This is a genomic window from Deltaproteobacteria bacterium, from assembly GCA_026712905.1.
Taxonomy (GTDB): Bacteria; Desulfobacterota; Binatia; order UBA9968; family JAJDTQ01; genus JAJDTQ01.
This window is the reverse complement of sequence record JAPOPM010000142.1, coordinates 1-46,530: the sequence shown is the minus strand read 5'-3', so window position 1 is coordinate 46,530 and position 46,530 is coordinate 1. Positions and strand designations below refer to the sequence as shown.

At 66.8% G+C, this 46,530-nt stretch carries 40 protein-coding genes, 1 tRNA gene and 2 pseudogenes; 18 read left to right on the top strand and 25 right to left on the bottom strand.

The genetic code is table 11. The features are described 5' to 3' along the window. Positions 1-503, bottom strand: a 503-nt coding sequence (locus tag OXF11_10955; GenBank protein ID MCY4487615.1) for a response regulator, incomplete at its 3' end; no start/stop codon positions are given. Between the two features lie 238 nt (positions 504-741). On the opposite strand from OXF11_10955, the pseudogene OXF11_10950 reads away from it, so the two are divergent. The 10 genes and pseudogenes from OXF11_10950 to OXF11_10905 all read left to right on the top strand — a co-directional run bounded on the left by OXF11_10950 (position 742) and on the right by OXF11_10905 (position 12,704). Then, a pseudogene (locus OXF11_10950) lies at positions 742-855 on the top strand (ABC transporter permease). 1 nt (position 856) lies between these two features. Then, positions 857-1,135 (top strand): annotated as a pseudogene (locus OXF11_10945) (sugar ABC transporter ATP-binding protein). 13 nt (positions 1,136-1,148) lie between these two features. After that, positions 1,149-3,140 carry a 5-dehydro-2-deoxygluconokinase gene (iolC, locus tag OXF11_10940; GenBank protein ID MCY4487614.1) on the top strand — a complete coding sequence of 664 codons (1,992 nt, stop codon included), beginning with the start codon at positions 1,149-1,151 and terminating at the stop codon, positions 3,138-3,140. Between the two features lie 403 nt (positions 3,141-3,543). Continuing rightward, positions 3,544-5,445 carry a 3D-(3,5/4)-trihydroxycyclohexane-1,2-dione acylhydrolase (decyclizing) gene (locus tag OXF11_10935; protein MCY4487613.1) on the top strand — a complete coding sequence of 634 codons (1,902 nt, stop codon included), beginning with the start codon at positions 3,544-3,546 and terminating at the stop codon, positions 5,443-5,445. Positions 5,446-5,533: 88 nt separating this feature from the next. Continuing rightward, complete coding sequence (gene iolE, locus OXF11_10930; protein ID MCY4487612.1) at positions 5,534-6,427, top strand: myo-inosose-2 dehydratase; 894 nt, start codon at positions 5,534-5,536, stop codon at positions 6,425-6,427. A gap of 398 nt (positions 6,428-6,825) precedes the next feature. After that, complete coding sequence (gene iolB / locus OXF11_10925; protein MCY4487611.1) at positions 6,826-7,635, top strand: 5-deoxy-glucuronate isomerase; 810 nt, start codon at positions 6,826-6,828, stop codon at positions 7,633-7,635. Next, a complete protein-coding gene (gene iolG / locus OXF11_10920; protein MCY4487610.1) occupies positions 7,632-8,660 on the top strand; it encodes an inositol 2-dehydrogenase in 1,029 nt (342 codons plus the stop codon). Before iolB ends, iolG begins: the two co-directional genes overlap by 4 nt. A gap of 180 nt (positions 8,661-8,840) precedes the next feature. Continuing rightward, positions 8,841-9,608 (top strand): aspartate/glutamate racemase family protein, encoded by a 768-nt coding sequence (locus tag OXF11_10915; GenBank protein MCY4487609.1) that lies wholly within the window; start codon positions 8,841-8,843, stop codon positions 9,606-9,608. 53 nt (positions 9,609-9,661) lie between these two features. Beyond that, entirely contained in the window at positions 9,662-11,773 is a 2,112-nt protein-coding gene (locus OXF11_10910) for an AAA family ATPase (protein MCY4487608.1), read from the top strand. Next, a complete protein-coding gene (locus tag OXF11_10905) occupies positions 11,667-12,704 on the top strand; it encodes a hypothetical protein (protein MCY4487607.1) in 1,038 nt (345 codons plus the stop codon). Before OXF11_10910 ends, OXF11_10905 begins: the two co-directional genes overlap by 107 nt. A 243-nt stretch (positions 12,705-12,947) precedes the next feature. On the opposite strand, the gene OXF11_10900 is transcribed toward OXF11_10905, so the two are convergent. The 8 genes from OXF11_10900 to OXF11_10865 all read right to left on the bottom strand — a co-directional run bounded on the left by OXF11_10900 (position 12,948) and on the right by OXF11_10865 (position 18,952). Next, positions 12,948-14,120 carry a hypothetical protein gene (locus tag OXF11_10900; GenBank protein MCY4487606.1) on the bottom strand — a complete coding sequence of 391 codons (1,173 nt, stop codon included), beginning with the start codon at positions 14,118-14,120 and terminating at the stop codon, positions 12,948-12,950. 119 nt (positions 14,121-14,239) lie between these two features. After that, the gene (locus OXF11_10895; GenBank protein ID MCY4487605.1) at positions 14,240-14,692 is read right to left on the bottom strand and encodes an SRPBCC family protein; all 453 of its coding nucleotides are present in this window, start codon (positions 14,690-14,692) and stop codon (positions 14,240-14,242) included. Positions 14,693-14,708: 16 nt separating this feature from the next. Next, positions 14,709-15,575, bottom strand: a complete 867-nt coding sequence (locus OXF11_10890) for a xanthine dehydrogenase family protein subunit M (GenBank protein ID MCY4487604.1) — start codon at positions 15,573-15,575, stop codon at positions 14,709-14,711. Between the two features lie 11 nt (positions 15,576-15,586). Next, positions 15,587-16,054 (bottom strand): (2Fe-2S)-binding protein, encoded by a 468-nt coding sequence (locus OXF11_10885; GenBank protein ID MCY4487603.1) that lies wholly within the window; start codon positions 16,052-16,054, stop codon positions 15,587-15,589. A gap of 216 nt (positions 16,055-16,270) precedes the next feature. Then, the gene (locus OXF11_10880) at positions 16,271-16,918 is read right to left on the bottom strand and encodes a hypothetical protein (GenBank protein ID MCY4487602.1); all 648 of its coding nucleotides are present in this window, start codon (positions 16,916-16,918) and stop codon (positions 16,271-16,273) included. Between the two features lie 73 nt (positions 16,919-16,991). Further along, positions 16,992-17,498: a hypothetical protein gene (locus OXF11_10875; protein MCY4487601.1), complete on the bottom strand. Its 507-nt coding sequence runs from the start codon at positions 17,496-17,498 to the stop codon at positions 16,992-16,994. Positions 17,499-17,573: 75 nt separating this feature from the next. Continuing rightward, on the bottom strand, positions 17,574-18,701 hold the full coding sequence (gene holA / locus OXF11_10870) for a DNA polymerase III subunit delta (protein ID MCY4487600.1): 1,128 nt from the start codon (positions 18,699-18,701) through the stop codon (positions 17,574-17,576). Positions 18,702-18,724: 23 nt separating this feature from the next. Next, on the bottom strand, positions 18,725-18,952 hold the full coding sequence (locus OXF11_10865) for a hypothetical protein (GenBank protein ID MCY4487599.1): 228 nt from the start codon (positions 18,950-18,952) through the stop codon (positions 18,725-18,727). Between the two features lie 246 nt (positions 18,953-19,198). Here OXF11_10865 and OXF11_10860 point away from each other — a divergent pair, with 246 nt between their 5' ends. From OXF11_10860 to OXF11_10825, 8 genes are all read left to right on the top strand, one after another. Then, a complete protein-coding gene (locus tag OXF11_10860) occupies positions 19,199-20,146 on the top strand; it encodes a fumarylacetoacetate hydrolase family protein (protein MCY4487598.1) in 948 nt (315 codons plus the stop codon). Positions 20,147-20,233: 87 nt separating this feature from the next. Continuing rightward, positions 20,234-20,434: a sulfur carrier protein ThiS gene (gene thiS, locus OXF11_10855; protein ID MCY4487597.1), complete on the top strand. Its 201-nt coding sequence runs from the start codon at positions 20,234-20,236 to the stop codon at positions 20,432-20,434. Between the two features lie 4 nt (positions 20,435-20,438). Next, complete coding sequence (locus OXF11_10850; GenBank protein MCY4487596.1) at positions 20,439-21,245, top strand: thiazole synthase; 807 nt, start codon at positions 20,439-20,441, stop codon at positions 21,243-21,245. A gap of 97 nt (positions 21,246-21,342) precedes the next feature. Further along, a complete protein-coding gene (gene thiE, locus OXF11_10845; GenBank protein ID MCY4487595.1) occupies positions 21,343-21,969 on the top strand; it encodes a thiamine phosphate synthase in 627 nt (208 codons plus the stop codon). Between the two features lie 285 nt (positions 21,970-22,254). Then, complete coding sequence (locus OXF11_10840; GenBank protein ID MCY4487594.1) at positions 22,255-22,962, top strand: isochorismatase family protein; 708 nt, start codon at positions 22,255-22,257, stop codon at positions 22,960-22,962. A 66-nt stretch (positions 22,963-23,028) separates the two neighbouring features. Further along, positions 23,029-23,826, top strand: a complete 798-nt coding sequence (locus OXF11_10835; protein MCY4487593.1) for an SDR family NAD(P)-dependent oxidoreductase — start codon at positions 23,029-23,031, stop codon at positions 23,824-23,826. Positions 23,827-23,895: 69 nt separating this feature from the next. Continuing rightward, a tRNA-Thr gene (locus tag OXF11_10830) sits at positions 23,896-23,971 on the top strand. A gap of 52 nt (positions 23,972-24,023) precedes the next feature. Then, positions 24,024-24,758, top strand: a complete 735-nt coding sequence (locus OXF11_10825; protein MCY4487592.1) for a haloacid dehalogenase type II — start codon at positions 24,024-24,026, stop codon at positions 24,756-24,758. A 2-nt stretch (positions 24,759-24,760) separates the two neighbouring features. Here the strand turns inward: OXF11_10825 and OXF11_10820 are convergent, their stop codons facing one another. From OXF11_10820 to OXF11_10745, 16 genes are all read right to left on the bottom strand, one after another. Next, positions 24,761-25,810: an ABC transporter ATP-binding protein gene (locus tag OXF11_10820; protein ID MCY4487591.1), complete on the bottom strand. Its 1,050-nt coding sequence runs from the start codon at positions 25,808-25,810 to the stop codon at positions 24,761-24,763. A gap of 8 nt (positions 25,811-25,818) precedes the next feature. After that, positions 25,819-27,171, bottom strand: a complete 1,353-nt coding sequence (gene trmFO, locus OXF11_10815; GenBank protein ID MCY4487590.1) for a methylenetetrahydrofolate--tRNA-(uracil(54)-C(5))-methyltransferase (FADH(2)-oxidizing) TrmFO — start codon at positions 27,169-27,171, stop codon at positions 25,819-25,821. A 71-nt stretch (positions 27,172-27,242) separates the two neighbouring features. After that, entirely contained in the window at positions 27,243-27,458 is a 216-nt protein-coding gene (locus tag OXF11_10810; protein MCY4487589.1) for a hypothetical protein, read from the bottom strand. A gap of 70 nt (positions 27,459-27,528) precedes the next feature. Continuing rightward, positions 27,529-28,722 (bottom strand): DNA-processing protein DprA, encoded by a 1,194-nt coding sequence (gene dprA / locus OXF11_10805; protein MCY4487588.1) that lies wholly within the window; start codon positions 28,720-28,722, stop codon positions 27,529-27,531. Continuing rightward, positions 28,722-30,065, bottom strand: coding sequence for a ribosome biogenesis GTPase Der (der, locus tag OXF11_10800; GenBank protein ID MCY4487587.1), 1,344 nt, complete (start codon positions 30,063-30,065; stop codon positions 28,722-28,724). Before der ends, dprA begins: the two co-directional genes overlap by 1 nt. Positions 30,066-30,180: 115 nt before the next feature. Continuing rightward, positions 30,181-31,875: an AIPR family protein gene (locus tag OXF11_10795; GenBank protein ID MCY4487586.1), complete on the bottom strand. Its 1,695-nt coding sequence runs from the start codon at positions 31,873-31,875 to the stop codon at positions 30,181-30,183. Between the two features lie 15 nt (positions 31,876-31,890). Beyond that, positions 31,891-32,826 carry a GTPase Era gene (era, locus tag OXF11_10790; protein MCY4487585.1) on the bottom strand — a complete coding sequence of 312 codons (936 nt, stop codon included), beginning with the start codon at positions 32,824-32,826 and terminating at the stop codon, positions 31,891-31,893. A gap of 53 nt (positions 32,827-32,879) precedes the next feature. Beyond that, the gene (locus OXF11_10785; protein ID MCY4487584.1) at positions 32,880-37,274 is read right to left on the bottom strand and encodes a VWA domain-containing protein; all 4,395 of its coding nucleotides are present in this window, start codon (positions 37,272-37,274) and stop codon (positions 32,880-32,882) included. 4 nt (positions 37,275-37,278) lie between these two features. After that, positions 37,279-38,172, bottom strand: coding sequence for a DUF58 domain-containing protein (locus tag OXF11_10780; GenBank protein MCY4487583.1), 894 nt, complete (start codon positions 38,170-38,172; stop codon positions 37,279-37,281). Then, on the bottom strand, positions 38,172-39,143 hold the full coding sequence (locus OXF11_10775; protein ID MCY4487582.1) for a MoxR family ATPase: 972 nt from the start codon (positions 39,141-39,143) through the stop codon (positions 38,172-38,174). The genes OXF11_10780 and OXF11_10775 overlap by 1 nt, the downstream gene beginning before the upstream one ends. Positions 39,144-39,303: 160 nt before the next feature. Next, a complete protein-coding gene (locus OXF11_10770) occupies positions 39,304-40,704 on the bottom strand; it encodes a hypothetical protein (GenBank protein ID MCY4487581.1) in 1,401 nt (466 codons plus the stop codon). Continuing rightward, on the bottom strand, positions 40,701-41,471 hold the full coding sequence (locus OXF11_10765) for a hypothetical protein (protein MCY4487580.1): 771 nt from the start codon (positions 41,469-41,471) through the stop codon (positions 40,701-40,703). Before OXF11_10765 ends, OXF11_10770 begins: the two co-directional genes overlap by 4 nt. Next, a complete protein-coding gene (locus tag OXF11_10760) occupies positions 41,468-43,330 on the bottom strand; it encodes a hypothetical protein (GenBank protein ID MCY4487579.1) in 1,863 nt (620 codons plus the stop codon). Before OXF11_10760 ends, OXF11_10765 begins: the two co-directional genes overlap by 4 nt. A 40-nt stretch (positions 43,331-43,370) precedes the next feature. Beyond that, positions 43,371-43,859, bottom strand: coding sequence for a transcription elongation factor GreA (gene greA, locus OXF11_10755; protein ID MCY4487578.1), 489 nt, complete (start codon positions 43,857-43,859; stop codon positions 43,371-43,373). 111 nt (positions 43,860-43,970) lie between these two features. Continuing rightward, positions 43,971-44,972, bottom strand: coding sequence for a dipeptide ABC transporter ATP-binding protein (locus OXF11_10750; GenBank protein MCY4487577.1), 1,002 nt, complete (start codon positions 44,970-44,972; stop codon positions 43,971-43,973). A 43-nt stretch (positions 44,973-45,015) separates the two neighbouring features. Further along, a complete protein-coding gene (locus OXF11_10745) occupies positions 45,016-45,978 on the bottom strand; it encodes an ABC transporter ATP-binding protein (GenBank protein ID MCY4487576.1) in 963 nt (320 codons plus the stop codon). Between the last annotated feature and the right edge of the window lie 552 nt (positions 45,979-46,530).

The window sequence follows — 46,530 nt, the reverse complement described above, 5'->3', positions numbered from 1 at the left end:
TTCTGAAGCAGGGCGAAGGCGTCTGCCTCGGAAAGTCCCCGGCTCTTCATCAGGATTCCCTTGGCCCGTTCGATGTCCTTGCGCACCTCCATGGCGTGCTTCAGATCTTCGTTCTGCCGCTTCAGGGCACGGATCTCCCCGTGGCGCGACACCGCCAACTCGATGCACGGACGGAGTTCCTCCCGCCGCAAGGGTTTGATGAGATAAGCCGCTATCCCCGCCGCTATTGCCCGCTCAACGGTCTCGCGTTCGTAGTCGTTGGTGACCAGGACGATGGGGACGGGGCTCTGGTCCATGATTCTTCGAGCCGCACGGATACCGTCCATCTCGACGAGGCCCACGGCCAGGAAAACCACGTCGGGCTTCGTTCGCCGAACCAAGGACAGCGAGGACTCGCCACTCGACCCTTGGCCGACGATCGTGAACCCCTCTTCGTTCAGGACACGCGCCAGAAGGGTCCTCGAAGGTGAATGATCATCTATCAGCAGAACACGACTCGGCATCGGGTAGTTCCTCGAAAGGTGCTCGCGGGTCAAGCCCGTCGGATCGAGCCCACGGACGGCTCTACGAGAAAGCAATTTCGGTGCCGCGCGGTTGCGTGGTAACCGCTGTCGGAGGGGCCGGGGTCGATTTTTCTATTTTCAATGACGATGATTCCGTCTATATTCGGTGTCCGAAAAAGCAGGGCAAGAAGGCGGGCGTCAAGAAGTTTCTGTGCGTCAACCACTACATCACCAACCCCGCCTCGCCATCATCGCCGGGGGCGCGTGTCTGCTGATGATCTCCGGCGAGTTCGACCTGTCGGTAGGGTCGATGATCGGGTTCGCCGCCATCGCCATCGTCTCGGTGCAGTGGGCTGATCCTGGACGAGCCCACGTCGGCGCTGGGAGTGCTCCAGACCTCCAACGTGCCGGCCACCATCGACCGCGTGCGCAAGGCCGGCATCGGCGTGGTGTTCATCACCCACAACGTGCGTCACGCCATGGCGGTGGGCGACCGCTACACGGTGCTGAACCGGGGCACCACCGTGGGCACAGCCATGCGCGGGGAGATCCAGGCCGACGAGCCTCAGGACGTGATGGCTGGCGGTCAGGAACTGGCGCAACTCGAGGGCTGGCTGGGAGGCACCGTATGAAACGGACCAGCGCGTGAGCCGGACACTGGACGTCATCGCCATCGGGCGGTCGTCGGTGGACCTCTACGGCGCTCAGGTGGGCGGGCGCCTGGAGGACATGCGCTCGTTCCGCAAGTACATCGGCGGCTCGCCCACCAACACCGCCGCCGGCGCCGCGCGGCTGGGGTTGCGGTCCGCGGTCATCACCCGGGTGGGCGACGAGCACATGGGCCGGTTCATCCGCGAGCAGTTGCGCGCGGAGGGCGTGGACGTACGCGGGGTCATCACCGACCCGGAGCGCCTCACCGCCCTGGTGCTGCTGGGCATCCGCGACCAGGAACGCTTTCCGCTGATCTTCTACCGCGAGAACTGCGCCGACATGGCGCTGTCGCCCGACGACATCGACCCGGACTTCATCGCCGAGGCACGCTGCGTGCTCGCTTCCGGCACCCACCTGTCCCATCCCCGCACCGAGGCCGCCACCCTGCGGGCGCTGGACCTGGCGCGGGCGTCCGGGGCCAAGACCGTCCTCGACCTCGACTACCGGCCCAACCTGTGGGGCCTGTCCGGGCACGGCGACGGCGAGAACCGTTTCATCGAGTCGACCGCCGTCACCGCCAAGCTGCAGAGCACCCTGGGGCGGTTCGACGTCATCGTGGGCACCGAAGAGGAGTTCCACATCGCCGGCGGCGCGCCCGACACCGTGGCCGCGCTGGCCCGGGTGCGCGAGGTGTCGGAGGCGACGCTGGTATGCAAGCGCGGGGCCGGGGGCGCCACCGCCTTCGAGGGACCGATCCCCCCGAGCCTCGACGACGGGGTGAGCGGCGAAGCGTTCGCGGTGGAGGTGTTCAACGTGCTCGGCGCGGGCGACGGCTTCATGGCCGGGCTCCTCAAGGGCTGGCTCACCGGCGAGGACTGGGCCGGGACCCTGCGCATCGCCAACGCCTGCGGCGCGCTGGCGGTATCGCGCCACGGCTGCACCCCGGCGTATCCCAGCGAGGTGGAGCTGCGCGACTTCCTGGAGCACGGGCCGTCGACCCCGGCGGTGCGCCACGACGCACGCCTGGAACAGGTGCACTGGGCCACCAACCGCTCCAGGGTCTGGCCCGTCATGCACGTGTTCGCCTTCGATCACCGTTCGCAGTTTGAAGACATGGCGCGGGAATACAACGCCGGAGCGGAGCACGGTGACGCCGGGACCGAACACGGCGGTTCCACGCCGCACACCATCGGCGCCACGCCTGGGCAAGGCGGCGCCGGGACGGAGCGCATCGGCGCATTCAAGCGCCTGTGCCTGGAGGCGGCGCTCCGGGTCGCGGACGGGCGCGACGGCTACGGGATCCTGTGCGACGGCCGGTTGGGCCGCGACGCGCTATACGCGGCGGCGGGCACCGGGCTGTGGATCGGACGCCCGGTGGAACGGCCCGGGTCTCGTCCGCTCAGGCTGGAGATCGGCGACGACTTCGGCTCGGCGCTGGCGGAATGGCCCGCCGAGCACGTGGTGAAGGCGCTCTGCCTCTACCGCCCGGACGACCCGGAGGGACTGCGCGCCGACCAGGAGGCCACGGTCAAACGGTTGGCCGAGGCTGCCCGGACCAACGCCCTGGACTTCCTGATGGAGATCATCCCGTCGAAGTTCGGACCCGTGGACGAATCCACCACGGCCGCCGTCATCGAGCGGTTCTACACGATCGGGGTCTTCCCCGACTGGTGGAAGCTGGAGCCCATGGTGTCGGACACCGCCTGGCAACGGGCGTGCGCCGCCATCGAAGCCCACGACCCGCACTGCCGCGGCATCGTAGTGCTGGGACTGGACGCGCCGTTCGAGGAATTGCAGACAAGCTTCCGGGCGGCGGCCAGGCACGAAATGGTGAAAGGATTTGCCGTCGGGCGTACGATATTCGGAAAGGTAGCGCGCGCATGGCTGGCGGACCGTATGGATGATCAGGAAGCGGTGACACGCATGGCGGAGAACTTCGCACGCCTATGCCACGCCTGGGACCAAGCGCGGGCCGACGGACGGTAGCCCAATGGCTACGACAGAGTACATCCGTCATGCCCCCAAAAAGGGTGCGTCAGGGCTCTGCGTGGACACGGAATGGCACCGTTGCCCCATGCCGTCATTCCCGCTTCCCAGGCTGTGTCAAAACGTCGTCCGGGCAAGAATCGGTGCCAACCCCCCGATTCGTCATTCCCGCGGAAGCGGGAATCCAGGGGTGGTGGTGGGGCACTACGGGGCGTTTCCCCGCCTCGCCACCCCTGGATTCCCGCTTCCGCGGGAATGACGAATCGGGGTGGCGGTGCCGTCTCGTGGCCAAGCGGAGTTTTGACACACTCTGTTCCGCGGGAATGACGTTTGGATACGTCGTTGCGTTGGGAGTCATTACCAGGCCGAGCCGCGGGAATGACGGATAAAGGACAAACAACCCATGAGCACGATCCGAATGACGGCGGCGCAGGCGCTGGTGCGCTACCTGAGCGGCCAGACCAACGAGGAGGGCGAGCGCTTCGTGGCCGGGGTGTGGGCAATCTTCGGGCACGGCAACGTGGCCGGGCTGGGCGAGGCACTGTATCAGGCGGGCGACGCGCTGCCCACGTGGCGCGGCCACAACGAGCAGGGTATGGCGCACGCGGCCATCGCCTTCGCCAAGGCCAACAATCGGAAGCGCGCCATGGCGGTGACCTCCTCCATCGGCCCCGGCGCCACCAACATGGTGACGGCCGCGGCGGTGGCGCACGTGAACCGCCTGCCGGTGCTGTTCCTTCCCGGGGACGTGTTCGCCAACCGGCTCCCGGACCCCGTGCTGCAGCAGGTGGAAGACTTCGCGGACGGCACCGTCAGCGCCAATGACTGCTTCCGCCCGGTATGCCGTTACTTCGACCGCATCACCCGCCCGGAGCAACTGCTCACGGCCCTGCCGCGCGCCATGGCGACGCTCATCGACCCGGCCGGGTGCGGCCCGGTGACCCTCTCCCTGTGCCAGGACGTCCAGGCCGAAGCGTACGACTACCCCGAAACGTTCTTCGAGCCGCGGGCCTGGATCATGCGCCGGCAACGGCCGGACACCGGGGAACTGGCGCGCGCGGCGGAAGCCCTGCGGGCCGCCAAGGCGCCGCTCGTCATCGCCGGCGGCGGCGTGCACTACTCGGATGCGTGCGAGAAACTGGCCGCGTTCGCCGAGCGCCACGGCATCCCGGTGGCCGAGACCCAAGCGGGCAAGTCGGCGCTGCCGTGGACACACCCGTGCAGCGTGGGCGCCATCGGTGTCACCGGCGCCGAGAGCGCCAACGCGATCGCCCGGACCGCCGACCTGATCCTCGCGGTGGGAACCCGCCTGCAAGACTTCACCACCGGCTCCTGGAGCCTGTTCCAGAACCCGGACGTGAGGCTGCTCACCATCAACGCGGCGGCGTTCGACGCCACCAAGCATGACGCCGTGGCCGTGGTGGGCGACGCCAGGACGACCCTGGAGGAACTGGACGCCGTGCTGGAGGATCGGGTCGTTGCCACCCCGGGCGAGGAGTTCAAGCCACGCCGGATTACGCCTTCCGCCGCTCCCAACCGCGATCCAGACGATCGCCTTGTTACGCCGGCGCACGCGGCGCTCAAGGGCGATTGGGACCGCGCCGTCGACGCCGTCACCGCGGCAACCGGGGGTGACGCCCTGCCCACGGACGCCCAGGTCATCGGTGCCGTGCAGCGAAACATGCCCGACAACGGCATCGTCGTGTGCGCCGCCGGCGGCCTGCCCGGCGAGCTGCACAAGCTGTGGCGCTCGCCCCGCCGCGGCGACTACCACCTGGAATACGGGTACTCCTGCATGGGCTACGAGATCGCCGGCGGCCTGGGAGTCAAGATGGCGCGCCCGGACGCCGACGTGGTCGTGGTGGTGGGCGACGGGTCGTACATGATGATGAACTCGGAGCTGGCCACCAGCGTCATGCTGAGCCTCAAGCTCACCGTCGTGGTGCTGGACAACCGGGGGTTCGGCTGCATCAACCGGCTGCAACTGGCCACCGGGGGCGCCAGCTTCAACAACTTGCTGGACACCGCCCGGCACCAGACGCCGTCGGCCATCGATTTCGCCGCCCATGCCGCTTCCATGGGAGCCATCGCGACGCACGTGGACGGTATCGAGTCGCTTGAAGCCTCCCTGGTCGAGGCCCGCTCCGCCGAGCGGACCTCCGTGATCGTCATCGACACCGACCCACTGGCCGGCACTCAGGCCGGAGGCCACTGGTGGGACGTGGCCGTCCCCGAGGTGTCGGACCGGACCGAGGTGGCGGCGGCGCGCGAGTCTTATGTCGCGGCGCTGAGAAAGCGTCCGTGACCCCGATGGGACCAGCCAAGAGGCGGCCGTGACCCGGTTTCGACCCGCCGCCGGTCATCCCCGCCAGTGACCGGACGAGGACAACCGCGTGATCCGTTACGGCACCAACCCCATCGCCTGGTCCGACGACGACGATCGCAGCCTGGGCGGCGACATCCCGCTGGAGCAGTGCCTGAGCGACGCCGGCCGCATCGGCTTCGAGGGCATCGAGAAGGGCCACAAGTTCCCTTCCGACGCGGCGACCCTGAAGGCGACCCTCGACCGCTACGGCCTGGCGTACGTGTCCGGGTGGCACTCGCTGAAGCTGCTCGAACGCTCCGTGGAGGAAGAGAAAGCGGCCATCCAGCCGCACCTTGAAGTGCTGGCGGCCTTGGGGTGCACGGTGTGCATCGCGTGCGAAAGCACCGGTGCCGTGCACGGCGCGGCTGACACGCCGCTGGGCCATCGGCCGAAGCTCGCGGCGTCCGGCTGGAAAGGCTTCTGCGCCGACGTCGAGGCCGTGGCCAGCCACTGCCGCGGCCTGGGCATCGACCTGGCCTACCATCACCACATGGGCACGGTGGTGCAGACCCTGGACGAGGTCGAGGCCTTCATGGCGCACGCCGGACCGAACACCAAGCTGCTTCTGGACACCGGACACGCGACCTTCGCCGGCACCGATCCGGTGGCCCTCGCCGAAAGGTACATGGACCGCATCGTTCACATTCACGCCAAGAACGTTCGTGCCGCCATCCGCGACAAGGCGCTTGCGGAGGGGCTGTCATTCCTTCAAGCTGTCCGGCTCGGCGTGTTCACGGTACCGGGTGACGAAGAGGGCTGCGTGGACTTCCCCGCGGTGCTGCGCATCGCCGCGCGCCACCGCTACTCGGGCTGGCTCATCGCGGAGGCCGAGCAGGACCCGGCGCAACGCGATCCGGTATACTATCAGACGTTGGCACTGAAGACGCTTCGCGCCATGGCACGGGAAGCGGGGTTGGACTAATGCTACGAGTACGTCATCCCCGTGCAACAGGCTGTGTCAAGGCTGATGAGGCAGAGCCCCATCGAGTCGTCATTCCCGCGGAAGCGGCTGTGTCAAACTCGTGAGGCACGCACATAACGGAACGTCATTCCCGCGGAAGCGGGAATCCAGGGGTGGGGAGGCGGAGAAACGCCCCTGTCGTGCCCCACCACCGCCCCTGGATTCCCGCTTCCGCGGGAATGACTCTTCGGGGGACCGTAGGCTCACGAGTCTTGACACAGCCGCTTCCGCGGGAATGACGTTCCGTAGGGTCCCGCCTCACGGGTCTTGACACAGCCTGGCAAGCGGGAATGACCTATTCATAGTGTTCATGCCGCGCGGGTTTGACACGGCCTCGCGGCCCTCGGGAGGAAGAACCCATGAGCAGTTTACTGAGAAAACCGTCAGGGACGACGGGCAAGATCGTCGACATCACACCGGCGGACGCCGGCTGGCGCTACGTCGGCTTCGCGGTGTACGCGTTGAAGGCCGGGGACACGGCCGGCGAGGACACCGGGGATCGCGAGGCCATCCTTGTGATGGTCGACGGCAAGGCGCGCCTGTCCACGCCCGAGGTGGACTTCGGCGTCCAGGGCGAGCGCCTGAGCGTGTTCGAGCAGACCAAGCCGTACGCGGTCTATGTTCCCAACGGCACCTCCTGGTCGGCGCGCGCGGAAACGGACTGCACGATCGCCGTGTGCTCGGCTCCGGGCTTCGGCGGGCATCCGGCCGCGGCCATCGACCCGGCCGGCATCCCGGTGCTGGAGCGCGGCAAGGGCGCCAACACGCGCTACGTGCACCCCATCGCCATGGACGACGCCGACATCGCCGACAGCGTGCTGATCACGGAGGTGTTCACGCCACAGGGCAACTGGTCGAGCTCCCCGCCGCACCGACACGACAGCGACGAGGGCGCGGACATGACCTATCTCGAGGAGACCTACTATCACCGCATCGACCCGCCCCAGGGGTTCGGCTTCCAGCGGGTCTTCACCGAGGACGGGGAACTGGACGAGACCATGGCCGTGTCCGACGGCGACACCGTGCTGGTGCCCCGCGGGCACCATCCGTGCGGCGCTCCCTACGGGTACGACATGTACTACCTGAACGTCATGGCCGGCCCGAGACGGCAGTGGCGCTTCAGGAACCACCCCGACCACGACTGGATCTTCCAGCGGGACTCGAAGTGACGGACGCGACCGCGGACCCGGTCAGGCTGGGGCTCCTGGGAGCCGGCCGGATCGGTCAGACCCACGCCCGCTCCATCGCGGCCGCGGAGGGCGCCCGGCTGGTGGCGGTGGCCGATCCCGTCGAAGCGGCGGCGGCCGCGGTGGTCCGCATGACCGGCGCCCAAGCCGTGTCGGCCGAAGAACTGCTGCACGATCCCGCCGTCGAAGGCGTTCTCATCGCCACGCCCACCGACGTCCACGCCGATCTCATCAAGCGGGCGGCCGATGCGGGCAAGGCCATCTTCTGCGAGAAGCCTCTCGACCTCGACCTGTCCCGCGCCCAACAGGGCGTCACCGCCGCGGCCCGCCGCGGCGTGCCCCTCATGGTCGGGTTCAACCGCCGCTTCGATCCCTCGTTCCGGCGCCTGCGCGAAGAGATCGACGGCGGGCGCATCGGTGACGTGGAACTCGTGCAGATCACCTCGCGCGATCCCGCCCCGCCACCCCTCGCCTACATCCAACACTCCGGCGGCCTCTTCCGCGACATGATGATCCACGACCTGGACATGGCGCGGTTCCTGGTGGGAGAGCCCATCGTCGAGATCAGCGCCACCGGATCGGCTCTCGTGGACGAGACCATCGGCACCGCCGGCGACGTCGACACCGCGGTCGCGGTGCTGCGCTCGTCGGGCGGCCGCCTGTGCGTCATCTCCAACTCCCGCCGCGCCGTGTACGGCTACGACCAGCGCATCGAGATCCACGGCTCCGCCGGAATGCTCTCCGCGGGCAATCCCGTGGCCACCACGGTGACCCGCGCCGACGGCGCGGGCTTCGCCACCGACCCGCTGAACGACTTCTTCATGGACCGTTACGCGGATGCGTACCGGTTGGAGATGGCCGCCTTCTGCGCCGTCGTCCGGGGCGGCAACGTGCCCTATCCCGACGGCCGGGACGGCCTCGCCGCCCTCGCCATCGCCGACGCCGCGTCGGAGTCCCTGGCTACGGGCCGCACCGTTGCCGTCGAACCCGTGGACGGCACTCCGTAAGCGCCAACCTCGGCGCCGGTCCTCCGTCCGCCGCGTGTGTGATCTCATCCAGTGCCTTCGCGAAACGCCGGCCTGCTCGTAGCCACCCGCGCCAACGTGTATAAGGGAAGCCGATCACGGTCCAACCGGCAGCAGACTCGTGCATTAACCGGAACGTTGGCCCCTAAGGGAGGAACACCCATGCGCATCATGTTTCTCAACAAGGCGCCGAAGAACGCCGCGAAGTACGACGTGACCTCGGTGGAGAAGCTGCTTAACGGCTATGCATCGGAAGGGACACGGGTGGAAGTGCATTTCCCGGACAACTTCGCGGGCTCGGCCGTGGAGGACGTGACCGGGAACCAGAAGATGCTGAACGGGCTGGACCATATGATGGAGACGCCCTCCTTGATCCGGAAGATCTGCTGGGCCGCGGAGAACGGCTTTGACGCGGTGATCCAGTCGAACACTTTCGATCCGGGCATCGACGGCGGCCGGCTGGTGGTCAAGATCCCGGTCATCGGCCCGCTGCGCACCACCGTGCACGCCGCGGCCGTGCTGGCCGACCGAATCGGGATCACCGTCCCGCTGCCCTCCCACGTCCCCTACACCTGGCGGCTGTTGCGCACCATCGGAATGGACCACCTCGTCACCGACATCCGCGCGCTCGACATCTACGGCTCCGACATCAACGAGCGGCGCGCCGAGATCACCGAAACCACCATCGGCCTCATCCGCGACCTCGTGTCGCAGACCGGCGCCCAATGCGTCGTGCCGCTCGGCGGCGCCCTGATCCCGTACGTCGTCGACCCCGCCGCGCTGCAGGAAGGCGCCGGCGTGCCCGTGTTCAACACCAAGTCCGTGTCCATCCGCTTCGCGGAAATGTGCGTCGCCCTCGGCATGAGCCACAGCCCGTTGACCTACCCGCGGGCCGAGCTGAGCTACAAGGATCTGGTGGCGGAAATTTGACCTGGTTCGTCAGTCCTGAGCGGCGCGTGTAATGGGGCCGCAAGGAGTTCTTAATGAGTCGACTGGAACGTGCGGCCGCCATCCTTGAGGCCGCCGAGACGTGGAAACAGCGATGTCTGCTGCACGGCGGATCGATGTTCACCGACGAGAGGTTGTGGACGCGGGAATGCTTCGAACAACTTCATACCCACTTCGTTGAACGCCCCGACACGGGAACCGGGTCGTTCGATGAGAGGCTTCGGCGCCAACTCGAACCCGCGCCCCCGGAAGCTAAGCGTCTGTGGGCGGAAATGACGTGGCTTTACCTCTTGATCGTCAGCGGGGTGAAAGGTGTAACCAAGCACGACAGGATCAGGACGGTTTGGGAGTCGTCGGGCGCGGCGCTGCCTGAAGATCACCCAGCCTTGGGTGATGTACTGGACGGAGGGATCGTCTATCCGGGGATGGCCTACTTGGGACACCAACGGCATGAGTTCAACTTCATCATAACCCTAATGCGCGACTGGAGCTCGCGTACCCCGCAGGATCGGACCTCGCTGCTGAGTGGTTCTTGGGTCTTTGCGGCGTGGGTCGATAGTCATAGTGAAGGCCGCCGGCGTTCATTCCGTCATGCCTTGTTATTCCTGTTGTTCCCGGAGGTGTTCCAAGCCATCGTTTCCCTGAACCACAAGAAAGCCATCGTCGAAGCCTTTTCCGACGAAAATGGGAAGACGCTCGACGTTGGCAACATGAACCTCGTGGATCTCGACAAAAGGTTGCTGGAGGTAGTTCGACGGCTTCAAGAGGAGCGTCCTGGTGAGGAGATACACCTCTACGAATCACCGTTGAAAGAACGCTGGCAACCAGGCCCTACGATTCCGGCCAACGGCAACGGCTCGTTAGACGACGAGGCTTGGTACCGAAAACGTTTCGGCACGGCCAATGTGTGGGCTATCGGGGCGGGCCAAGGTGCACGCTTTTGGCCAGACTTCCAAGAACAGGGTATCGCGGCCATCGGATACAGTGAACTCGCGGACCTTGGCGAGTACGAGACCAAGGATGCCATCCACAGTGCACTGATCGAAAACGGCCGCGGGCCAAATCCAAGCAACCACTCGCTCGCTGCGTGGGAATTCGCTCATGAAATCAAGGTCGGTGACATCCTCATCGCGAAGAAGGGCCGCTCTGTCATCCTCGGCTGGGGAGAGGTCACCGGAGAGTACGTACATGACCCCGAGCGGGCGGGATATCCGAACCTGAGGACAGTTCAATGGCATCCTCGCCACACGCCGATCAGCCTCGACGACTTGATTTCCACCAAGACACTGACCCGATTCACTCCGTACAAGCAGTGGTTGCGGGATATCTTCAGCTTGATAGATGGCGATAGGCCTGTGGTGGTTCCACCGAAACCGTATGGTATCGGTTGTACGCTCAAGGATCTCTTCGTCGAAGAAACACAACTCCAGCGCATTCTCGACTCCCTCGCCCTGCGCAAGAATCTGATCCTCCAGGGGCCTCCGGGGGTAGGCAAGACGTTCATCGCCAAGCGAATCGCGTGGTGCCTGATCGGGTACAAGGATTCGCGTCCCATCGAGATGGTGCAGTTCCACCAGTCCTATGCGTACGAGGACTTCGTGCAGGGTTGGCGGCCTACGGAGACGGGCGGCTTCACGTTGCGTAATGGGGTGTTCTTCGAGTTTTGCAAGCGCGCGGAACAGGAGCCGGAGACGCCGTTCGTCTTCATCATCGACGAGATCAACCGGGGCAATCTGTCCAGGATCTTCGGGGAACTGCTCATGCTCATCGAAGCGGACAAGCGTGGCCCCGATCACGCGATCTCGCTTACCTACAGCACCGTCGGAGAACGCTTCAGCGTTCCGGACAACGTGCATATCCTGGGACTCATGAATACCGCGGACCGATCCCTGGCCATCGTCGACTACGCGCTCCGCCGCCGGTTCGCGTTCGAGACACTGGAGCCCGCGTACGGGACCAGGCAGTTCCGGGACTATCTGCTCAACGCGGACGTGGACCTGTCGCTCAGGTGGACAGGATGGTCGAAGATTTGCGCCGCTGATGGACCGGAAGATTCCCATCGCCAACATCTACTACCTCCTGTGCTACGCCTGGAGCCACGTGGAGGAGCGGGATGTCGTGCGGCTGGAGGAGTTGGATGGACTTGAAAGGGTCCACGACCTCCTGGGCAAGGTGCTGGCGGAGGGAACCTTCCGGCTGATCCGCAGGGGCATCGACCGCGGCTATCGGGAGGTACGCGAGGATCTCGCCGGCATCCGCGGGAAGATCGCCGTGGGGGAGACGGCAAAACGGTCACTGCGCGCCCGCGGACGGGTGACTTGTGACTTCGAGGAGCTGTCGCACGACGTGCTGCATAACCGCATCCTGCGTTCTACGCTCCGGTTGCTGCTAAGAGTCCAGGACCTGAACTCGGAAGTGCGCAGGGAGATCCGGAACGCCTACACCAAACTCGACGGCGTAAGCGTCGTGCGGTTGAATCGCCGTTTGTTTCAGCGCGTGCAACTCGACCGCAACCGCCGGTACTATCGCTTCCTGTTGTCCGTGTGCTGGCTCATCCATGAGCAGTTGCTGGTCGACGAGCGGTCCGGGGAGGCCCGGTTCACCGACTTCAGCGAAGAGCGGATGGAAAGACTGTACGAGGACTTCATCATCGAGTTCTATCGGCGCGAGCAGGAGCGCTACCGGGTCAATTATCGCGGACGCACAATCGCGTGGGTCGACGAAGGCACGCCCGACCATCACCGCTCAAAGCTCCCGCGCATGGAGGCCGACGTCATACTCGAAGCGCCGGACCGGCGCATCATCATGGATGCCAAGTACTACCGGGAGTCTTTGGGTGGCCGCTACGGCGGGAAACTGCACTCGAACAACCTCTATCAACTCCTGGCCTACCTGCGAAACCGCGAAGCCACCGAGCCGGCCGGGCCGAAGCACGAAGGGGTCTTGCTCTACCCGGTGGTCGACACGCCATTGGCGGCCGATGTCCGCCTGGAAGGCTTCTCGATCCGAGCCCGGAGCATCGATCTTGCCCGGGACTGGCGCCACATCCACGCCGACATGCTTGCCGTCATCGCGTAGGGCATTAAATTGCAGAGAGCCTCCGATAAACGCGGCGCAGTTCACATCCGTCATTCCCGCGAAAGCGGGAATCCAGGCGGGGTGGAGTGGGGCAACATGCCCGTTAGTGTTAGGCTCCGCCCCACCCCTGGATTCCCGCTTTCGCGGGAATGACGATTCAGGGGTTCGTTGCCTCGCAGATGGTGTTTTGACACGGCCTGCATTCCGGGAACCCGCGACAGTGCACGTCAATCAACCTGCCGCCTAATAGCTGTACTTCTCCACCTTCTCCCAGTCGATGGCGGCGCCGAAACCCGGGGCGTCGGTGGGCAGGATGCCGCCGTCGTGGAAGTCGAAGTCGCCGACGAAGGTATCGTCGCCCAGCTTCTCGAAGAAGTGTGTCTCCGTGGGCCAGGGAGCCAGGCTGGGGATGGCGGCGCGCAGGTGAATGCGCACGAGCGACCCGATCCGGGACTCAGAGTCCGTGCCGATGACCACGGGCAGACCGGCGGCGTCGGCGAGGGCGATATTCTTGAGCGAGTCGCTGATGCCGGTGCGGCGCAGCTTCACGCTGACGGCCCCTACCGCGTTGATCTTGATGAGGTGGTACACCGCGCCCACCGTGCCGCACGTCTGATCGCCGAGGAGTGCGATGGGCAGGTCCGCGGCCACTGCGGCCATGCGTAACGGATCGGTAAAGGTGCAGGGCTCTTCCAGAAAGGCGATGCCGTAGGGGGCCAGTTCGGGCAGGATCGTGCGCGCCTCGGTTTCGGTGTAGGCGCCGTTGGAGTCAGCCCACATGACCACGTCCTCGCCCACGGCGGCGCGGATGTCGCGGATCATGGTCACGTCCTCGCGTGAGCGCTTCCACGTCTTGATCTTCAGCGCGGAAAAGCCGCGCACCTCGATGGCTTCCACAGCCTGTTGAGTCATCGCTTCCGCGGTGTTGCCGTGGGCGATCCAGCCCACGGGTACGCGCGCGGGCTTGCCGCCGCCGAGGAGACGCCAGACCGGCTGCCCGAGCAGCTTGCCGCGCAGGTCCCAGAGGGCCACGTCGATGAGCGAATGCACGGTCCGCGCGCCCTTGACCTTGGCGATTCGCGCGAGAATGTCGTTGTGGGCGAAGGGGTCCGCCCCTTCGAGAAGCGGGGCGAAGAAGGTGCGGATGGCGTACGCCAGGAGCTTCGGGTCCTCTCCCGAGTGGGCGGGCCGGGCGACGGACTCGGCGATGCCTTCGGCGCCGCTTCGGGTCACGAGGCGCAGGAGGATGTAGGCGCCGCTGGCCTCCCGCACCGAGCGGAACTGCACGGCGTTCCGGTAGGGAAGCTCGATGCAGTACGTTTCGATGCGTTCGATGCTGTCGTCGGAACGCTCGGATTCCTCCCCGCCTGGTCCTTGAACCCATTCGGATTGCTGCGACACGCTCTCCTTGGCCATCGGTTTCCCTCGTTCTCTTCGCAAGTTAACCGCCCCCAAACGCAAACGGGCGGCCGGTAGTGCATCATCTACCGGCCGCCCGTCCGTTTCAAGAACCGCTCGGGTTCAGGACATGGATGCTAGTTCGCCGCCAGCTCCTTCTTGATGTTGTTGATGAAGGTGTTGAGCATCTGGTCGGCCTTCTTGCGGATGATGGGCTGGCCGAACTCGCCGATCTTGCCGAGGATGTTGACGTCGGTCTCCACGGTCAGCTCGGTCTCGCCGGCGCTCAGCTCCTTGAGCTCCATGGTGGACTTGCCGCGCATGGCGCCGGCCACACGCCGGTCCTCGGCCTCGGCCCGGAGCGCGGCGCGCCAGGCCGTCTCGTCCTTCTCCTCCAGCACGATCTTGCCCTGCAGGCTCAACGAAATGGGCCCGACCCGGACCTTCAGGGTGCCCTGGTAGGTCTCGCCGTCCACCTGCTCGACGTCCTGGACGCCGGGGAGGCAGGTGGCCACCCTGGGGATGTCCATGAGAAGCTGCCACAGGGGCTCGCGGCCCGCGGGCACGGTTGCGCTTTGACTGAATTTCACTCGATTCCTCCGTTGCTCAGGATGCGTCGGCGATGGCGGCTTCAAGCGCGCGCCGGACGAACACCGCGGCCATCTGTGTCTTGTAGGAGCCCGAGCCGCGGAAGTCGCTCACCGGGTCGGTGTGCTCCTTGGCCTTCTCGCCGGCTTCGCGCAGGCCCTCGGCCTTCACCGGCTGTCCGCGAAGCACGTCCTCGGAAGCCGTGGCGCGCACGGGCGTGGTGTTAACGCTGCCCATGGCGATGCGCACGTCCTGGATGGTGCTCTTGGCGGCGTCCAGCGTCACCACCGCGGCCGCGCTGACGGTGGCGTAGTCGTCGGCCGAGCGCGGCAGGAACTTGAGGTAGGCGGCGCCACTGTTGGCCGCCATGAGCGGCACGCTCACGCCGGTCACGATCTCCTCCGGCTCCAGCACGGTCTCGTAGTAGTCGCTGAAGAAGTCCTCGGCCGCCACCGAGCGGCTGCCGCCCGCGGAACCCAGCTCGAAGCTGGCGCCCAGGGCGATGAAGGTCGGCGGCGGGTCCTGGTTGGGATCGGCGTGGGCCAGGCCCCCGCCCACGGTAGCCATGGTGCGAACCCGCTGCGTGGCCACGTGGTGGTAGGTGGCGCCCAGCACCGGGAGCTTGCCCTGGACCACGTCCGACGCGTCCAGATGGGCGTGGCTCACGAGGCCGCCGATGCGCACGCTGCCATTGTTCTCCGATATTTCGCTCAACCCGGACACGTTGCGCAGGCTGATGACGCAGCTCGGCTGCAGGAGCTGCTGCTTCATCATGATCACGAGCGCGGTGCCGCCGGCGATGATCTTGCCGTCGGAACCGGCTTCCTTGAGGTCCGCGTAGGCCTCTTCCAGGCTCCCCGGAGTGCGGTAGTCAAAAGCGATCATTCCTCAACTCCCTACTTGGCGAACTCGTGCGCCTTCTCGATGGACTCGATGATCTTGTAGTAGCCGGTGCAACGGCACAGGTTGCCCATCATCCAGTCCTTGATCTCTTCCTCGTTGGGCCGGGGGTTCTGGTCCAGCAGCGCCTTGGCCGCCACCACTTGGCCGGGGGTGCAGATGCCGCACTGGAAACCGCCGTAGCGGATGAAGCTCTGCTGCACCGGATGAAGCTCGCCGTCCTGGGCGAGTCCCTCCACCGTCGTGACGTCACTGCCGTCGGCGAACACCGCCAGGGCCAGGCACGAACTCACCATCTCACCGTCGATGAGCACCGTGCACGCGCCGCAAACACCCACGCTGCACCCTTCCTTGGTTCCCGTGAGGCCCAGGTCGTAGCGGAGCATGTCCACCAACAGCCGGTTGGTGGGCACCTCAAGCTCGTGCTCCGTCCCGTTGACGCGAAACTTGATCTTCTTGTCCATGAAACTCCCTCTCCGATCGTGAGGTTTGGTCCGTCTGCCGGCTGGCGGGGTCGTGATGATTCCCGAATGCCGCTTTTATATAGGAAGAATCCCCGTAAAGTGCAACCGGCCCGGAGACGGGCCGATGGGGCGTTCCGGTGAGCGGAAACGGGGCCGTCACGCGCTCCTGCTCCCAGGTTCGCGCCCGTCGGAAGAGACAGCCCGAGGGTCGCCCGCTCAGCCCCCTCGCGTTGAGGGCGGCGCTCCTGATGCCGCTCCGCCCGCCGCCGGCCGGCGGCGCGGCGGCACCGCTTCCACCGGTTTCTCCATGAACTCGCCGATGCGCGCCGCGAGATCATCCAGCCGCCGGCCGCCGCCACGGTCGAGCAGCACGGACCCCGAGTCGGCGAGAAGCAGTCGCACCGAGCGGGCGGGGAACGACTTCTCTCCAGCCGTGGATCCGGCTACGGCGAAGCCGCTGTAGACTTGGTCATCGGCGACCCTCAGACCCGCGACCTCGTCGAAGCCGAGAGTCAGCCGCCGGCGCAGGAACAGGCTGCTGCGGGTCAGGGACACCGTGCGCGCGCGCCGGTCCAGGCGTATCGTGCGCTTGAGGGTGAAGAGGAACAACACCACCCCGAAGAGCACCACGTTCATGGCCGGAAAGTACCACAGGTTCCCCACTGCGCTGTCGAGCCCGTGAGCGCGAATGGCCAGGAACACCGGCACCGAGAGCAAGAGCAGGAAACAGGCGATGCCCAGGCACAGCAGCGCCGGAAAGCGTCCGCCGCGCCAGACCAGGTTCAGCTCGTGGCCGCCGGAAGGTTCCTGACGGAATCCGAGACGGCTGCCGATGGATTCGAAGTGTCGTGGGTCCCCTGTCATGAGTGCGGAATAAAACGGCCCCGCCGAGCTTATCCGAAATCGCGGGACGATCCAACAACGATCGCCGCGCCGTTCAGGGCACAAGCCTGATCTGCGTCGGGCCTTCCAGGATCATCTCCAGCCCGTATTTCGGGTCGTCCTTGATGCGCCCGGTCAGTTCCACCTCCTTCCCCTGGAACCGGTTCGGGTGGGCGTCCGCGCGCTCGAAGGCGTCGACGGCCGACGAGAAGATGACCGCGGTAAAGGCGGACCGGGAAGGGCCGAAGTCCAGGAACCAGGTGTTGCTCTTGGACGAGTGGCCCACGCGGTACACCCGGCCGCGCACCCGCGCCAATGCCCCGGCCAACCCCTGGAGCCGCTCGATCTCCATGACGTCGACCTCCGGGAGATCCCGGTCGGAGGCCGGATTCGCGGCGGTGGAATCACCGAGAGGGACCGCGCCGTCCGCTGGATCGCCCGCGCACGGCGCCGGTCCAGTCCAGCGCGCATACACCAGATGCCCCAGGAAGCCGGACAGAAACGCTCCCACCACAAGCCCGGCCAACGGAACGGAGAACCGCTGCAAGAAACCTGCCGCCATACCCTTGAACCCCCTTCGGTGAGTTGTCTTTCCGTAGGAGGAATCGGCGCGACCGACGCGGTCTTAAGGTCCGGCCTACGGCCGGCACATTTCCAGGATCAGCCTCTCCATGGCGGCCTGGGGCTGGTGGCCGGAGGACTTGAGGCGGGCGTCGGTGTCCTGGAGCACCCTGAGAAAGGTCCTGAGCTCGGGCAAGGTGAACTTCTCCGCGCGCTGCAAGGTCAGGAAATTGGCGTAGGGGCTCTTGGTGGGGAGTCCTTCGGTGTCTGCCGGGACCCGGTTCTGGAACTCCGCGTAGGACATGTGCCGGCGCCAGACCGCGGCCAGCTCGCGGTCGAGCAGTTGGCGCGCGCTCAGGAGGCGCCGCACATGGCTCGCGATGGCGCCGAGCATCATCAGCGGGTAATCGCCACCGGCCATCAGGCGGCGCAGAAAACCCAGGGCCCGAAGCGCGTCCCGCTGCCCCAGGGCGTCGGTGAGATCGAACACCCAGCTCTCGGACTGGTCCGTGAAGATTTCCTCGACGTCGGCGGCAACCACCGTATCCGCGTCACCGGCGTAGAGGATCAGCTTCTCGAGCTCCTGGTGCACGATCCAGAGCTCGTTGCCGCATCGGGACAGCACCATCTCGCGAGCCTCGGTCTCGATGCGCTTGCGCGCCCTCCGCAGATGCTGATCGAGAAACGCCGCCAGCGCCTCCCGGCGGATGCGTCCGCTGCGGTCGCGTTCCACCGACAGGTCGAGGACGCACCCCTGGCGGCTCAACTGCTTGTAGGCGCGGCCGCGCTTGTCCACCTGGGGAGCCAACAGCAGCAGGCGCGCGCCGTGGGGCAGGCCGCGTTCGAGGAGTTCAACGATCCGCTCCGTTTCTTCGGCCTTGGGCTTGCCGGAACCGGACGTCGGCTCGTTCCCCCCGTCTCCCTTGCGCTCTGGAGGAGCGAACCAGGGAACGTACTCAGCCACCACCGTGCAGGCGGGAGCGAAGAGTGACGGGGTCATGAGGGCAGCCTCGATGTCGCCCCACGAGGCGGCGCGGGCGTCGAACCGGGAGACGGCGAGGCTTGCGCCATCGCCGGGGGCCAGGTGTTCCAGGATCGCGCGGCTCGCTCCCCGGACACGATACTCGTCTCCGTGAACCAGCATGATCCCAAGCCCCTTGCCGTCGCGAAGGGCCTGCAGCAGCGCTTCCAAGTCTTGCGCCATCGATCAACACCGCCGGGGCGGCGTCAGCGTTTCGAAACCCACATCTGGTTCTTCTCGCTCCAGGCGAAATCCGACTTCCAGACCTTGAGACCGACCGTAAAATCGCCGCCGGAGCGGGAAAGGAAGACCTTCTGGGTCGAATGGGGGATGTCCACCCGCGCCACGATCATCACCTGTCTGCGCAAGTTCCCCCGGATCAGAACGCGGTCCCCCACCTCCATCGTGGTGCGTTGTCCCTTGGTGCGTTTCACATCGCGAGGGTACCACCGCCCAACCGGCCGCGCAATTTCGAACTTTTGAGGCCGCCAGTCCCCTGCCCACGGCAGCGGCCTTGACAAAGGGCACGGCGCTTCTCTATGAGAGATAGTGGCGGCATTTCGGACCGCTTGTCCGACGCGCAGGGATGCCCGCCTTACCCTTTCCTTCTTTCCAACAGAGAGAACGAGAAAGCCTTACAGAACCGGCCCTCGGGACCGGAGCCGGACAGGAGGTCATCCATGCGTTTCGTGACTTACAATTTTCAGAGCAAGGCCCGTCTGGGCTTGATGACCGGAGACGATCAGATCATCGATCTCCAGGAAGTCGCCAAACGCTACTTGCCCGGCGACACCGCCGCCTATTTGGGCAGCATGCAGTCGTTCGTCGAGGCCGGCGCCAAGGCCGTCAACACCGCCAAGAAGGCCGCCCGCTACGTCGAGGACCTCGATACCAAGGGCACCCGCAGGCTCGCCCAGGCCGGCATCCTGATGAAGCGCAACCGCGTGAGGCTGCTGTCGCCGATCCCCGCTCCGCGAAAGAACGTCATCTGTCTGGGAGTCAACTATCAAGAGCACATCGACGAGGGCGCGCGCGCGCGCGGCATCCAGTTCAACACGCCCGAGGTGCCGGTGTTCTTCACCAAGCCGGCCACCGCGGTCATCGGCGACCAGGGCAAGGTGCTCGCGCACTCCGTCACCAACAGGATCGACTGGGAGGTGGAGCTGGCCGTGGTGATCGGCCGCAAGGGCCGGAACATCCCCGCCGCCAAGGCCAACGACTACATCTTCGGCTATACGGTGTGCCTGGACATGACCGCCCGCGACCTGCAGCGCCGCCACCTCCAGTGGTGGAAGGGCAAGTCCCTCGACACCTTCTGCCCGCTGGGACCCAGCATCGTGCACAAGAGCACCATGCCCGACCCCAAGAACATCCGGCTCCAGTGCCGCGTGAACGGCGAGACCATGCAGGACGGCAACACGCGGGACATGATCTTCGACGTCCCCACGACCATCGAGCATCTGTCCGCCGGCCTCACCCTGGAACCCGGCGACATCATCAGCACCGGAACGCCGTCGGGCGTAGGCTTCGCCCGGACTCCACCCATCTTCCTCAACGTCGGCGACACGGTGGAAGGCGAGGTGGAAGGCATCGGCGTGCTGGAGGTGAAGATCGCCGCCGCGCGCTAACGCACCGTTTCCGCGGGGCCCTGCCGGCTGTGGTGTCCGTTGCGTTTTGCTAGTATCCTGTCAGACACAATCGGTGGGGAACCTGTCGTGGTAATCCAAGTCAACGGCAAGGACAGCGAAGTCGCGCCCGACATCAGCGTCGCCCAGCTCCTGGAACATCTGGAGATCCGGCCCGGGCGCGTGGTGGTGGAACTCAACGCCGAGGTCGTTGCACGCGACGCGCACGGCGACACGCAATTGAAGGAAGGTGACGAGGTGGAAATCGTCCACTTCGTCGGTGGCGGCTAGAGTCATGACCCAATCCACGCAAGCCTCGAAAGCGGCGACGCCCGACTGCTTCCGCCTCGCCGGCAAGGAATACCGCTCGCGCCTCATCGTCGGCACCGGCAAGTACAAGGACTTCGAGGAGACCCGCAAGGCCATCGAGACCTCCGGCGCGGAGATCGTCACCGTCGCGGTGCGGCGGGTCAACATCACCGACCCGGATCAGGCAAACCTGCTCGACTACCTCGACCCCAAGAAGTTCACGATCCTGCCCAACACCGCCGGTTGCTACACGCCGGAAGAAGCCGTGCGCACCTGCCGCCTGGCGCGCGAGGCGGGGGTCGGCGACATGGTCAAGCTCGAGGTCATCGGCGACGACAAGACCCTGTTCCCGGACATCCCCGGCACTCTGGAGGCCGCGCGCCTGCTCATCGAGGACGGCTTCACCGTGCTGCCGTACATCAGCGACGACGTGGTCACCGCCAAGAAGCTCGAGGACATGGGCTGCGCCGCGGTCATGCCTCTCGCGGCGCCCATCGGCTCGGGCCTCGGCATCCGCAACCCCTACAACATCCGCATCATCCAGGAACACGTGTCCATCCCGGTGATCGTGGACGCCGGCGTGGGCACCGCCTCCGACGCCGCCATCGTCATGGAGATGGGCTGCGACGGCGTGCTCATGAACACCGCCATCGCCGGCGCCAAGGACCCCGTGCTCATGGCCGATGCCATGAGGCAGGCCGTGGAGGCCGGCCGCAAGGCCTTCCTGGCCGGGCGCATTCCCATGAAGCTTTACGCCACCGCATCCAGTCCCATCGAGGGACTGCTCACCTGACCGGCGGCCGCCACCGGAGAGGTCTTGAGAGCCGGCGCGTTCGAACCGGGCCGGGCGACCCGAGCCAACGACCTCGTATCGGCCAATGAGCAGACCCGTGCGCACCATCGATTTCGACCTGTATCTCGTCACCGACCGCAACACCACGGCGGGGCGTGAGCTGTTGTGGGTGCTGGAAGAGGCCCTGGAGGGAGGCGTCCGCGCCGTCCAGCTCCGGGAGAAGGACCTGGAGGCGCGTGCGCTCCTGGAGTTGGCGCGGAGGGTGAATGCGCTGTGCCACCGCTACGGCGCCGAGCTCTTCGTCAACGACCGCGTCGACGTGGCCCTGGCCGCGGACGCCGCCGGCGTGCACTTGGCCGCCAACTCCCTGCCCGTGAAAGTCGCACGGGAACTGCTCGGCCCTGACCGGAAGATGGGCGTCTCCACCCATTCCGTGGAGGAAGCGCGAGCCGCCGCGGGAGCCGGCGCCGACCTCATCGTCTTCGGCCCCGTCTACCCCACCCCATCCAAGCTCGCCTTCGGCGCTCCCCAGGGTCCCGCCGCCCTCAAGGCCGTCACCGACGCCACCTTCGTCCCGGTCTTCGCCATCGGCGGCGTCAAGCAGCAGCACCTGCCCGAGATCAAGGCCCACGGCACCGCGCGCATCGCCCTCATCTCCGCCATCGCCGAAGCCCCCGACCCCCGGACCGCGGCCCGGGACATGCTCGCCGCGCTGCGGGCGTGAGACACAGGATGGCGCTGACGCCCTTCCTGTAATTCCCGCGGAACAGGCTGTGTCAAAACGTCGTCCGGACAAGAATTGGCGCCAGCCCCGCGAGTCGTCATTCCCGCGGAAGCGGGAAGGTGGATTCCCGCTTCCGCGGGAATGACGACTCGCGGGGCTCTGCCCATCAGTTTTGACACAGCCTGGAAAGCGGGAATCCAGGGGTGGTGGGGCGGCGCCGGGAACAGTCCATATTGAGTCACGTCCGGCGTTTGGTATATGGTACAGCCCACGAGGAGGAACGCCATGAGAGATTGGGAAAAGATCGTCCCTGAATACGACCGCCAAGTCTACGAAAAGGCCGGCTACACCGGCAAACAACCCTTCGGACAGAAGCCCGCGCTGCTGATCATCGACGTCATCACGGCCTTCACCGGAACCAGGCCGATGGAGACCCTGGACGCCATCGACGAGTTCCGGTCGAGCTGCGGCAAGGCCGCGTGGCAGGCGCTGCCGCACATCCGCAAGCTCCTGGTGGCGTGCCGCAAGAGCAAGGTGCCGGTGATCTATTCCACCAGTGATCCCGACTTCAAGGCGGTCTTCGGCAACGCCACCAAACGCGCGACGGAGCCCACCACGTCGAGCGACAAGGCGGTGGAGTTCCCGCAAATGATCCGACCGCGCAAGGACGAATACGTGGTGCACAAGGCCCGCGCCAGCGCGTTCTTCGGCACCCACCTGGTGACCTACCTGACGCGCAAGAACATCGACTCGCTGATCGTCACCGGCGCCTCCACCTCCGGCTGCGTCCGCTCCACGGTCATCGACGGCTACTCCAACGGCTACTCCGTACACGTCGTGGAGGAAGGCACCTTCGACCGCTCGCCGTTCTCGCACCTCGTGAACCTCTACGAGATGAACAGCAAGTACGCCACCGTGGTGACCCGGGCCGAGGCGCTGGCCTACGTCGAGTCGCTGCGAGCCGTACCGGAGATCCGGGCGGCACAGCGGTAGCGACCACACTCCAACGAAAACATCCAGCCCGCCGGCGGCGGGCGTGGGGAGCTCTGGAGAAATTCAATGAGAGACCTCGGACTCAAGGACAAAGTAGTGCTGATCACAGGCGGAGCCGGCGTGCTCGGCACGGCCTTCTCGCAGGGCTTCGCAGACCACGGCGCGAAGCTGGCCATCAACGACCTCCGGGAAGAAAAGGCCCTGGAGTGCATCGGCAACCTCACCGGCGACGTCGAGGCGATCCCCGCGCCCTGCGACGTCTCCGACGACGCCGACGTGGGCCGTATGGTCAACGAAGTGGTGGAGCGGCTCGGCAGCATCGACGTGGTGGTCAATGCCGCCGCCGTACAGATCTACCCGCCCAAGACCATCACCGAGATGGAGCCCGGCGAGTGGGACTTCGTGCTCGACATCTGCCTCAAGGCCGCCTACCTCACCACCCGCCACGTGGCGCCGGTGATGAAACGCCAGGGCGGCGGCAAGATCGTCAACATCGCCTCCATCGCCGGGCACCGCGGCACCGCCGGCGGCTCCGCCTACAGCGCCGCCAAGGGCGGCGTCGTCATGCTCACCCGGCAGATGGCCGTGGAGCTCGGCCGGGACAACATCAACGTCAACTCCGTCAGCCCCGGCTTCACGCCCAACCGCCTCACCACCATCTACGAATATGAGGCCATCGCCAAAGGCGCCAGCGAAGGCCCCGAGCCCTCCCACGCCGCCGGCGAGTTCACCCCGCCCGCCCTCGGCCGCAAGGGCGAAATCGAAGACTTCGTCGGCCCGGTGCTCTTCCTCGCCTCCCAGTGGGCCAACTACATCACCGGGGCCGACCTGCCGGTGGAGGGGGGCCGGATGGCGGCGCGGTAGCCCCGCCAGTGGCTTGCCGACACATGCGGCCGACTGCTAGATTAGTGGTCCTCGCCCGCCCAACTCATCGCCACCCTAGCTCAGATGGTAGAGCAACTGATTCGTAATCAGTAGGTCGCCGGTTCGAGTCCGGCGGGTGGCTCCAGTCTTTTCAAGGGGCTTCGCTGACCAAAGCGAAGACCGGCATTCACTAAACGATGTCTGAACTGACCGACTACCGTGCCTTGACGTTCGACTGCTACGGCACCCTGATCGACTGGGAATCCGGGATCTGGGATGCGCTGCAGCCGCTGATCATGCGGAGCGGCCGCTCGGACGTGACCCGGGAGGCCGGTCTGCTCGCGTTCGCGAAAAACGAAAGCCGACACCAACGCTCATCGCCTGGTCTGCGCTATCCGGAACTGCTGGTGCGGGTGCATCGAAGCATCGCGGAGAGTCTCGGCATGGCGACCAGCGAGGCGCTCGACGAAGCCTTCGGCGAATCGGTGCCCTTGTGGCCGGCGTTCCCGGACTCCGCGGATGCGCTTCGCGTGCTCAAGCGGCATTACAAGCTGGTCATCCTTTCGAACGTGCATCGCGAAGGCTTCGCGGCCTCCAACCGCAAGCTCGGCGTCGATTTCGATGCGATCTACACCGCGGAGGACGTTGGCTCCTACAAGCCGGCCGATGCGAACTTCGAATACCTTCTCGCGCATCTCGACTCGGACCTCGGGATGAACAAAGGCGACATTCTGCACACCGCTCAAAGCCTGCATCACGACCACGCGCCCGCGAAGCGCTTCGGCCTCGCCAACGCCTGGATCGACCGTCAGCGACTCTCGGAGGGTGGAAGCTGGGGGGCGACGGAGGAGGTGGAAGACGTGCCTGAGGTGGACTTCAAGTTCTATTCCATGGGTGAGATGGCCCAAGCGGTGCAGGCCGAAGCGGTGTAACGTCAGGACGACGCGGCGGCGCACGGGAAAGCGATGACCTCCGAGGGCCGCACCGTCACGCGCACCCGGGTGCCGGCGGGAAGAACATACGTCGAAGGTTGGCTGCTGCGAACGTGCGCGCCCGACGGAAGGGTCACTTGGTACAGGTTCTCGGCGCCGCGAAACCGCCGGCGCGCCACCACGCCGACACCGTCCTCCGCGGCTTCCAACTCCACCTCGTCCGGCCGCACCAGGACGTCGACCTTCGTATCGACGGGCAATCCGGAATCGTTGGGGAACCTGCCCACTTCGGTTTCGATGCCGTCGCGCACGACCCCGGGGACGAAATCCGACCGGCCGACGAACTCGGCGACGAAACGCGTCTCAGGCTGGCGGTACAGCACCTCGGGCTCGGAAATCTGTTCCAGCACACCCTGGTTGAGGATGCCGATGCGGTCCGCCAGCGTGAACGCCTCTTCCTGGTCGTGGGTCACGATGATGGCGCTGGTGTCGGACTCGCGCAGGATCCGTAGCAGCTCCTCGCGCATCTCGGCCCGCATGTCGGAGTCCAGGTTGCTGAAAGGCTCGTCCAGCAGGAGCAACAGGGGGTTGGGCGCCAGCGCCCGGGCCAGCGCCACGCGCTGCTGCTGGCCGCCGGAGATCTCGTGAGGATAGCGGGCGGCCATCTCGTCCATGCCCACCACGGCGAGCACGCGCCGTGCCGTGTCCTCGCGCTCCTTGCGCGACTCGTCCCGCAGCCCGAACATGACATTCTCCAGCAGCGTCAGGTGCGGGAACAGGGCGTAGTCCTGGAACACCATGCCGATACGCCGTTTCTCGGGCTCGATCCACATGCCGTCGCCCGAGAGCGGTGCTCCGTGGAGCAGGATCCTGCCGCTGTCGGGCCGGTCGAAACCCGCGATCATGCGCAGCGTCGTGGTCTTGCCCGAGCCGCTGGGACCGAGCAGCGCGAGGATCTCCCGTTCACGCAAGGTGAAGCTCACGTGGGACACCGCCACCGGGGCGATGCGCGCATGGGTCTTGGAGATATCCTCGAGAGTGATCAGGGACACCGGCGTCCTCACGCTTCACGCACGGCAACCGACGCGCCGCCCTCGCCGCACTCCAGCCACCAGCGCTCCAGGTCCCGCAACGCCCGTTCCGCCATGAATTCCTTCTTGCGCCGGCCCTTTGTCTTGAAGGGAAGGCTCGGGAACAGTCCGAAGTTGACGTTCATGGGCTGAAAGTCCTGGCGCGCGGCATCGGACACGTAGGCGAGCAGGCCGCCCAGCGCCGTGGTGGCGGGCGGCGTCACCGGCTTCGCCCCGGAAAGCAGCCGGGCGGCGTTGACGCCGGCGAGGAGGCCGGACGCGGCCGATTCGATGTAGCCCTCGACCCCGGTAATCTGGCCGGCGAAGAAGAGCCGCGGGCCGCCGCGCCACTGCAGCGTCGGCAACAGGTGCCGCGGCGCGTTGATGTAGGTGTTGCGGTGCAGGCTGCCGTAGCGCACGAACACCGCCTTGGCCAGTCCCGGGATCAGCGAGAACACGCGCTTCTGTTCGGGATGGGTCATCTTGGTCTGAAAGCCCACGAGGTTGTACAGGGTCCCCTCGCGGTTCTCCTGGCGCAACTGCACCACCGCGTAGGGCCTCTCCCCCGAAGCCGGGTCCACGAGCCCGGTGGGGCGCATGGGTCCGAACGCCAAGGTCTCGCGACCGCGCCGGGCCATCTCCTCGACCGGCAGGCACCCCTCGAAGAAGCGTTCGAAGCTGCGCACCGGTACCTTCTCGGCTTCCACCACCGAGTCCACCAGCCGGTAGTATTCGGCCTGGGTCAGCGGCAGGTTCAGGTAGTCGCCGGGATTCTCGTCGTAGCGGGAGGCGCGAAACGCCACGGACGCGTCCACGGATTCGGCGGTGACCACCGGCGAGATGGCATCGTAGTAGTAGAGATGCTCGGCTCCCAGGAGCTCCCGCAGACGCTCCGACAGCGGCCCCGATGTCAGCGGCCCGGTGGCGACGATGGTGAGGCCCGGCGGAATGGCGTCGATTTCGCGGCGGATCAGGCGCAGGCCCGGCAGCGACGACACCCGCTCGGAAATGGCCTCGGCGAAGCGCACCCGGTCCACGGCCAGGGCGGAGCCCGCGGGGACCTGGTGCGCCTCCCCCAGCTCGATCATCAACGAGCCCATGCGGCGCATCTCTTCCTTGAGCAACCCCGCCCCAGTGGTCAGCAACCGGGAACGGAACGAGTTGCTGCACACCAATTCGGCCAGATGGCCGGTGGTGTGCGCCTCGGTGCGGCGCACCGGCCTCATCTCGTACAGGTCCACCGGTACGCCCCGCCGGGCGAGCTGCCACGCGGCCTCGCACCCGGCGAGCCCGCCGCCCACGACGTTCACACGCTCGATATTGTCGCTCACCTGCGCGTTCATGGTGTCATACGCGAAGGGGCGGCAGACTGGACCTCTGCCGCCCCACGCAAACCTCTTCTTGGCCGTCCTTTTCAGGAAACGACATCAGTCTTGTTGTCTCGCCGGGTGAATCCCTCGAACAGGCCTTCCAAGCGGGCCATGCGCTCTCGCAAGTCCGCGATATCGCGCTTCATGGATCGAAGATCGGGCAGGATCAGCCCCGCCAAGGCGATCCCCGTCCCGAAGACAGCGACGAGAATACCGAAAACACCAAGGAGAATCTGCGTTTCCGATGAAGCAGCGAGCATGTTGTTCTCCCTTTGATCATCCATACCACAAGGGCACCACCAACGTAAGACATTTCGAGAAACCAACGGGTCACCGAGCCGCTCCCGTGGTGCCGATGACAGCCGTGTTCAGAGCATATCTGTTTCCCGGCAACTGCCTGAGCAGGCCCTGAAGCTCCAGCTCCAGAAGAACCTCACAGACCTGCTGCGCTGGAAGGTCCGTCCGGTCCATGACGTCGTCCACATGCAGCGGTCCCGCCTCGAGATCGCGCAGGATCGCGCCATAGGCACCGCCGAGAGGAACGTGGACGCGGCCGGAATCACCCGCGTCGATCGCCGCTTCCGGCCGAGCATCGCGCGCCTGCGCCGCCAATTGCGGCACGATTTCCTCGATCACGTCGCTCACGTCCTCCACCAGCTTGGCTCCCTGCCGGATCAGCCGGTGCGGGCCGCGGCTGCGGCTGGCGCGCGCCGGGCCGGGCACGGCGAACACCTCGCGGCCCTGCTCCAGCGCGCAGCGCGCCGTGATGAGGGAGCCGCTGCGCTCGGTGGCTTCCACCACCACCACGCCCAGAGCGAGGCCGCTGATGAGCCGGTTGCGCGACGGGAAGTGGTGCGGCAGCGGGCGCGTGCCCAGGGGATAGTCAGAGAGCACCGCGCCGCCACCTTCGATGCGGCGGCTCAGATCGCGGTGCTCTGGTGGATAGGGCACGTCCACTCCCGAGCCCAGCACCGCCACGGTCCAGCCACCTCCGTCCAACGCAGCTTCGTGGGCGTGGCGGTCGATACCCCGGGCCATGCCGCTGACGACCACGATGCCGGCCGCGGCCAACCCACGGCACAGCAGCCGGGTCATCTCGCGGCCGTACTCGCTCGGCGCGCGCGTGCCCACGACGCCCACCGAAGCGTACCCAACCGCCTCCGGCGATCCCCTTGCATAGAGCACCGGGGGCGGATCGTGTATGGCGCGCAACCGTTCCGGATAGGCCGGGTCCGTGTACCGCACCAGCCGCACCCCGGCTTCGCGCACCCGGCGCATCTCTTCCGCCAGGCGATCCCACGCCGAGAACGCCAGCAGTCCTTCCACCGCCGGCCGGCTCAGCCCGACAATGTCCCGCAACCTGCTCCGGCCGCCGAAGAAAGCATCCGTGGGATCGCCGAAGACCTCCGCGATGCGCCGGAACCCCACGCACCCAAGGCCCGGAACTTCGCCGAACGCAAGCCAGGCGAGGTCCCTCCGGCTCTCATCCGGCGTCCGGCCGCGGGCACGCGCCGCACCGGCCACTAGTCTTCATCCCTGCCCGCGCGCGCCCGGAACGTCAGGCGCAAAGGCGCGTGCTCGAGGCCCAGCTCCGCGCGCAGCGCCTTCACCAGATAGCGCTGGTAGTTCGCGCCGAAGCCTTGGGGATTGTTCACGAACAGGGTGAACGTCGGCGGGCGCACGTCCGTCTGCGTGGCGTAGTAGACCTTCACGGGGCGCCCGCGGAGCTGCGGCGCGGAATGGCGCTCGGTGAGACGGCGCAGCACCCGATTGAGCAACGGGGTCTTGATCCACCGGCGTTGTTCCTCGCCCACCCGTATCACCGTGTCCATCAGCCTGTTCATGCCCGACCCTTCCATTGCCGACATAGATACGATCGGCACGTGGTCGGCGAACGGTAGCCGCCGTTGCAAGAAATTCCGGTATTCGCGCAGACTCACCTGCTCCGTGTCCAGCAGGTCCCACTTGTTGATGCCCAGGACCATCCCCTTGCCCCGCTGCGACGTGTAGGACATCACCTGGGCGTCCTGATCGGTCACTCCTTCGGCCCCGTCCAAGAGGTGGATGACCACGTCCCCGCCGTCCACCGAGCGCAGGGCGCGGCTCACGCTGTAGCGTTCCACCGGATCCACCACCCGCGCCTTGCGCCGGATGCCCGCGGTATCGGTGAGGCGGCAAACCGTTCCGTTCCAGGTGAAGTCGGCCTGGAGCGCGTCCCTAGTGGTGCCGGGCTGGGAGTCCACCAGGGAACGGTCGTAGCCCAGGAGCCGGTTCACCAGCGTGGACTTGCCCACGTTGGGACGCCCCACCACCGCAAGTGCCAGGGACTCCACCGCCTCGCGGGCGCCCGCCGTTTCCCGGGGCAAGGCGTCCACGACCTCTTGCATCAGGTCCGCGACCCCGAGCCCGTGCTCCGCCGAGAGCGGATAGAGCCGCTCGACGCCCAGCCGGTAGAACTCGTAGAGATCGCTCTCGCGCGGCCCGGTGTCCAGCTTGTTCACCGCGTAGAACACGGGCTTGGCGGCCTGCCGCAACACCTCCACCGCGGCCGTGTCCGGCGGCATGGGCCCGGTGCGGCCGTCCAGGAGGAACACGATGACATCGGCCTCGTTCACCGCGGTCATGGTCTGCTGCAGGATGCGCCCCTTGAGCCCCTCGCGCTCGTCCGGCTCCATCCCCCCGGTGTCCACCAGCACGAACCGATGCCGGCGCCACGACACCTCGTTGTAGTTGCGGTCGCGGGTGACCCCCGGCTGATCGTTCACGATGGCGCGCCGCGCCCGGCTCAGGCGGTTGAACAGCGTGGACTTGCCCACATTGGGCCGCCCCACGATGGCCACCACCGGCAGATTTTCGGATGTGTTCATGTATCGTGGAGTGTCCCGAGGGCACGCCCTCATCAGGATCGTACGGTCGAGTGTCCGGCAGGACAGCGGCGGGCATCTGAAACCGGACGGCGATGCCTGCGATCCTCAACCTTCTTTATGGAACGACGCCCACGCCGCTGTGTCGTTCCAACATCTCGATCAGGTCACCGCGTCTGAAGGTGGCCGACAATTGCTGAAGAGAGACATCCCGCTCTCCGTAGCACTCCCTCAACGCATCCGTCAGCGCTTGGATGGCATACGCGTGGTATTGGGGGCAGTTTTCCTTGAACACTTCAAGCAACGCGGGAAGGTTTCGGTGCGAGACTTGATCAAGCGATGTTTGCTGATCCATCAAGAGCTTACTCCCGATCAACATGGAGATATAGTGCGACGCATAGGGCAAAAAGTCCGCTGGCGTTACGGCCGTCGGGCGTTTTCTTTCGTTCTCCACGCTCCTGAAGATCAAGACTGCAAGCAGGGCTTGGGCCGCATTGAGATGTTCGAAAATGTCGTCGTACAGTTTGCCGAAGTGTTCCGTTCGGCGAAACTTCGCTTGGTGCGGTCGTTTCCGCCAGATGGCGAGTACCGCTTCCGCGACAATCGTGCTGGTGATGACCGATGAACCACCCCCACCCTCATCCCTCTGGCGTTTGTACGTGAATTCCAGACCCAGTTCTTTCATGCCCAACTCCAACTGCTTCTGAGCTTCATCGTTGGACCGCAAATCCCTGAGATCGACCGGGTTCTGGCTGTTGGCCGCATAAGTAATGTCCTGGACGAACTCCTTGCCTGTATCCGGCAACTGGTAAATCCTGATCATCACAAAAGCCGACTCACCGACCCGATCAGACGAGCTATCCCTGAGTGTCTCCTGAATTGTTCTGCATGTCTGGCCGTCGTTGATCACCTGCATGTTCCGGAGCTGAACCTTGTAGTCCGATTTCTGAAAGGCATTGTAGTCGAACTTTTCGCAGACCACCGTGATGCCGTTGTTGTAGAAGTAGAATTTGTCGGATTTGTCTGGATCGCAGAGAGTTGCGTGGATAGCGGCATTGACGCGATTGTGGTGCAGCCCGAGGTAACGCCGGATGTTGCGATCCAGCAACCTGTCACCATACTCGTCGAACAATCGGCCGATCTCCTGAACGGAAACGCGTCCGACCAGGACCCTCATGAAGTTCAGGTCCTCTACGGTCGCCAGTCCGCTGAGCGTCAGAGTGGCGTCCACGTCTTTGCTGGCTTGCAGGATACGGACGACGGAATCGTGATTAAAGTGTACGAAATCTACCTTGTCGCCAAAGTCCTTCCTCGCCTCGTCGATCCAATGGTCGGCCTGAGTTTGCCATTGAGCGCCGTTGTTGCAAAGAAAGAACCGCACACGAGGAATATACCCGTCACGGATCAAGGAGCGAATCTCTTCGATCTTCGGCTCCAATTTGGGATTTAACGTGACTTTCCGATAGGGATCCAGCAAGACCTGGACGGTATCCACGGCTTTTCGGACGTCGTTTTCCGGAAAATTCGCTTCCCCACTCAGATCCTCAATCTTGTACTTGCCCTGGAACACCGTGACCATGAACTCGCCGTCTTCCTCGTCACCGACGTACAGTCCATCCACGCCAGCGTCGTTTCCACCATCCGTGAGGCACTCAAGACTGTCTTCAAGAGTCGTTTCCAGACACGTTGACAGGCACAGAAGCACGAATGCGGCGGACTTCTTTCTGTTCAGGTCGTTTCCCGGCAACTGCTCGGAGTAGTCGTCCACGATGGCGGCCACTCTCTGATCGACAATACTGGCATTGATGTTCATGAATGCTCCCGTCCCCTACAGCCCGAAGGCCGCCAGGCTCCGGGGATCCCGGCTCCATCCGGGCGTGGCTTTGACCGCGAGCTCCAGGTAGACGCGACAGCCGAGCAGCCGCTCCAGGTCCTCCCGGGCGGCGCTGCCGATCTCCTTGAGCGCCGCGCCGCGCTTGCCGATGAGGATCGGCTTGTGGGCTTCCCGTTCGGTGTGGATGGTGGCGGCGATGACTACGAGGGCGCCGTCGTTCTTCTCTTCGAAGCGCTGCACCGAGACCGCCGTTCCGTAGGGTATTTCCTGCCGGGTGCGCAGAAAGACCTTCTCCCGGACGATCTCCGCGGCGATGAAGCGTTCCGTCTGGTCGGTCAGCTCATCCTCCGGAAAATACCGCGGCCCGGCGGGCAGCCGATCGAGGATCCCCTCCACCAGCAGCGGCACGTTCTCTCCGGTGCGCGCGCTGATGGGCACGATCTCCCGCTCCGGCAGCAACTCCGCCAGCCGCGCGATGACCGGAAGCAGCCGCCCCTTGGCCACCACGTCGATCTTGTTCAGCGCGATCATCAGCGGGTGACGGCTGCCGGCCAGGATCCCGGCGATGTCCTCGTCGTCCCCGCGGATGCCGCCCCGGGCATCCACTACCCACACGACCGCCTCCACGTCGCCCAGGGAACGCTTGGCCACGTCCACCATGCGCCGGTTCAGCAGCGAACGGGCGCGGTGGATGCCCGGCGTGTCCAACAACAACATCTGACCCCGCGGCACCGTCTTGATGCCCATGATGCGGTTGCGCGTGGTCTGCGGCCGGGGCGAGACGATGGCGATCTTCTCCCCCAGGAGCTGGTTCAGCAGCGTGGACTTGCCGACGTTGGGACGCCCCAGGATCGCGACGAATCCCGATCGGAAATCCGCCGGCACGGGCGCATCACCGTGCGCCTCTGACATGGCCTCGTTTTCGCCCATCGGGCCATTATGGCACGGGTGGAGGGCAACGCAAGGTGAAGGAAGGGCGGGCGTCACCGTGCCCGGCGCACGTGCAGGAAGGCGCGCAACGCCAGGTCCAGCAGGAAGACGCCCAAGCCGGCGGCGGCCAACGCCCACCAGATGCCCCGCACCGACCCGGCGGCTTCGGGATCGGCGGTGAAGAGCCGCCCGATGTCCTCCGTCAACGTGTCCCGCCGTAGCACCTTGCCGCCGGTCTCCCGGGCCAGGCGCTCCAGCAATTCGTGGTTGGCGTCCATCTCGCGGTACTCCTGCGAGAACGGCACGATGAACGGGACGGTGAAGGCGACGGCGTCCACCGCGGCGGACGCGGGGACAGCGCCGGCGACGAGGGCCGACGCAGCGGAACCCATGGGCAGGCCGGGGACCCCGACAGCGGGATGCTGGACGGTGAGCAGGTTGATGCCCCGGCTGGGGGTGGCGAAGCGGGTCTGGTAGCGGCCCGGCGCCACCTGCCGGAAGGTCTCCTCCTGCAGGGTCTCGTCCGCGCGGGTCAGCAATCCCTGGAGCTTCAGGTGGTTCACGGGCCTTCCCGAGGCCGAGAACATGTCCACCACCGCGCTCATGGACTCGCCCTCGCGCACGAAGTCCGTGCGCAGCCGGTGGTCGGAGACGTTCCTCACCGCCAGCCGGGCCATCTGCGCGGACCATCTGGAGAACGCCGGCCACTGCACCCAGTGGCGCCCCCAGCGGCCCGAGACATCCGAGGTGAAGGCGTACACCTGGCCCAGGCCGTAGCGCCAGGAAACCAGCAGCGGGTCCTCGCCGACACGCAAATGGACTTCCGCGCCGGGCTTCACGTGGGTCAGGACGTAGCCCAGAATTTGCGGCAGGGGCTGCTCCGTCAGCCCGCGCATGGGCCCCGAAACCCCCAGTGCCACCGGCGTCACGACCTTCTCCACCAGCAGGTCCCGCGAGATGAGCAGCGTCTCGGTGGTGAAGATCTGCGGGATCGTGCGCGGGTCCACGGTGGCGTAGCTGCGCCCCTGGCCGCCCTGGGCGAGCCGCGTCATGAGCCGCCGGTCGGCGTCGCCGCCGATGGAGACCGTCGAGACCGTGATGCGGTCCCCGGCCATGCGGGTCACCTGTTCCACCAGGTCCGCCTTTTCGGTGAGCCCGTCGGACAGCACCAGCACGTGCTTGATGGCGGCCTCCTCGGCGGCGAGGGCGCGATGGCCTTCCACCATGGCCTTGAGGAGGTCGGTGCCGCCGTCGGAGGTGAGCGCCGCGACGTCCTCGGCGATGCTCTCGCCGCCCCCGGCCTGGCGGAACGGCACCGCCCACTCCCAGTTGGAGTCGAACGCCAGGATGCCCACCTCGTCGGTGGGGTTGAGAAGCTCGGCCGACGCCATGGTGGCGGCCTTGGCCAGGTCCAACTTGGTGGTGCCGAAGGGGCCGCCGCCCATGCTGCCGGATTTGTCCACCACGAAGAGCAGCGCCACGTGGGGCAGCTCCATGCGCACCGGCGGACGCATCTCCACCGGCAGCGTCTGCTCCAGCGGCGTGCGGTAGTAGCCGCCGGCGCCGTAGCTGCGGGTGCCGCCGAGCACGATGAGCCCGCCGCCGAGATCGCGCACGAAGCGCTCGATGCGCTCCATCTTCACCTGCGAGAGCTGGTAGGCGGGGACGTTGTCCAGCACCAGCAGGTCGAAGCCCGACAGCTCGGGCAGGGTGAGGTTGGCCCGCGCCGGGGTCTTCTCCACCACCTCGTAACCCTGGACCTGGAGCGCCTCGGCCATCAAGCGCCGCGCCGCGTCCGGGCCGTGCAGGTAGAGGATGCGGGAGGGTCCCTTGACGCTGACGATGCCCTGCAGGAGGTTGTTCTCGGCCAGCACGTCCGTGTCGGCCTCCACCATCAGCTCATAGGTGTGGGTGCCGCGCTGATCCACGCTGTCGGTGAAGCTGAGCCAGTTGGCACCAGGGGCCAGCTCCCTGCGCGTGGAGCGGATCACGCGCCCGTCGCGCAGCAGGGAGATGTCCGCGGACGACGCCCCCGCGCTGGTGAGGGCGGCCTTGATCTCGAAGGTCTCGCCGCTGTCCACCACCGAGGGAACGGAGAACTCGGACAGGTAGACCTCGTTCCGGCCCTCCGCCAGGCTCACAGGATACGGCCACACGGCCACCCCGTGGGAACGCAGCATAGGGAGCACCCGTTCCACCGAGCCGCGGTTCTCGTTGGCGTCGGAGATGAGCACGATGCGGCTCTCGCGCCCCTCGCTCAACTCCCCCAGGGCGCCTTGAATGGCCGCCGCCAGGTCGGTGGCGTCGCGTTCGGGCGGGGGCGGCAGCTCGCTCACCGGGAGCTCGTCGGTGGGCAGAAACTCCCACTGGGGGCGCCGCGCGAAGGAGAACAGGCCCAGGCGCACCTTGGGATTCACCAGGCTCTGCGCTTGCTCCAGCACCTCCGCGGCGCGCGCGCGCGCCTCCTCCCCGACGCTGTGGGAGAGGTCCACGGCCATGACCACGTCCAGCTCGGGCTCTTCCGCCAGCATGCGCGGGTTCACCAGGGCCAGCACCAGCACCGCCGCCGCGGGTATCCGCAGCCACAGCGGCAGCAGCGACCGGCGCGTGCGGCAGACCACCACGCACTCCGCCAGGAGCAGCGCCAGGGCCACCACGATCAACACCGGCCAGAGGTCGAAGCGCGTGCCTGGGGCGCTCTCGGCCGCCGGCGGCGCTGCTTCCGCGGGCTCCGCCTGGTACGACGGCCGGATGCGTGACTCCTCCTCGCTGAACAAATTCACGGCGAACTCGCCGTCCCCGCGCGTCCCGCGGAACTGGTAGAAACCCACCTCCTCGGTGTCGCCGTAGGTGCCGATGCGCTCCCGGGTTTGCACGGGGACGGTCTCGCCCGACGGGCTCACGAACACCAGTTGCTCCTCGTCCACGCCCACGTCGGCCACGAACGGCAGGCCCGCGGCCACCTGGCTGGCGGGGAACTCCCGGGACGCGGGCCGGAACCAGGAGAAGGCGTTGCGCACCAGCAACGGGAACGACACCCGGAACGGAAGGTCCGACCGGGTGAGGTCGAAGGCGAAGACCAGCGCCTTGAGGTCGCCCTTCTCCACCGCATGGATCAGCGGACCGCTCTCGGACCCCGCGAGGGTCACGCCGCCTTCCGGCACGAGGGTCAGGGCGTCGCGCACCACCAGCCCGTCGAGGCGCACGCCCGCCGTCAGCGGGTGCGCGGAATCGGCCGAGGCCAGGACCGGGCGCGCGGTCACCCCGGCCACGCGCAGGTCGAGCCCTTCCGGCACCGTGCCCATCAGGATGAAGTTGCCGCGCTCGAGGGGCGGCGCCGGCACCCGGTCGAGCATCACCACGTCGTAGGCCGCCACCTGCTCGGTGACCCGGTCCTCCGGGATGCGGTCGATGCGCGCCAGGGTCACGTGGGGGAAATAGCGCAGCAGCCGTTCCAGGTACGGATTGCCGGGCCCCACGTAGAGCACCCGCGTGGGGCGCTCGTCCGGGAAGGACAGATACGCGCGGTTGTCGGTCTGGAGGTCGTCGTCGATGGCCAGCAGGGCGGTGGCGCGCCCGCGCAGGGGCCCCGGGACACCGTAGATGAGCACCTCGCGGGCGGACGGACCGAGGGACAGCAGCGTGCGCGTGACCACGCGGTCGGCCACGGTGACCACCAGCGGCGCATTCACCGGCCGCTCGGTGAAGTTCTGCACCAGCACCATGGCCTCGTATTCGTCGGCCTCGCCGGGTACCCGGCGGAACTGGAACCCCAGGATGCCGACGTTGTCGGCGCCGCCCTCCACCCGCACCAACTCCAGATAGGATGCCGCCCACGGCAACTCATCGATGCCCTTGAAGGCGGCGTCGGTGAGCACCACCACCCGGTGCGGTCCCTGGCGCTTGAGGAAGGTGTGCGCCAGCAGCACCGCCTCCTTTACCGGCGCCTCCGCGTCGGTGGCGTGGAGCGCCGCGGCGGTCCGCCGCAGCCGCGCGCGGTCCCGCGTGAAGGGCTGCACCACCACGGGTTCGGCCGCCGCCCCGATGATCATCATGCGATCGTTGGAGCCGAGCCCGTCGATGCGCCGGAGCAACTCCTCCCGGGCGGCGTCGAAGCGCACGCCGGACGCGCCGGCGGCCTTCATGCTGGCGCTCTGGTCCATCACCACGACCCAGTCGCGGGCGCCGGTGCCCACGCCCAGGAGCGCGGGCCCCGCCAGCGCGGTGATGACCGCCAGCGCCGCCAGCAACTGCAGGATCAACGGCAGGTTGCGGTGCCAGAGCCAGCCCAGGCGGCGGCCCATGGGGCGTTCCCGCAAGACCTTCTCCAGGAGGAACAACGCGGTCACGGGAACGCGCGGTCCCCTGGGCCGCAGGCTGTTGAGCAGCAGGATGAGGGGTACCGCTCCCAGGAGGATGAAGAAGGCGGTGGGGAAGAGCCAGAGCACGGCGTTATCCGGGCCGTCTGTCCTGGGTCAGGTAACGCAGGACGAAGTCGTCGAAGGGGACGTCGCTGGTGGTGCGGCGGTAGTCCATGGCCTGGCTCTCGCAGAAACGCCGGGTGCCGTCGAAGTACGCCTCCACCTCCCTGTGGAAGCGCTCGGCCAGGTCGCCGTCGAGGAACACCCGCCGTTCCCGGTCGCTCTCCACGTCCACGAGGGACACGTCGCCGTCGGGGTCCAGGCGGTTCTCGCCCTCCCCCAAGACGTGCACCAGAAGGACGTCGTGCCGCTTCCGCGCCAGCTCCTCCAGCCCGGCGCGGCAGCCGGCGACATCCAGCAGGTCGCTGAACAGCACCACCAGCCCGGGCCGCGGATAGAGCCGGGTGAAGGTCTTCATCGACGCCTCCAGGTCGGTGCGGCCCGCGGGAGGCAGTTCCTCCAGGAAGTTGAACAGCGAGAGGATCTGGCCCCGGGTGCGCGCCGGCGGCAACTGCACCCCCACGTCCCCGGCAAAGCCCATGGCCCCCACCCGGTCGTGGGTCTTGAGGCCGATGTAGCCCAGGGCCGCGGCCACGTTCTTGGCGAACTCCAGCTTGGCGGGGTCTCCCTGGGCCATGGAAAGACTGGCGTCCAGCAGGAGATACACGGTGATCTCCTCCTCGGCCGTGAACACCTTGAGCAGCAGCCGCTCCAGGCGCCCGTAGACGTTCCAGTCCACGTAGCGCAGGTCGTCGCCGTGGCTGTACTTGCGGAAGTCCGAGAACTCGAGGCTGTATCCCTTGCGGATGGTCGGGTGCTCGCCCCGGGCCACGCCCCAGCTCAGGCGCTTGGCCACCAGGCGCAGCTTGTCCAGCCGCGCCAGGAAGTCGGGCTCGAGGAAGCGGTGCGCCTCGGCCTCGGCCATCAGGCCTGCACCTCCGGCACCCGCGCCACCACCTCGTCCAGCACCGCTTCCGGCGCGATGCCCGAGGCCTCCGCCGCCAGGTTGAGCAGCAGCCGGTGGCGCAGGCTCGGCATCAGGTCGCGGCGGATGTCCTCGAACGAGACGTTGGGACGCCCGGAGAGCAGCGCGCGCGCCTTGGCCGCCAGGATGACCGCCTGGAGGCCGCGGGGACTGGCGCCGTACTGCACGTACTGGCGCGCCAGCTCGGTGCTGTGCTCGGTCTCGGAATGGGTCGCCATCACCAGGCGCACCGCGTAGTCGCGCACCGCGGCGGCCAGCGGCACCGCCCGCACCGCCGCGCGCATCTCCAGCACGGACTCCGCCGCCAGCACCTTGGCGAGCGCCCCGGAGGCCGCGGCGGTGGTGAGGTCGGCGATGCGCGCCAAGTCGTCGTACGAGGGATAACGGACGATGAGCTTGAAGAAGAAACGGTCCACCTGCGCCTCCGGCAGCGGGTAGGTCCCCTCCATCTCGATGGGGTTCTGGGTGGCCAGGACCATGAACGGGCTGGGGATGGCGTGGAGCGTGCCGCCCGCGGTGACGCTCTGGTCCTGCATCGCCTCCAGCAGCGCCGACTGGGTCTTGGGCGTGGCCCGGTTGATCTCGTCCGCCAGCACGATGTTGGCGAACACCGGACCCGCCTCGAACACGAACACCTTGCGCCCCGAGGCGTCCTCGTTGACCACGTTGGTGCCGGTGATGTCCGCGGGCATGAGGTCGGGGGTGAACTGGATGCGCGAGAAGCTCAGGTCCATGAGTTCCCCCAGCGAGCGCACGATCAGGGTCTTGCCCAGGCCCGGCACCCCCTCCAGCAGACAGTGTCCGCCGCACACCAGCGCGATGAAGATGCCCTCGATGAGCTCCTCGTGGCCCACCACCGCCTTGTGCATCTCGCTCTTGACTTCCTCGAACGCCCGCTGGGCGTCGCGCATGCGGGTGCGCACATCCTCGGTCGTCGTTTCCTCGGTGGTTGCTTCCAGTGTCACGGTTACATCGCTTTCCGGAGCCCGTCGCGGACGCGGCACGGCACGGACTCGGGCGGACGGGATCCGCTTCCACGTCCGTGCCTTGCCGCGGCGCGGGTGCTTCCGACTAAGGTCTCCCGGTCACTCCCAGGGACAGGAAATAGTTCTTGATGGTTTCCTTGAACTCGGCGGGAATCTCGGCGGACGACAGCTCCGCCTCCACCTGCCGTTGATAGCGCACCACCACCGCCTCTTCCGTCACCGTGCTCTCGCCCGGACGCGCCTCACCGCGGAAGCCGAACCCCCGGCTCGGCCCCTGCCCCAGGAGCCCTTGCAGGTGCGTGCGCACCCGCGCCTGGAAGGCGGGGTCGTAGGGTTCCTGCCCGCCCTTGCCGGGCTCGTTGCCCGGTTGCCGCCCGGCCGGCGGCGATTCGTCCATCTCACTCTTGGGACCGCCGGGCCGCGCCGCCTCGGCGAGGGATTCGCCCGGCGCATCCCCCGGCAACAGCTCGGTGAGGAACTGCTGCGTGGACGCCATCTCGCGCCGGTCCTGCTCTTGCCGGGCCTCCCGCTCCACGCGGTCGAGGAACTCGCGAATCTCCTCCTGGCTCATCTCCGAGGAGTTCCCGGGCTGGCGGTCCAGCGACGAGAGTCCCAGGGATTCCAGCATCTCGCCCCGGCTCTTTCCCAGAGGACCGTCCATCTCCCGCGTCCGCGAGCGTTGGAGCTGCTCCCGCAGTTTCTCCAGGGCCGCGTCGGACAGCACCGGCCACTCCAGGCCCGCCTCGGTGGGCCACGAGCGGGTCATGTCCTCCAGCACCTCCACCATGGCCCCCACCGCGGCCTCGATGCCGGTCTTGTCGTCCGCGGGATCGTCGAGCTGCCTTTCGGCCATCTCGCGCAGCGCCTCGGCCATGCGCCGGCTCTCCGCCAGATCCTGCGCGCGCGCCCGCTCCTCCAGCTCCCGGGCGTGTTCCCGCAGCGTCTCGGCCATGCGCGACACGGCCGACACCGCCTCGGGAGCACCTCCCGGCGGCAGCCACAGCCCCGCCCCCGCCAGCACCACCAGGAACGCGCCGGCCCAGGCGTGCCAGGAGCGCCGGCGCGGCAGCAGCGGCGGCACGGCCACCCGTGCCAGCTTCTCGGCCGCTTCCTCCACCACCAGCTCTTCCTCCGGACGGCGGCCTCCTTCCGCCCGCTCGCGGGAACGGGACAGGATGTCCCACGCCGTCAGCACCCGCTCCCTGAGCTCCAGGCGATCGTCCACCCGCTTGAGCGAGCCCAGGAACGCGCGCTCGCGCCACGGGCGCAACAGGAACACCGCCGCGGCCGCCGCGGCGAAGACCGCCGGCGCAAGCCACAACAGGGCGGCGTCCACCGCCATGAGCGCGCGCGCCGCCACCACCGCCGCGGCCGCCAGCGCCGCGTAGAAGAGGCTCTCCCACAACAGGCGCTCGCGCCGCTTGCGCCGCTCCCACCGGCGCAGTTCGGCGAGCTTGTCGCGCAGCAGGGATTCGGGTTCGGTCAATTGTAACCTCTCTGCACTCGCCTGAGCCCCCAGGCCAGGAGCGCCAGCGCCGCCGCGAACACCACGCCCTGGAAGCTCCAGTGAATCAGCGAAGGGGTCCACAACACACCCCAGCGCACCGGCGCGGCCACGATCTCCAGGGTGCCGAGATGATAGAGCAGAAACGCCACCGGGTTCAACGTCTGGGCCCATGCGCCGAAGGCGCCGGAGATCAGGAAGAAGCAGACGAAGATCCAGCGGATGAAGACCCGGCGAGTATCCGCCTTGCGCTCCCAGAAAGCCAGCCCCACGAGGCCCCAGATGCCGTAGCCCACGGCGTAGAGGAACAGCATGGGCACGGTGGAGGCCATGTCCATCAAGGGAGCGCGCGCGACGGCCCCCGACCACACCAGCAGCGGCGCGGCGAGGAGCAGCAGGATCAGCGAATGGACCAGCAGAATGGACAGCAGGCCGCACGCCACCGTGGTGATGCTCAGCCGTTCCTCATCGAGCCAATGGCGCAGCGGCGAGAAGCGCCAGGCCAGGAACTCCAGCCCGGCGAAGCGCAGGGTCAGGTAGACGATGAGCAGCAGCGAGGCCACCGTGGAAAACTTGAACAGGAAGGCGGGGCCGATCCAGAAGCGGGCCTCCCCGGAGGGGAGCACGAGCGCCAGAAGCTGCAGCGCCCCCAGGATGACCAGGTAGAACAGGTACGTGACGTAGGCCTGCCCGTCCACCCAGTACACCGTCACGGCCTCGCGAAACACCGGATTGCTCCAGGGCCTCACAGGTCCTCCTCCTCGGCTCCCACGGGGAGGGCGACGCGAAAGATCTTGAAGTGATGCGCCGAGACCCGCGCGTCGTCCACCTGGAGCGCCGGTTCGTCGCCGCCGATCCAGCCGATCACGAAGGCCGCCTTGGGGTCGTCGGCCTCGCCGTCCGGGAACACCGAGTAGCGCAGCAGGAGCCCCCGCGCTTCGTCGTCGAAACTCACGTCGCGCGGTTGACTCTCGTCCTCCCCTTCGCCTTTCGGCACCGCGGAACCCTCCCGCCGCAGCACGCCGCCGGGCGGCACGTCGCCGAGCTTGTAGCCGCGTCCACCCACCACGAGCCAGCAATCCGTGAACGTGCCGGAGCCGCGGTTGGCGATGCCGATCCGGTAGGTATCCGCGGTGTGCTGCCAGTCGATGCCCACCGGCGAGGGCTCCAGGGAGCGCAGCTTGAACAGCGCCGAGTTCCATTCCGTGAGCGGGACATGGACCCGTCCGTGGGGGCGCCCCTGCCGCAGCACGAGCGACGCCCCCACGTCATCCCGGCTGGGCGACGGCACGAGATCGAACTGGCTCCACCCGTCCCTGAGGCTGAAGGAGAAGTCCTTGTGCCGGGTGGCGAACAGGCCCACGTTGGCATGCACCGGTGCCACGTCGGACCACGGACTGCCGTCCACTACGGTCGACGAGATCAGGATGCCGTCGGGCACGTGGCCGCCCCGATCGAAGTACCAGTAGCCGCCCAACGCCGATGCCGCCACCAATGCCGCGGGCACCAGCGCGAGCCGGTAGCCGGCGGGAGCGCCGTTCTTCCAGTAGCGGAACCACAGCAGCAGCGAGCCGATGTAGAGCGCCAGCGCCAGCAGCAGCGTCAGCACCGGAGAGCGCAGACTGGAAAAGCCGAAGTCCTGGAGCAGGACGGTGAACACCTCCCGATTCCACGCGCTCCACGGGTCCGTACCCCTCGCCGGCGGTTTCCCCAGCACCTCGCCGAAGAGCGCCGGAAGGCCCGTCCAGTCCGACACGGGCGGACGGCCCACGTCCAGCGCCAGGTAGACCACCCGGCCGGCGCCGTGATCCCGCCGCACCAGGATGGGCGTGCCCCGTTCTTCCAGGAGCACCGTGCTGCCGGCACCCACTACCGTATCCTGAACGAGAAGGTCCGCGAGCGTGCCGCCGAACTGCTCGGACAGCTCGGGCAGCGCGTCCACGCGTTTTACCCCGCGGACCGCCACCGGGAGCAGCGGCGCGGTGGCGCGGTCACGGTACAGGGCGAAATGCGCCCCGCCCAACACCGCCAGGGTTCCGCCCGACGAAAGCCACCGTTCCAGCGCGGCGCGCTGACGGCGCGACATGCCGCGCAGGGACTGCTCGTAGAGCACGATGCTCCACACCCCGCCGTAGGCGCGGGCTTCCTCGGGCAGATCGCTCAAAGGCAGGGACACGACGGGAACGGGGGTCTCGTAGGGAAGGGGAATCGCCGGGGCGACGTTGCTCCGGGTCAGCAGCAGCACCAGCGGCTGACCGGTGAAGCGCCCGCGGAGCGTGACGGCGGTCTCGTGACTCTGTCCGCCGCCCGTGAAGCGCAGTACCAGCGGCTGCGCCACCGTGTCCGGGTCGACGGTGACGAACAGGACCTTGCGGGCGTGGGCGGATAGGAAGAGGTCGCGCTGCTGGATGAAGGAGTAGGGTTCCATCCCGCGGGTGGGACCGCCGCGGGCCTCCACCACCTCCAGCACGCCGCGCACCGCCGCGCCGGAGTTCACCAATTCGATGCGCACCGGCAACGGTTCGCCCAGACGAAAAATGCCGCCGAACCCCGGCTCGGCACGAATCGAGACCTGGGCCTGCGCGGGAACGGCGAGGAGCAGCGCCAAGGCCGCGAGGCCGGCGGCACAACTCCCTACAAACGCGAACCTATTCGATGAAGGAGACGTCCAGGACCTCGAAGTTCCGCACGCCCGCGGGCGTGCGCACCTCCACCAGGTCGCCCACGCGCCGTCCGATCAGCGACCGCGCCACCGGAGACCCCAGGGAGATCCTTCCCTCCCTGGGCTCGGACTCGTGCTCGCCCACGATCTGGTAGACGACGTCCTCATCGGTGTCGTCGTCCACCAGCTTGACGGTGGCGCCGAACACGATCTTGTCGCCGGAAAGCTTGGAAATGTCGATCACCTGCGCGCGCACGATCTTGTCCTCAAGTTCGCGGATCTGGACGTCGAGCAGGGACTGGCGGTCCTTGGCGGCGTGATACTCGGCGTTCTCCGACAGGTCGCCGTGGGCGCGGGCCTCCTCGATGTCGCGGACGTTCTTGGGACGTTCAACCGACTTGAGGCGCTGGAGATCCTCCAGCAATTGCTGATGTCCACGCGGCGTCATGGGCACGGAGCCGTTGTCATCTGCCATCTGACTGCACCTCTGAAGAATGTTGTTCTGATAAAGCTTTCTCTGAAAAAGCTCCGGGCGAGCCGAGGAACCTCCGCCCGCCCGTGGATTTCAGCCAACCGTGGCGGAACCTCAGGACACCCGCGGCGGATTCGGCCACGCGCGCTTGCCGGATCCGAAGACGTGACAGGCGGTGCCGTGCCCGCCGTGGGCAAACTCCAGCTCCGGCTCCACCTCGGTGCAGATCTGCTCGCGGAACGGACAGCGCGGGTGAAAGTTGCAGCCCGTAGGCGGATTGACGGGGCTGGGCACGTCGCCCTCCAGCACCATGCGGTCCTTCTTGGGGTTGGGATCCGGCATGGGCACCGCGGACAGCAGCGCGCGCGTGTAGGGATGGCGCGCGTCCTTGTAGATGGCGTCGCTGGGCGCGATCTCCACCACCTTGCCCAGGTACATGATCGCCACCCGATGGCTCACGTGCTCCACCACCCGGAGGTCGTGGGAGATGAAGAAGAACGTGAGGCTCATGCTCTCCTGCAACTCCTGCAGGAGGTTGATGATCTGGGCCTGGATGGACACGTCCAGCGACGACACCGGCTCGTCGGCGACGATGAACTTGGGCGACACCGCCAGGGCCCGGGCGATGCCGATGCGTTGCCGCTGGCCGCCGCTGAACTCGTGCGGATAGCGGTCGTAGTGGTCCTCCCGCAACCCCACCTTGGCGAGCAGCCCCATCACGTGTTCCCTGCGGCCGCTGCCGGTGGCCATCTTGTGGATCTTGAGGCCCTCGCCGATGATCTCGCCCACGCGCATGCGCGGGTTGAGGGAGGCGTAGGGGTCCTGGAAGATGATCTGCATGCGCCGGCGCAGGTCGCGCATCTCCGCGTTGGAGACCCGCATGATGTCCTTGTTCTCGAACAGGATCTCGCCCTCGGTGGGCTCGATCAGGCGCAGGATCGTGCGCCCCAGCGTCGACTTGCCGCAGCCGGACTCTCCCACCACGCCGAGAGTCTCACCGTCCTCCACCGTGAGGCTGACGCCGTCCACGGCCTTGACGTCCCCCTTGCGCCGGGAGAGCAATCCGTCCGCCACCGGGAAGTACTTCTTGAGGTTCCTGATTTCCAGCAAGCTCATGGGATTTCACGTCCTGTCGCGGGCGTTGCGCCGGCCTTCCGGTTCAGTTGGTCCGGTAGCAAGCCACCCACTGGTTGCGCCCTTTCTCCTCGAGCACGGGCTCGTGCTCGGCGCAGATCCCCGACGCCTTGAAGCAGCGGTCGCGGAAGCGGCATCCGCTGGGGAGGTCCAGCGGGCTCGGCACGACCCCGGGAATGGCGTCCAGGCGGCGCTTGCTGGCGCTGCTGGGCAGCGAGTTCAGCAGCCCGATGGTGTACGGATGCTGCGGCTTGCTGAAGATCACCTCGGGCTTGGCGCGCTCGACCATGCGGCCGGCGTACATGATGGCTACCTCGTCGGCCTGCTCCGCCACCACGCCGAGGTCGTGGGTAATCAGCAGCAGCGCCATGCCGAGCTCGTCTTGCAACTCGCCCATCAGGTCCAGGATCTGCGCCTGGATGGTGACGTCCAGCGCGGTGGTGGGCTCGTCGGCGATGAGCAGGCTGGGGTTGCACGACAGCGCCATGGCGATCATCACGCGCTGGCGCATGCCGCCGCTCATCTGGTGCGGGTAGTCGTTGACTCGCGAGGAGGGGTCGGCGATCTTCACCAGCCGTAGCATCTCCACGGCCTTCTCGCGCGCCTCCCGCTTGTTCACCTTCTGGTGCAGGCGGATGGCCTCCATGATCTGGTCGCCGACGGTGAACACCGGGTTCAGCGAGGTCATGGGCTCCTGAAACACCATGGAGATCTCGTTGCCGCGGATCTGCCGCATCTTCTCGTCCGACAGCTTGAGGAGATCGCTCCCGCGGTAAAGGACCTCACCCTCGGCCACTCTACCGGGCGGGGACGGAATCAAGCGCATGATGGAGAGCGCCGTGACGCTCTTGCCACAGCCCGACTCGCCCACGAGCCCCAGCGTCTTGCCCGCCTCGATGGTGAGATTCAGCCCGTCCACCGCCGGGAACTCACCGTCCGTGGTGACGAAGGAAGTGTGGAGATTCTTGATTTCGAGCAGTGTCGCCATATCGCGCAGCCGCCGCCCTCCCCCACCGGCCCAACCGATTCGTAAGCGCGCACTGTACCAAAAAACGGCGGGGGTGCAAACGACTTTGCGGGTCTCCGCGGCTGTCCGTTCTCACACCCCACGCACCCTGGGTGCCCTGAGCGAGACGTCCCCGGCCCGGTGCAGCGGGCGATTTCCTTAATTGCAGCAATCCGTTAGGCCCTACAGGTCTCTCGCCGCAGGCTCCCGCGCCGGGCATCGGTCTCCCGTTCCGATCAGCAGCCAACGGGAGACAGATCCATCTCCGAAAACAACAACATCCGACGCCCGACCATCGCACAGATGAACGACCAGGTATTCGTCAGTGGCACGCCGCACCCCGTGTATCGTTGCTTCAATCATCAAACCGCTGCCTCATGCGGCCATGCCGAGCTGCCGTCGGACTTCGCCGGTGCCGACGAATTGAGACAGCAGGCGGTAGTTCTGCTGTTCGTATCGGACCCTGCCCGCGACAATCGCCGGGTGAATTTCGAGCGCATTGGCCAGATTCATGACGGCCATGGGCGTCGGATG

Excerpts from the sequence above, each read along its gene's own strand:
- OXF11_10935 (MCY4487613.1), top strand. The coding sequence starts at position 3,544 with ATGAGCACGATCCGAATGACGGCGGCGCAGGCGCTGGTGCGCTACCTG.
- iolB (MCY4487611.1), top strand. The coding sequence starts at position 6,826 with ATGAGCAGTTTACTGAGAAAACCGTCAGGGACGACGGGCAAGATCGTC.
- OXF11_10915 (MCY4487609.1), top strand. The coding sequence starts at position 8,841 with ATGCGCATCATGTTTCTCAACAAGGCGCCGAAGAACGCCGCGAAGTAC.
- OXF11_10910 (MCY4487608.1), top strand. The coding sequence starts at position 9,662 with ATGAGTCGACTGGAACGTGCGGCCGCCATCCTTGAGGCCGCCGAGACG.
- OXF11_10905 (MCY4487607.1), top strand. The coding sequence starts at position 11,667 with ATGGACCGGAAGATTCCCATCGCCAACATCTACTACCTCCTGTGCTAC.
- OXF11_10900 (MCY4487606.1), bottom strand. The coding sequence starts at position 14,120 with ATGGCCAAGGAGAGCGTGTCGCAGCAATCCGAATGGGTTCAAGGACCA.
- OXF11_10890 (MCY4487604.1), bottom strand. The coding sequence starts at position 15,575 with ATGATCGCTTTTGACTACCGCACTCCGGGGAGCCTGGAAGAGGCCTAC.
- OXF11_10885 (MCY4487603.1), bottom strand. The coding sequence starts at position 16,054 with ATGGACAAGAAGATCAAGTTTCGCGTCAACGGGACGGAGCACGAGCTT.
- OXF11_10880 (MCY4487602.1), bottom strand. The coding sequence starts at position 16,918 with ATGACAGGGGACCCACGACACTTCGAATCCATCGGCAGCCGTCTCGGA.
- OXF11_10875 (MCY4487601.1), bottom strand. The coding sequence starts at position 17,498 with ATGGCGGCAGGTTTCTTGCAGCGGTTCTCCGTTCCGTTGGCCGGGCTT.
- holA (MCY4487600.1), bottom strand. The coding sequence starts at position 18,701 with ATGGCGCAAGACTTGGAAGCGCTGCTGCAGGCCCTTCGCGACGGCAAG.
- OXF11_10860 (MCY4487598.1), top strand. The coding sequence starts at position 19,199 with ATGCGTTTCGTGACTTACAATTTTCAGAGCAAGGCCCGTCTGGGCTTG.
- OXF11_10850 (MCY4487596.1), top strand. The coding sequence starts at position 20,439 with ATGACCCAATCCACGCAAGCCTCGAAAGCGGCGACGCCCGACTGCTTC.
- OXF11_10840 (MCY4487594.1), top strand. The coding sequence starts at position 22,255 with ATGAGAGATTGGGAAAAGATCGTCCCTGAATACGACCGCCAAGTCTAC.
- OXF11_10835 (MCY4487593.1), top strand. The coding sequence starts at position 23,029 with ATGAGAGACCTCGGACTCAAGGACAAAGTAGTGCTGATCACAGGCGGA.
- OXF11_10825 (MCY4487592.1), top strand. The coding sequence starts at position 24,024 with ATGTCTGAACTGACCGACTACCGTGCCTTGACGTTCGACTGCTACGGC.
- trmFO (MCY4487590.1), bottom strand. The coding sequence starts at position 27,171 with ATGAACGCGCAGGTGAGCGACAATATCGAGCGTGTGAACGTCGTGGGC.
- OXF11_10810 (MCY4487589.1), bottom strand. The coding sequence starts at position 27,458 with ATGCTCGCTGCTTCATCGGAAACGCAGATTCTCCTTGGTGTTTTCGGT.
- der (MCY4487587.1), bottom strand. The coding sequence starts at position 30,065 with ATGAACACATCCGAAAATCTGCCGGTGGTGGCCATCGTGGGGCGGCCC.
- OXF11_10795 (MCY4487586.1), bottom strand. The coding sequence starts at position 31,875 with ATGAACATCAATGCCAGTATTGTCGATCAGAGAGTGGCCGCCATCGTG.
- era (MCY4487585.1), bottom strand. The coding sequence starts at position 32,826 with ATGGGCGAAAACGAGGCCATGTCAGAGGCGCACGGTGATGCGCCCGTG.
- OXF11_10780 (MCY4487583.1), bottom strand. The coding sequence starts at position 38,172 with ATGGCCGAGGCCGAGGCGCACCGCTTCCTCGAGCCCGACTTCCTGGCG.
- OXF11_10775 (MCY4487582.1), bottom strand. The coding sequence starts at position 39,143 with ATGCGCGACGCCCAGCGGGCGTTCGAGGAAGTCAAGAGCGAGATGCAC.
- greA (MCY4487578.1), bottom strand. The coding sequence starts at position 43,859 with ATGGCAGATGACAACGGCTCCGTGCCCATGACGCCGCGTGGACATCAG.
- OXF11_10750 (MCY4487577.1), bottom strand. The coding sequence starts at position 44,972 with ATGAGCTTGCTGGAAATCAGGAACCTCAAGAAGTACTTCCCGGTGGCG.
- OXF11_10745 (MCY4487576.1), bottom strand. The coding sequence starts at position 45,978 with ATGGCGACACTGCTCGAAATCAAGAATCTCCACACTTCCTTCGTCACC.